The 55,642-nt window shown below is 72.0% G+C and carries 54 protein-coding genes (1 of these 54 cut by a window edge); 29 read left to right on the plus strand and 25 right to left on the minus strand.

Translation table 11 applies throughout. The annotated features are described in order from the left end of the window. Window positions 1–176 precede the first annotated feature (176 nt). Complete coding sequence (locus ACFQ7C_RS13615; RefSeq protein ID WP_378901923.1) at window positions 177–1,403, plus strand: pyridoxal phosphate-dependent aminotransferase; 1,227 nt, start codon at window positions 177–179, stop codon at window positions 1,401–1,403. A 70-nt stretch (window positions 1,404–1,473) separates the two neighbouring features. Continuing rightward, complete coding sequence (locus ACFQ7C_RS13620) at window positions 1,474–1,830, plus strand: hypothetical protein (protein ID WP_378901926.1); 357 nt, start codon at window positions 1,474–1,476, stop codon at window positions 1,828–1,830. A 106-nt stretch (window positions 1,831–1,936) separates the two neighbouring features. On the opposite strand, the gene ACFQ7C_RS13625 is transcribed toward ACFQ7C_RS13620, so the two are convergent. Then, window positions 1,937–2,374 carry an Rv3235 family protein gene (locus ACFQ7C_RS13625; protein ID WP_378901929.1) on the minus strand — a complete coding sequence of 146 codons (438 nt, stop codon included), beginning with the start codon at window positions 2,372–2,374 and terminating at the stop codon, window positions 1,937–1,939. A gap of 128 nt (window positions 2,375–2,502) precedes the next feature. Between ACFQ7C_RS13625 and ACFQ7C_RS13630 the strand changes: the two genes are divergently transcribed. After that, a complete protein-coding gene (locus ACFQ7C_RS13630) occupies window positions 2,503–3,111 on the plus strand; it encodes a hypothetical protein (protein WP_378901932.1) in 609 nt (202 codons plus the stop codon). Window positions 3,112–3,159: 48 nt separating this feature from the next. Here the strand turns inward: ACFQ7C_RS13630 and ACFQ7C_RS13635 are convergent, their stop codons facing one another. After that, window positions 3,160–3,441 carry a DNA-binding protein gene (locus ACFQ7C_RS13635; RefSeq protein WP_378901935.1) on the minus strand — a complete coding sequence of 94 codons (282 nt, stop codon included), beginning with the start codon at window positions 3,439–3,441 and terminating at the stop codon, window positions 3,160–3,162. Between the two features lie 98 nt (window positions 3,442–3,539). Here ACFQ7C_RS13635 and ACFQ7C_RS13640 point away from each other — a divergent pair, with 98 nt between their 5' ends. Genes ACFQ7C_RS13640 through ACFQ7C_RS13650 form a run of 3 tightly spaced genes read left to right on the plus strand, consistent with a single transcriptional unit; the run spans window position 3,540 to window position 6,990 of the window. After that, on the plus strand, window positions 3,540–4,172 hold the full coding sequence (locus ACFQ7C_RS13640; RefSeq protein WP_378901938.1) for an SAF domain-containing protein: 633 nt from the start codon (window positions 3,540–3,542) through the stop codon (window positions 4,170–4,172). After that, window positions 4,169–5,482: a CpaE family protein gene (locus ACFQ7C_RS13645; protein WP_378901941.1), complete on the plus strand. Its 1,314-nt coding sequence runs from the start codon at window positions 4,169–4,171 to the stop codon at window positions 5,480–5,482. The genes ACFQ7C_RS13640 and ACFQ7C_RS13645 overlap by 4 nt, the downstream gene beginning before the upstream one ends. Before the next feature lie 23 nt (window positions 5,483–5,505). Next, window positions 5,506–6,990 carry a sensor histidine kinase gene (locus ACFQ7C_RS13650; RefSeq protein WP_378901944.1) on the plus strand — a complete coding sequence of 495 codons (1,485 nt, stop codon included), beginning with the start codon at window positions 5,506–5,508 and terminating at the stop codon, window positions 6,988–6,990. 159 nt (window positions 6,991–7,149) lie between these two features. Here the strand turns inward: ACFQ7C_RS13650 and ACFQ7C_RS13655 are convergent, their stop codons facing one another. Further along, complete coding sequence (locus ACFQ7C_RS13655; protein WP_018171995.1) at window positions 7,150–7,398, minus strand: WhiB family transcriptional regulator; 249 nt, start codon at window positions 7,396–7,398, stop codon at window positions 7,150–7,152. Between the two features lie 246 nt (window positions 7,399–7,644). Here ACFQ7C_RS13655 and ACFQ7C_RS13660 point away from each other — a divergent pair, with 246 nt between their 5' ends. Beyond that, window positions 7,645–8,067 (plus strand): histidine kinase, encoded by a 423-nt coding sequence (locus ACFQ7C_RS13660; protein ID WP_378901947.1) that lies wholly within the window; start codon window positions 7,645–7,647, stop codon window positions 8,065–8,067. Here ACFQ7C_RS13660 and bcp read toward each other — a convergent pair. The 3 genes from bcp to aroA form a co-directional block, all read right to left on the minus strand. Beyond that, entirely contained in the window at window positions 8,064–8,534 is a 471-nt protein-coding gene (gene bcp / locus ACFQ7C_RS13665) for a thioredoxin-dependent thiol peroxidase (RefSeq protein ID WP_378901949.1), read from the minus strand. The genes ACFQ7C_RS13660 and bcp overlap by 4 nt on opposite strands. A 31-nt stretch (window positions 8,535–8,565) precedes the next feature. Next, window positions 8,566–9,642, minus strand: coding sequence for a ribosome small subunit-dependent GTPase A (gene rsgA, locus ACFQ7C_RS13670; protein WP_378901952.1), 1,077 nt, complete (start codon window positions 9,640–9,642; stop codon window positions 8,566–8,568). 100 nt (window positions 9,643–9,742) lie between these two features. Further along, window positions 9,743–11,116 (minus strand): 3-phosphoshikimate 1-carboxyvinyltransferase, encoded by a 1,374-nt coding sequence (aroA, locus tag ACFQ7C_RS13675; RefSeq protein WP_378901955.1) that lies wholly within the window; start codon window positions 11,114–11,116, stop codon window positions 9,743–9,745. 166 nt (window positions 11,117–11,282) lie between these two features. Between aroA and ACFQ7C_RS13680 the strand changes: the two genes are divergently transcribed. Together ACFQ7C_RS13680 and ACFQ7C_RS13685 are read left to right on the plus strand one after the other, a co-directional pair. Then, window positions 11,283–11,894: a sigma-70 family RNA polymerase sigma factor gene (locus tag ACFQ7C_RS13680; RefSeq protein WP_378901958.1), complete on the plus strand. Its 612-nt coding sequence runs from the start codon at window positions 11,283–11,285 to the stop codon at window positions 11,892–11,894. After that, window positions 11,891–12,133 carry a zf-HC2 domain-containing protein gene (locus ACFQ7C_RS13685; RefSeq protein WP_378901961.1) on the plus strand — a complete coding sequence of 81 codons (243 nt, stop codon included), beginning with the start codon at window positions 11,891–11,893 and terminating at the stop codon, window positions 12,131–12,133. Before ACFQ7C_RS13680 ends, ACFQ7C_RS13685 begins: the two co-directional genes overlap by 4 nt. Before the next feature lie 17 nt (window positions 12,134–12,150). On the opposite strand, the gene ACFQ7C_RS13690 is transcribed toward ACFQ7C_RS13685, so the two are convergent. Together ACFQ7C_RS13690 and ACFQ7C_RS13695 are read right to left on the minus strand one after the other, a co-directional pair. After that, the gene (locus ACFQ7C_RS13690) at window positions 12,151–13,056 is read right to left on the minus strand and encodes a diacylglycerol kinase (protein ID WP_378901964.1); all 906 of its coding nucleotides are present in this window, start codon (window positions 13,054–13,056) and stop codon (window positions 12,151–12,153) included. After that, window positions 13,053–14,714, minus strand: coding sequence for an FAD-binding oxidoreductase (locus ACFQ7C_RS13695; protein WP_378901967.1), 1,662 nt, complete (start codon window positions 14,712–14,714; stop codon window positions 13,053–13,055). Before ACFQ7C_RS13695 ends, ACFQ7C_RS13690 begins: the two co-directional genes overlap by 4 nt. A 72-nt stretch (window positions 14,715–14,786) precedes the next feature. Here ACFQ7C_RS13695 and ACFQ7C_RS13700 point away from each other — a divergent pair, with 72 nt between their 5' ends. Both ACFQ7C_RS13700 and ACFQ7C_RS13705 read left to right on the plus strand, forming a co-directional pair. Further along, entirely contained in the window at window positions 14,787–16,340 is a 1,554-nt protein-coding gene (locus tag ACFQ7C_RS13700) for a glycerol-3-phosphate dehydrogenase/oxidase (RefSeq protein WP_378902437.1), read from the plus strand. 87 nt (window positions 16,341–16,427) lie between these two features. Beyond that, window positions 16,428–17,816: an APC family permease gene (locus tag ACFQ7C_RS13705; RefSeq protein WP_378901970.1), complete on the plus strand. Its 1,389-nt coding sequence runs from the start codon at window positions 16,428–16,430 to the stop codon at window positions 17,814–17,816. A 31-nt stretch (window positions 17,817–17,847) separates the two neighbouring features. Here ACFQ7C_RS13705 and ACFQ7C_RS13710 read toward each other — a convergent pair whose 3' ends face one another. Further along, window positions 17,848–21,567, minus strand: a complete 3,720-nt coding sequence (locus ACFQ7C_RS13710; protein ID WP_378901973.1) for a multifunctional oxoglutarate decarboxylase/oxoglutarate dehydrogenase thiamine pyrophosphate-binding subunit/dihydrolipoyllysine-residue succinyltransferase subunit — start codon at window positions 21,565–21,567, stop codon at window positions 17,848–17,850. Between the two features lie 177 nt (window positions 21,568–21,744). Between ACFQ7C_RS13710 and ACFQ7C_RS13715 the strand changes: the two genes are divergently transcribed. The 4 genes from ACFQ7C_RS13715 (at window position 21,745) to ACFQ7C_RS13730 (ending at window position 27,067) form a co-directional block, all read left to right on the plus strand. Further along, complete coding sequence (locus tag ACFQ7C_RS13715) at window positions 21,745–23,202, plus strand: GuaB1 family IMP dehydrogenase-related protein (protein WP_378901976.1); 1,458 nt, start codon at window positions 21,745–21,747, stop codon at window positions 23,200–23,202. 388 nt (window positions 23,203–23,590) lie between these two features. Next, the gene (locus ACFQ7C_RS13720; protein ID WP_378901979.1) at window positions 23,591–24,403 is read left to right on the plus strand and encodes a hypothetical protein; all 813 of its coding nucleotides are present in this window, start codon (window positions 23,591–23,593) and stop codon (window positions 24,401–24,403) included. 280 nt (window positions 24,404–24,683) lie between these two features. Then, complete coding sequence (locus ACFQ7C_RS13725; RefSeq protein ID WP_378901982.1) at window positions 24,684–26,012, plus strand: hemolysin family protein; 1,329 nt, start codon at window positions 24,684–24,686, stop codon at window positions 26,010–26,012. After that, a complete protein-coding gene (locus tag ACFQ7C_RS13730; RefSeq protein ID WP_378901985.1) occupies window positions 26,009–27,067 on the plus strand; it encodes a hemolysin family protein in 1,059 nt (352 codons plus the stop codon). Before ACFQ7C_RS13725 ends, ACFQ7C_RS13730 begins: the two co-directional genes overlap by 4 nt. Window positions 27,068–27,127: 60 nt before the next feature. Here the strand turns inward: ACFQ7C_RS13730 and ACFQ7C_RS13735 are convergent, their stop codons facing one another. Continuing rightward, complete coding sequence (locus ACFQ7C_RS13735) at window positions 27,128–28,192, minus strand: NADH:flavin oxidoreductase/NADH oxidase (protein WP_378901988.1); 1,065 nt, start codon at window positions 28,190–28,192, stop codon at window positions 27,128–27,130. Window positions 28,193–28,233: 41 nt separating this feature from the next. Between ACFQ7C_RS13735 and ACFQ7C_RS13740 the strand changes: the two genes are divergently transcribed. From ACFQ7C_RS13740 to ACFQ7C_RS13760, 5 genes are all read left to right on the plus strand, one after another. Then, window positions 28,234–29,100 carry an NAD(P)H-hydrate dehydratase gene (locus ACFQ7C_RS13740; protein WP_378901991.1) on the plus strand — a complete coding sequence of 289 codons (867 nt, stop codon included), beginning with the start codon at window positions 28,234–28,236 and terminating at the stop codon, window positions 29,098–29,100. Between the two features lie 136 nt (window positions 29,101–29,236). After that, the gene (locus ACFQ7C_RS13745; protein WP_378901995.1) at window positions 29,237–30,448 is read left to right on the plus strand and encodes a glycosyltransferase 87 family protein; all 1,212 of its coding nucleotides are present in this window, start codon (window positions 29,237–29,239) and stop codon (window positions 30,446–30,448) included. A 32-nt stretch (window positions 30,449–30,480) separates the two neighbouring features. Further along, window positions 30,481–30,807, plus strand: a complete 327-nt coding sequence (locus ACFQ7C_RS13750; protein ID WP_378901998.1) for an MTH1187 family thiamine-binding protein — start codon at window positions 30,481–30,483, stop codon at window positions 30,805–30,807. A gap of 90 nt (window positions 30,808–30,897) precedes the next feature. Next, window positions 30,898–32,166 (plus strand): MFS transporter, encoded by a 1,269-nt coding sequence (locus ACFQ7C_RS13755; protein WP_378902001.1) that lies wholly within the window; start codon window positions 30,898–30,900, stop codon window positions 32,164–32,166. Window positions 32,167–32,175: 9 nt separating this feature from the next. Continuing rightward, window positions 32,176–32,934, plus strand: coding sequence for an NUDIX domain-containing protein (locus ACFQ7C_RS13760; RefSeq protein WP_378902004.1), 759 nt, complete (start codon window positions 32,176–32,178; stop codon window positions 32,932–32,934). Between the two features lie 7 nt (window positions 32,935–32,941). On the opposite strand, the gene ACFQ7C_RS13765 is transcribed toward ACFQ7C_RS13760, so the two are convergent. Both ACFQ7C_RS13765 and ACFQ7C_RS13770 read right to left on the minus strand, forming a co-directional pair. Next, a complete protein-coding gene (locus ACFQ7C_RS13765) occupies window positions 32,942–34,615 on the minus strand; it encodes a heme peroxidase family protein (RefSeq protein ID WP_378902007.1) in 1,674 nt (557 codons plus the stop codon). 70 nt (window positions 34,616–34,685) lie between these two features. Further along, window positions 34,686–35,891, minus strand: coding sequence for a homoserine O-acetyltransferase (locus tag ACFQ7C_RS13770; RefSeq protein ID WP_378902010.1), 1,206 nt, complete (start codon window positions 35,889–35,891; stop codon window positions 34,686–34,688). A 101-nt stretch (window positions 35,892–35,992) separates the two neighbouring features. On the opposite strand from ACFQ7C_RS13770, the gene ACFQ7C_RS13775 reads away from it, so the two are divergent. Continuing rightward, window positions 35,993–36,241: a hypothetical protein gene (locus tag ACFQ7C_RS13775; RefSeq protein WP_378902013.1), complete on the plus strand. Its 249-nt coding sequence runs from the start codon at window positions 35,993–35,995 to the stop codon at window positions 36,239–36,241. Window positions 36,242–36,312: 71 nt separating this feature from the next. On the opposite strand, the gene ACFQ7C_RS13780 is transcribed toward ACFQ7C_RS13775, so the two are convergent. Next, entirely contained in the window at window positions 36,313–37,635 is a 1,323-nt protein-coding gene (locus tag ACFQ7C_RS13780; RefSeq protein WP_378902016.1) for a bifunctional o-acetylhomoserine/o-acetylserine sulfhydrylase, read from the minus strand. Between the two features lie 169 nt (window positions 37,636–37,804). Between ACFQ7C_RS13780 and ACFQ7C_RS13785 the strand changes: the two genes are divergently transcribed. From ACFQ7C_RS13785 to ACFQ7C_RS13800, 4 genes are read left to right on the plus strand one after another with little or no spacing between them, the layout of a single operon-like run. After that, window positions 37,805–38,593, plus strand: coding sequence for an SDR family oxidoreductase (locus tag ACFQ7C_RS13785; protein ID WP_378902019.1), 789 nt, complete (start codon window positions 37,805–37,807; stop codon window positions 38,591–38,593). Next, window positions 38,590–39,459, plus strand: coding sequence for a metal-dependent hydrolase (locus ACFQ7C_RS13790; protein WP_378902022.1), 870 nt, complete (start codon window positions 38,590–38,592; stop codon window positions 39,457–39,459). The genes ACFQ7C_RS13785 and ACFQ7C_RS13790 overlap by 4 nt, the downstream gene beginning before the upstream one ends. A 1-nt stretch (window position 39,460) precedes the next feature. Beyond that, on the plus strand, window positions 39,461–40,153 hold the full coding sequence (locus ACFQ7C_RS13795) for a uracil-DNA glycosylase (protein WP_378902025.1): 693 nt from the start codon (window positions 39,461–39,463) through the stop codon (window positions 40,151–40,153). Window positions 40,154–40,188: 35 nt separating this feature from the next. Then, window positions 40,189–40,800, plus strand: a complete 612-nt coding sequence (locus ACFQ7C_RS13800; protein ID WP_378902028.1) for a GNAT family N-acetyltransferase — start codon at window positions 40,189–40,191, stop codon at window positions 40,798–40,800. Window positions 40,801–40,803: 3 nt separating this feature from the next. On the opposite strand, the gene ACFQ7C_RS13805 is transcribed toward ACFQ7C_RS13800, so the two are convergent. The 8 genes from ACFQ7C_RS13805 to ACFQ7C_RS13840 form a co-directional block, all read right to left on the minus strand. After that, complete coding sequence (locus ACFQ7C_RS13805) at window positions 40,804–41,223, minus strand: hypothetical protein (RefSeq protein ID WP_378902031.1); 420 nt, start codon at window positions 41,221–41,223, stop codon at window positions 40,804–40,806. Next, on the minus strand, window positions 41,201–42,271 hold the full coding sequence (locus ACFQ7C_RS13810; protein WP_378902440.1) for a M4 family metallopeptidase: 1,071 nt from the start codon (window positions 42,269–42,271) through the stop codon (window positions 41,201–41,203). Before ACFQ7C_RS13810 ends, ACFQ7C_RS13805 begins: the two co-directional genes overlap by 23 nt. A gap of 41 nt (window positions 42,272–42,312) precedes the next feature. Then, window positions 42,313–43,110, minus strand: a complete 798-nt coding sequence (locus tag ACFQ7C_RS13815; protein WP_378902034.1) for an ABC transporter ATP-binding protein — start codon at window positions 43,108–43,110, stop codon at window positions 42,313–42,315. Continuing rightward, a complete protein-coding gene (locus tag ACFQ7C_RS13820) occupies window positions 43,107–43,940 on the minus strand; it encodes an ATP-binding cassette domain-containing protein (RefSeq protein WP_378902037.1) in 834 nt (277 codons plus the stop codon). The genes ACFQ7C_RS13815 and ACFQ7C_RS13820 overlap by 4 nt, the downstream gene beginning before the upstream one ends. Further along, a complete protein-coding gene (locus tag ACFQ7C_RS13825; protein WP_378902443.1) occupies window positions 43,937–44,797 on the minus strand; it encodes an ABC transporter permease in 861 nt (286 codons plus the stop codon). Before ACFQ7C_RS13825 ends, ACFQ7C_RS13820 begins: the two co-directional genes overlap by 4 nt. An 86-nt stretch (window positions 44,798–44,883) precedes the next feature. Continuing rightward, the gene (locus ACFQ7C_RS13830; RefSeq protein WP_378902040.1) at window positions 44,884–45,834 is read right to left on the minus strand and encodes an ABC transporter permease; all 951 of its coding nucleotides are present in this window, start codon (window positions 45,832–45,834) and stop codon (window positions 44,884–44,886) included. Then, a complete protein-coding gene (locus tag ACFQ7C_RS13835) occupies window positions 45,831–47,342 on the minus strand; it encodes an ABC transporter substrate-binding protein (RefSeq protein WP_378902043.1) in 1,512 nt (503 codons plus the stop codon). Before ACFQ7C_RS13835 ends, ACFQ7C_RS13830 begins: the two co-directional genes overlap by 4 nt. A 159-nt stretch (window positions 47,343–47,501) precedes the next feature. Beyond that, entirely contained in the window at window positions 47,502–48,458 is a 957-nt protein-coding gene (locus ACFQ7C_RS13840) for an alpha/beta fold hydrolase (protein WP_378902046.1), read from the minus strand. Between the two features lie 67 nt (window positions 48,459–48,525). On the opposite strand from ACFQ7C_RS13840, the gene ACFQ7C_RS13845 reads away from it, so the two are divergent. The 3 genes from ACFQ7C_RS13845 to ACFQ7C_RS13855 all read left to right on the plus strand — a co-directional run bounded on the left by ACFQ7C_RS13845 (window position 48,526) and on the right by ACFQ7C_RS13855 (window position 50,377). Then, window positions 48,526–49,035, plus strand: a complete 510-nt coding sequence (locus ACFQ7C_RS13845; protein ID WP_378902049.1) for a carboxymuconolactone decarboxylase family protein — start codon at window positions 48,526–48,528, stop codon at window positions 49,033–49,035. A gap of 29 nt (window positions 49,036–49,064) precedes the next feature. Next, a complete protein-coding gene (locus ACFQ7C_RS13850; protein WP_378902446.1) occupies window positions 49,065–49,826 on the plus strand; it encodes a tyrosine-protein phosphatase in 762 nt (253 codons plus the stop codon). A gap of 74 nt (window positions 49,827–49,900) precedes the next feature. Continuing rightward, on the plus strand, window positions 49,901–50,377 hold the full coding sequence (locus tag ACFQ7C_RS13855) for an SIP domain-containing protein (protein WP_378902052.1): 477 nt from the start codon (window positions 49,901–49,903) through the stop codon (window positions 50,375–50,377). On the opposite strand, the gene ACFQ7C_RS13860 is transcribed toward ACFQ7C_RS13855, so the two are convergent. The 4 genes from ACFQ7C_RS13860 to ACFQ7C_RS13875 all read right to left on the minus strand — a co-directional run bounded on the left by ACFQ7C_RS13860 (window position 50,361) and on the right by ACFQ7C_RS13875 (window position 54,658). Further along, window positions 50,361–50,837 carry a Fe-S oxidoreductase gene (locus ACFQ7C_RS13860; protein WP_378902055.1) on the minus strand — a complete coding sequence of 159 codons (477 nt, stop codon included), beginning with the start codon at window positions 50,835–50,837 and terminating at the stop codon, window positions 50,361–50,363. The genes ACFQ7C_RS13855 and ACFQ7C_RS13860 overlap by 17 nt on opposite strands. Beyond that, entirely contained in the window at window positions 50,834–51,670 is an 837-nt protein-coding gene (locus ACFQ7C_RS13865; protein WP_378902058.1) for an arginase family protein, read from the minus strand. The genes ACFQ7C_RS13860 and ACFQ7C_RS13865 overlap by 4 nt, the downstream gene beginning before the upstream one ends. A gap of 120 nt (window positions 51,671–51,790) precedes the next feature. Continuing rightward, window positions 51,791–52,528 (minus strand): PspA/IM30 family protein, encoded by a 738-nt coding sequence (locus ACFQ7C_RS13870; RefSeq protein WP_378902061.1) that lies wholly within the window; start codon window positions 52,526–52,528, stop codon window positions 51,791–51,793. 99 nt (window positions 52,529–52,627) lie between these two features. After that, on the minus strand, window positions 52,628–54,658 hold the full coding sequence (locus tag ACFQ7C_RS13875) for a TPM domain-containing protein (protein ID WP_378902064.1): 2,031 nt from the start codon (window positions 54,656–54,658) through the stop codon (window positions 52,628–52,630). Between the two features lie 219 nt (window positions 54,659–54,877). Here ACFQ7C_RS13875 and ACFQ7C_RS13880 point away from each other — a divergent pair, with 219 nt between their 5' ends. Continuing rightward, on the plus strand, window positions 54,878–55,642 hold the 5' portion of the coding sequence (locus ACFQ7C_RS13880) for a DUF3097 family protein (protein ID WP_378902067.1). The gene runs 78 nt beyond the window's last position; only the first 765 of its 843 coding nucleotides appear in the window; it begins with the start codon at window positions 54,878–54,880; its stop codon lies beyond the right edge, outside the window.

Here is a 55,642-nt window from a genome sequence, read left to right on the forward strand (position 1 = left end):
ACACGTCCGGCCCCGGCGGGGGCCGGCGCCCCCCGCCCCCCCCCTCCGTTCGTCACACCCCGGCCGGCGCACGAGCCCCCGCCCACCCCCCGCGGGCGCGCCCCCCGACTGTCGTCTCACCGGCGCGGGCCACCCGGCGGCGATTGGCACCGACCGGCCGCCGATATCCTGAAGCGATGAGTCCCCTCCGCCCCCTCGATCAGTCGAGCAAGCTCCAGAACGTTCTCTACGAGATCCGCGGGGCGGCATTGGCCGAGGCCGACAGGCTGCAGGACGAGGGGCACACGATCCTCAAGCTCAACACCGGCAACCCCGCGGTGTTCGGGTTCGAGGCGCCGTTCCAGATCGTGCGCGACATGATCGAGGCCGTCCCGCACGCGCACGGCTACAGCGACAGCAAGGGCATCATGTCGGCGCGGCGCGCGGTCGTGTCGCGCTACGAGCAGGTGCCCGGCTTCCCGCAGTTCGATCCCGACGACGTATACCTCGGCAATGGGGTGTCCGAGCTCATCACGATGACGATGCAGGCCCTCCTCGACGAGGGCGACGAGGTGCTGATCCCCGCGCCGGATTACCCGCTGTGGACCGCGATGACGAGCCTGGCGGGCGGCACGCCGGTGCACTACCGCTGCGAGCCCGACGCCGGCTGGCAGCCCTCGCTGGACGACATCCGCGAGAAGGTCACGCCGCGCACCAAGGCGATCGTCGTCATCAACCCCAACAATCCGACCGGCGCCGTCTACAGCCGCGAGGTCCTCCAGGGGATCGTCGAGATCGCGCGCGAGAACTCGCTCCTGCTGCTCTCCGACGAGATCTACGACCGCATCCTGTACGACGAGGCGCAGCACATCCCGCTCGCGACGCTCGCCCCCGACCTGCTGTGCCTGACCTTCAACGGCCTCTCCAAGACGTATCGGGTCGCCGGCTACCGGTCCGGCTGGCTCGTGATCACGGGGCCGAAGAAGCACGCCGCGGGCTTCCTCGAGGGCATCCAGCTGCTCGCGTCCACGCGCCTCTGCCCCAACGTACCGGCGCAGCACGCCGTGCAGGCGGCGCTGTCGGGCGTGCAGTCGATCGACGCGCTCATCGCTCCCGAAGGGCGTCTGCACGAGCAGCGGGATGCCGCGTGGGAGGGTCTCGAGCGCATTCCCGGGGTCACGTGCCTCAAGCCCCAGGGTGCGCTCTACGCCTTCCCGCGGCTCGACCCGAACGTGTACGAGATCCGAGACGACGCCAAGCTCGTCTACGACTTCCTCGTCGCCGAGCACGTGCTGCTGGTGCAGGGGACCGGCTTCAACTGGCCGACCCCCGACCACCTGCGCATCGTCACGCTGCCCGAGGCTCGCGTGCTCTCGGAGGCCGTCGAGCGGCTCGGCAACTTCCTCTCGTCGTATAAGCAGTGAGGGACGGACGGATGCCGCGGCAGCCGTCAACCCCCTCGCCCGACGCGGGAGCGCGGCGTACCTTCGCGGCATGTCCATCGAACTGAACCAGCCGGCGCTGCGCCACATCCGTGCGCTCATCCGGGACGGCAAGGTCGTGCGCGATGAACGCGACGATTGGTCGGAGGCCGCGCCGACCGCGGATGAGGAGAACTCCTACATCGAGCGAGAGGGATGGACCGAGTACTCCCACTGGCATCTCGGCATCGACCATCGCGAGAACGAGGAGACCAAACAGGCGTACTCGTTCCCCGTGGGCGACTTCAAGAAGGTGCACCGGTCGGGCGTGATCTCGGCGGAGAGCCGTGCCGGTCAGCACGACCACTACGAGATCCGCGACGCTCTGCGGTCGCTCCTCGACCTCATCGACAAGGACGACGAAGGCTGACGACGGGACCGGCCGCATCGTCGGGGCCGGTTCCGTCGCCGGGTCGTGGGGCGCCGTCGGTTCGGCGCACGCCGCCTTCGGGCGTGCGCGGGTGACGGCGGGAGAGTCAGAGCAGGGCGAGAGACGTCGCGCGCCAGCGGCCGTCCATGCCCTCGATCCGGACGGCGAGGGCGCGCGTGCGCGCCGGGCCGCGGACGACGACGACCGCTTCGACGATGCCGTCGGCGGGGGAGGACTCGTGCACCGACATGATCGTGTGCACCGGGCGCCGGGCCGCGACGCCGCGCGCGCTGCGCGCCCGCGTCGCGAGGTTCGCACGCGTGACGAGCTTGCGGTAGGCGTCCTCGGTGAGCCAGCGCGCGAGCTGGTCGACCTCGCGGACACCCGCGAAGACCTCGAGCACGCGGACCGTGAGGTTGCGCAGGAACGGCTCCGGGGCAGGGAGCTCGATGGACGGCGTCCGCTGCGGCGCGAAGAACTCTGCGAGCTGCGCGCTGCGGGTCGCATACGGTGCGCGGGCGGTGCCCGCGGGCGTCGTTGCCATGGGTGCCAATCTCGACAGGGGGATGTCTTCCGCACAGTAGATCACACAGGGAACTCTCAGGAAAATCGAGCCTGGCCGGCTGTGGACAACTCGCCGGCCGATCCGCCGCCGTGCCCTACTCTCACTGAGTGCGCTGGGACCGGTTCTTCGACGACCTCGAGGATCAGCTCGCCTCCGAATGGGAGGCCGAGCGCGCCGCGCTCGACAGCGAGGCCGAGCGCCTGCGGCTCTCGCGCGTACAGCTCTCCGAGCGCCTGACCCTGCTCGCCGCCCGCGACGCGGGGGCGCCGACGGTCGCGTCGTTCGACCTCGCCGACGGCGCGACGCTGCGCGCATCGGTGACCGGTGTCGGCGCGGACTGGGTGGCGCTCGCCCCCTCCGACGGACCGCGCGGTGCCGTCATCGTGCCGTTCGCATCGATCGGCGCGATCGGGATGACACACGCCGACCTCCTGCGCTCGGCCCGGCCCGCCCCGGCGCGATCGCCGCTCGCCGACCGTCTCACGCTCGGCTTCGTGCTGCGCGATCTCGTGAGGCGCCGGGCGGGGGTCGCGGTGCATCTCGTCTCCGGTCGCGTGCTCACCGGGACGATCGATCGCGCGGGTGCCGACCACCTCGACCTCGCGGTGCACGACCAGGGCGCACCGAGGCGCGCCGACGCCGTCTCGGGCTACCGGCTGGTGCCGTTCGTCGCCGTCGCGTGGATCCGCGCCGACGAGACGCCCGCGATTCCCTGAGGGGCGATGGGTGCGGGAGCGTTGCCCGGCCGGTCGGCCTGCTGGGGCTCAGTCTGGATGACGGACGATCCGCCCACCCCACAGCTCGGGGAAGCTGGCGGTCTGCGACTCGCGCCACAGCGCCATGCGCCGCGCCTCCTCGGCCTGGTCGTCGAGATACTCCCCGACGCTGGCGGCATCGACCCGCCATCGCGCGGGTGCACCGACGCGAACGCCGCGCAGGCGGCCCTCGAAGACGAGCGCCATGACCTCATCGACCGACACGCCGAGCACCTCACCCACCTGGGCGGGTGCGAGCAGACGCACGTCGGACGTCGGGTCATCTGACATGCCCCCATTATGGACCTGCCTCCCCGGAAGGGGCCCGGCCGTCGCACCCCTGTGGATAACGCCGGACGCCCTCGCGCCGAGTCGGCGACGATGGACCCATGACCGCCGCCACCGACACCGTCCGCGCGCCGCGTCGAGCCTTCTGGGGCGACGCGCGCTTCTTCCTCGGCGTGCTCCTCGTGGCGGCATCCGTCGTCGGCGTCTGGCTCGTCGTGTCGGCCGCGCGGCAGACCGTCCCGGTCTACGCCGCGGCGCGCACGATCGTCCCCGGCGAGGCGATCGGCACCGGCGACCTGACGGTCGTCGACGTCGCCCTCGGGACGCTCGCCGGCACGTACCTCACGGCCGACGATCTCGATGAGCCCGCGGTCGCGACGCGCACCATCGAAGAGGGCGAGCTGGTGCCGGCGGCATCCGTCGGCGATCCCGCATCCGCACGCACCACCAGCGTCGTCGTCCGCAGCGCCGTCGACGTGCCCGCCTCGGTCGACGCGGGCAGCATCGTCGAGGTGTGGTCCGCACCGCTCGACGAGCAGGGGGTCTACGACGAGCCGCGCATCCTGGTCGCCGACGCCACCGTCGTGTCGGTGACGCGGGACGACTCCATGATCGGCGGTGGCGCGGCCGCACTCGAACTCGTCATCCCCCGCGCCGACGTTCCCGCCACCCTCGCCGCCATGGCCGACGAGTCGGCCCTCTCGATCGTGCCGACGACGGGCGCCGGCTCGTGAGGGTCGTCGTCGCCGTCGACGACGCAGAGCTCCTCGTCGAAGGGCTGCGCCGCGAGGGGATCGACGTGATCGCGCACGTTCCGGCGTCCGCTCCCGCCCTCGCCGCGGCGGACGGGATGCTGGGCGCCGACGCCGAGACGATGCTGCGGGCGCTCGCCGACGCCGACGCGCTGGTGGTCGCCGTCTCGCGCGCCACGATGTCGCCGACCGTCGTCGCACTCTGCGATCGCGCCGGGACGCGGGTCGTGCCGCTCGTCGAAGACGCCGCGGGGGAGCGCATCGCCGCATCCTGCGGACTCGAAGCGCCCCTCGATCGCCACGTCGAGCCGTGGCGCATCGCCGAGGCGCTCTCGGCCGCTCCCCGGGCTTCGGTCGCCGCGACGCCCACCCGTCCGCAGCCACGCGTGATCGTCGTGTGGGGTGCCCCGGGCGCACCCGGGCGCTCCACCGTCGCCGCGGAGCTCGCGGTCGAGCTCGCGCGCGGCGGTCGCCACGTCGCGCTGGTCGACGCCGACACGCATGCCCCCTCGCTCGCGCTCACCCTCGGCCTCGCGGACGAGGGTCCGGGGTTCGCCGCCGCGTGCCGGCAGGCCGAGCTCGGCGGCCTGGATGCGCGCGAGCTCGCCCGCATCGCCGTGCCGCTCGGACGCACGGGCGTCGCCGTGCTGACCGGCATCAACCGGCCGTCGCGGTGGCCCGAGCTGAGCGACCGGCGTGTCGGCGCCGCGCTGGCCGCCTGTCGCGAGTGGGCGGACTACACGGTCGTCGACGTGGCGTCGTCACTCGAGCGCGACGAGGAGATCGTGAGCGATCTCGACGGCCCGAGGCGCAACGCCGCCACGCTCGCGGCGCTCCGTGCCGCGGACCTGGTGGTGGCCGTCGTCGCCGCGGACCCGGTCGGCGTCGCCCGGTTCCTGCGCGGCGACGCCGACCTGCGCGCCACGGTCGGCGCCACACCCGTCGCGGTCGTGGCCAATCGGCTCCGCCCCGGAACCCTCGGCATCGACGCCCGCGGGCAGGTGCGCCGCACGCTCGACCGGTTCGGCGGCATCGAGGACGTGTGGTTCCTGCCGCAGGACCCGCGATCGGCGGATGCTGCGATCCTCGCGTCGCAGCCGATCGCCGACGTGGCGCCCCGCTCGCCGTTCACGCTCGCGCTCCGCCGCTTCGTGGGGGAGGCGATCGTGCCCGCGCCCGAGCGTCAGCGGGCCGTGACCTCCCGGCGCCGCGGTGGCCGCCGCGACGGCGTCGCCCGGTCCGCGGACGCGACCGCCGATGACCTGGCGCGTGCCGGCGGACGGGCCGGGTGACGCGCGCGCTCTAGGCTAGGTCCGTGTCGACCCTCAGCGATCTCGTTTACGCCCAGGGCCGCTCCAGCGAAGAGGACGTGGAGTGGCTGCACCGTCTCGCGGGGGACGGCCAGCTCCTCGCCGATCTGGCGTTCGCCGACATCGTGCTCTGGGTGCCGACATCCGATGACTCCTTCGTCGCCGTCGCCCACACGCGCCCCGGCGGAGCGGCGACCCTCTTCTACCGCGACATCGTCGGGGACCGCGTGCGGCCGCAGTGGCGCACGCAGGTGCGCGAGGCGTTCCAGACGGGCCGCATCGTCGACTCGGCGTCACCGGACTGGTTCGAAGAGACGCCCACGCGCGTGCGCGCAGTGCCGGTGGCCCGCAAGAACGGGAAAGAGGCGACGGTGATCGGCGTGATCACCCGCCACACCAACCTCGGCGAGGCGCGCACGCCGTCGCGCCAGCAGATCACCTTCAACGACTGCGCCGACGACCTGTTCGGCATGATCGCGTCGGGCGACTTCCCCGACCTCTCCGCACCGACGTCGCCGCGGCGCGGCGCGCCGCGCGCGTCCGACGGCCTCGTCCGGCTCGACGTCGACGGCATCACGACGTTCGCGAGCCCCAACGCCCTGTCGGCGTTCAACCGCCTGGGATTCGACGACGAGCTCGAGGGCGAGTCGCTCGTCGAGGTCGTGACCGGCATCCTCCCGACGAAGCGGCAGTTCGACGAGTCGCTGCCGGTGGTGGTCACCGGCCGCGCACCGTGGCGCGCCGACCTCGAGGCGCGCGGGGTCACGGTGTCGCTGCGCACCATCCCGCTGCGCGACCACGGCACGCGCATCGGCGCGATCGTGCTCTGCCGCGACGTCACGGAGATCCGTCACCAGGAGCAGGAGCTCATCACCAAGGACGCGACGATCCGCGAGATCCACCACCGCGTCAAGAACAACCTGCAGACGGTCGCGTCGCTGCTGCGGATCCAGGCCCGCCGGTCGCACACCGAGGAGGCGCGCGACGCGCTCACGCAGGCCATGCGCCGCGTGTCGGCGATCGCAGTGGTGCACGACACACTCTCGGAGGGGCTCGCCCAGAACGTCGATTTCGACGAGGTGTTCGCGCGCGTGCTCAAGCTGGTGGCCGAGGTCGCCGCCGCTCCCAACACGCGTGCCAAGACGCACTCGACCGGCCGATTCGGCACGCTGCCGAGCGAGTACGCGACTCCGCTCGCGCTCGCCCTCACCGAGCTCGTCACGAACGCCGTCGAGCACGGGCTCGCCGGGCAGGAGGGCGACGTCGAGATCATCGCCGACCGCTCGGACGACAAGCTCGAGGTGCGGGTGCGCGACACCGGCTCGGGTCTGCCCGAGGGTCAGGTCGGGCGCGGACTCGGCACCCAGATCGTGCGCACCCTCATCCAGGGCGAGCTCGGCGGCACGATCGACTGGCACACGATCATGGGCAGCGGCACGGAGGTCACGATCGACATCCCGCTGCGCTACATCGAGCGCGCCAAGGGCTGACTCCGTCCGCCAGATCGCGCGCTCGGGCGAGAACAGGACGGTGCGTCGGCAATCGTCCTGAGTCCGCCGGATCTCTTGATCTCGAAGATGGGCGGCACGCAGCAGACAGCAAAGCGGAGCGGATGCCGGGGCTCCGGCATCCGCTCCGCGAAGCTTCGATCAGGAGGCGCGGCGCGCGCGGGCCGCGCGACGCTTGAGGGCGCGGCGCTCGTCCTCGGAGAGGCCGCCCCACACGCCCGAGTCCTGGCCGGTCTCGAGGGCGTACTGCAGGCAGATCTCGGTGACGGTGCAGCGTGCGCACACCGACTTGGCCTTCTCGATCTGATCGACGGCCGGTCCGGTGTTCCCCACGGGGAAGAACAGTTCGGGGTCGACGGTCAGGCAGGCGGCCTTGTCGCGCCAGTCCATGGTGGTGCTCCTTGTAACAGAGGGGTGGGGAAAAAGGGTTCGGTTCGGGTCCGGTACCCTGTGGGATGTGCGAGATGATCTCGCCCCACGTCGCTGTGGGAGCACACGGCTTCACCAATCGTCCCATAGCGGTTTACCTGAATCAAGGGTTCATCGGCGGGTTTGTGTAGGTCTTGCTGAGTGTTCCCCGGGGGGCATGGAGGGTTCGCACAAACCGCTGTCGGTGGAAGAAGGAGTCGACGGAGAATGCGGACAAACCTGTCCGGAAGGATCGCCGCGGTGCTCGTGGGGCTGGAGGGACTCGGCCTGGCAGCGCTCACGGTGCGGGAGATCGTCGCCATCGCCGCCGGGGACACCGGCTCGATCGAGAGCGCGATCGCGCTGGCGGTGCTGACGCTCGTCGGCGCGGCGGCCGTGATCGCCTTCGCATTCGCGATCTGGCGCGGCCAGTCGTGGGGACGATCGGGCGGCATCGTGACGCAGCTGCTGATCCTCGCGGTGGCCGTGGGCGCCGCGACCGGCGCCTTCGCCGACCCGGCGGGAGCGCTCGCGCTCGCCGCTCCGGCTGTGGTCACCCTGGTGCTGCTGGTGCTCGCGGTGCGCGACGCGGGTCGTGCCGCACGCCGCCGGAGCGAGGAAGAGGCCGGCGGGCAGGCTCCGGGGGCTTAGACGCCCAGGAGCGTCCGCACGCGGGCGACGTGGCCTGTCGCCCGCACGTTGTACAGCGCGTGCGTGATGCGGCCCTTCTCGTCGATCACGACCGTCGAGCGGATCACGCCCATGAACGTCTTGCCGTAGTTCATCTTCTCGCCCCACGCGGCGTACTTCGCGAGCACCTCGTGGCCCGGGTCGCTGAGCAGGTCGTAGGTGAGCCCGTCGCGATCCCGGAACCGTCGCAGCTTCTCGGGCTCGTCGGGGGAGATGCCGAGAACGGTGTAGCCGGCCGCCTGGAGCGGGGCCAGGCTGTCGCGGAAGTCGCAGGCCTCCTTGGTGCACCCGGGGGTCATCGCCGCGGGATAGAAGAAGAGGATCACGCGCCCGCCGCGGAGGTCCTTCAGCGTCACAGCCCGCTCGTCCTGGTCCAGGAGCGTGAAGGCAGGGGCGAGGGAACCGGGTTCGAGGCGCGTCGTGGTCACCGTTCCACTCTAGGCTGAGGGCTCCGGCGCCCTAGGCGCCCGGTTCCTGAGCCTTCTTCGCGAAGGTCTCGAGCAGCCGCTGCAGCGAGTCGAGCCGGGCGGGGCCGCCCGGGCCGAGCCTGCCCGCCTCGACGGCTTCGACGATGGCGCAGTCGGGCGCGTCGGGGAGGTGGGTGCAGCCGCGCGGGCACTCCTCGCCGATCTCGGCCAGGTCGGTGAAGGCCCGCAGGATGTTGGCGGGGTCGACGTGGCCGAGTCCGAACGAGCGCACGCCGGGAGTGTCGATGACCCAGCCGTTGCCCTCCACTCCTCCGTGGAGCGCGTCGCCGCGGTAGCGCAGCGACACCGTCGAGCTCGATGTGTGGCGCCCACGGCCGGTCACCACGTTGACGTGGCCGGTCGCGCGTCTGGCATCGGGGACGAGGGCGTTGACGAGCGTCGACTTGCCGACCCCGGAGTGCCCGACGAACACCGTCGAGTGGCCGACGAGTGCGGCGCCGATCCTCTCGAGGGGCATCTCCTCCCGGCCGCTGGTGAACACCTCGAGGTCGAGGCCCTCGAAGTGCGCGAGGAACTCCGCCGGGTCGGCGAGATCGGTCTTCGTGACGACGAGGAGAGGACGGATGCCGGCATCCAGCGCCGCGACGAGGTAGCGGTCGACGAGCCGCGGGCGCGGCTCGGGATCCGCCGCGGCGACGACGACGAGCATCTGGTCGGCGTTGGCGACGATGACGCGCTCCACCTGGTCCGTGTCGTCGGCGCTGCGGCGCAGGAGCGACGTGCGCTCCTCGATGCCGACGATGCGGGCGAGCGTGCCCTCGTCGCCCGACGCGTCGCCCACGACGCGCGCGCGGTCGCCGGTGACGATCGGGGTCTTGCGCAGCTCCCGCGCGCGGGCCGCGAGCACCGTGCGCTCGGTGGGGAGGTCCTCGTCGACGAGGACGGTGTACCGCCCGCGGTCGACGCCGAGCACGCGCGCGATCTCGGCGTCGCTGTGGGCGGGCCGGCGCTTGGTGCGGGGACGGTTGGCCTTCGGGTTCGGCCGCACCCGCACGTCGGTCTCGTCGAACTCGGGTTCGTCGTCGTCGAGGTCGTCGAGCCAGCTCACGGCATCGCCTGGGTCATCGGGCGGCGCCGCTCGTCGCGTCGTGCCGGCTCGCTCGCACTCGTCATCGGGATCGCTCCGTGAAAAGCCGTCACGCGCCGCCTCACGAGGCGCGCATCGTCTCCTCGGAGACCCCGCCGTCGGCGTGCTCGCCGTCGAGCATGCGCTGCCAGATCTGCGGGAACTCGGGCATCGTCTTGGCGGTCGTGCCGATGTCGTCGACCTCGACGCCGGGCACGGCCAGGCCGATCAGGGCACCTGTGGTCGCCATGCGGTGGTCGTGGTAGGCGTGCCAGGTGCCGCCGTGCAGCGGCCGGGGCACGATGCGGATGCCGTCGGCCAGCTCTTCGGCCTCACCGCCGAGACCGCGCAGCTCGGCGACGAGCGCCGCGATGCGGTCGGTCTCGTGGCCGCGGATGTGCCCGATGCCGTGCAGCGTCGACGGGGAGTCGGCGAAGGCGGCGAGCGCGAAGATCGTCGGGGTGAGCTCGCCCGCCGCCGACAGGTCGAGGTCGACGCCCTGGATCGCGGAGCCCGCGGTCACGGTGAGTGCGCCGCCGCGGCGTACGACCCGGGCGCCCATGAGCGACAGGATGTCGGTGAGCATCGCGCCCGGCTGGGTGGAGTGCGCGGGCCAGCCCGTGACGGAGACGGAGCCCCCGGCGACCATGGCGGCCGCGAGGAACGGCGCGGCATTCGACAGGTCGGGCTCGATCGCGACGTCCTTGCCTCGGATCGGGCCGGCAGGCACGATCCACTCGCCGACGCCGGGGCGCTCGACGTGCACGCCGCGATGGCCCAGGGCCTCGACGGTCATGTCGATGTGCGGAATGCTCGGCAGCCGCGCGCCGGAGTGGCGCAGCTGCAGGCCGACATCGAAGCGGGGGGCCGCGAGCAGCAGGCCCGAGACGAACTGACTCGACGCGCTGGCGTCTATCGTCACCTCGCCGCCGCGCACGTGGCCGTGACCGCGGATGATGAAGGGGAGAGCCCAGTGGCCGCCGTCGTCGATGTCGACGCCGACGTCGCGCAGCGCGGTGATCATCGCGCCCATCGGGCGATGCAGCGCGCTCTCGTGCGCGGTGAGGGTCACGTCGCCGCGGGCGAACCCGCCGAGGCCCGCGACGAAGCGCATGACGGTGCCGGCCTGCCCGCAGTCCACGACGGAGTCGCCGCGCAGCGGCCACACCGGCGTCACCTCGATGTCGTCGCCGTACAAGCCGCTGCCCTCCACCAGCTCGATGCCGACGCCGAGCGAGCGCAGCGCGTCGATCATGCGGGCCGAGTCGTCGGAGTGCAGCGGCGCGGTCAAGCGGCTCGGACCGTCGGCGAGTGAGGCGAGGATCAGCTCGCGATTCGTCAGCGATTTCGAGCCGGGGACGGTCACCGTGGCATGCAGCGCACCGTCCGCGACGGGCGCGGGCCAGTGACCGCGCTCGATCGGCGCGGAGGACGGGGAATACGCGTCGGCTGTCATCGGGTTCTACCCTACTGAACCCGGTGACAGGAGCCGGGAGACACTCACCGAGCGGAGCCGGATGTTCGCCACTCTCGAGCGCCTCGATCACGAGGCGCCACCCCTCGCCGATCGTGACGCGCAGGTCCCAGGCAGCCTGCAAGAGCCCGCCGTAGACTGGCGCGTGATGAGCGACTCGACCGACCAGGCTGCAGAGACGGACCAGGACCCCCGCGCGCAGTTCGAAGAGCAGGCGCTGCCCTTCATGGACCAGCTGTACGCCGCGGCCATGCGCATGACCCGCAATCCCGCGGACGCGGCAGACCTCGTGCAGGAGACCTTCGTCAAGGCGTTCGCCTCGTGGAAGACCTTCACGCAGGGCACGAATCTCAAGGCGTGGCTGTACCGGATCCTGACGAACACCTACATCAACACGTATCGCAAGAAGCAGCGCGAGCCGTACCAGGGCACGATCGACGACCTCGAGGACTGGCAGCTGGGAGGTGCCGAGTCCACCACTGCGACGAGCACCCGCTCGGCGGAGGCCGAGGCGATCGACCACATGCCCGCGTCGGTCGTGAAGGACGCGCTGCAGTCCATCCCGGAGGACTTCCGGCTGGCGGTGTACCTCGCCGACGTCGAGGGCTTCGCCTACCAGGAGATCGCCGACATCATGAAGACCCCCATCGGCACGGTCATGAGCCGCCTGCACCGTGGCAGGCGAATGCTGCGTGAGCTGCTGGCCGACTACGCAAGAGAGCGGGGCATCGCCACCGCCGCCACGAGGAGCACGAAATGACGGACTGCGGCTGTGAGAAGGCGCGGCGCGACCTGGAGGAGTACTTGCGCCACGAGGTCTGCAAGACCGAGCAGAGCGATATCGCCGAGCACCTGGAGAACTGTGCGGGCTGCCGCGACGAGGCACTCGTCGCCACCACGCTGACCGAGGTGCTGGCGCGCGCGTGCAAGGAGAGCGCACCCGAAGAGCTCCGCGATCAGGTGCTGGCGAAGCTGCGGGCGGTCCAGGCGGCGCACTGACGCCGCGGCCCGCGGAGTCATCCGACGGGCGTGAAGATCGTGAGCGCGCCGGGCACCACGTCGATGCTCAGCGGCAGGGGTCCGATCGGGTCGCCGTCGGCGTAGGCCGTGACCCCCGGCGACGACAGCCGTGCGCTGCGCACCCGGCGGATCGACACCTGGGGCACGCCCGCGTGGGTGCCACGGTAGACGCGGGGGAGCAGGCGCAGCAGGCGCAGCCGCCCGGCGGGACGCACGAGCACCACATCGAGCAGACCGTCGGCCGGGTCGGCCTCCGGACAGATCGGGATGCCGCCGCCGTACGTGCGCCCGTTGCCCACGGTCGCCATCACGAGGTCGCCGCGCACCGCTTCGTGCGTTCCGTCGGCGAGCTCCAGCTCCACCTCGTACGGGATGCCGGCGAGCGTCAGGAACTCGACGAGGATCGCGATGTTGTAGCGTGAGCCGCCGCGTGGCCACCGCATCGCGTTGGCGCGGTCGTTGACCTTCGAGTCGAATCCGCTCGCGAGCACCGATCCGAAGTACCGCGTCGAGCCGTCCTCGCGGGTCACGCGGGCGAGGTCGATCTCCCGGGTGACGCCGCCGGCGATCGCATCGGCGGCCGCGGCGACATCGAGCTCGCGGAGTCCGAGCGTCGACGCGAAGTCGTTGCCGGTGCCCGACGGCACGATGCCCAGCGGGATCCCGGTGCCGGCCACCTCCTGGATCGCGAGGTTCACGGTGCCGTCGCCGCCGGCGACGGCGACGGCGTCGACGCCGACCTCGATCGCGGTGCGCAGGAGCGCCGACGACTCGGCCGCGCTGCCCCCGCTCAGGATCGTCGTCTGCACGCCGTGTGCGCGCAGACGCTCTGCCGCGTGCGTCGCCGCACCCGTGTGCGCGCCGGCGCGCGCCGCGGGGTTGGCGAGCAGAGCGACCCTCACGCGTGCCCCGGCGTCTCGACGGCGGGAGCGACGAGCGCGCCGGGGTTCATGATGCCCTCGGGGTCGAGCACGCCCTTGACCGCACGCAGCACCTCGACGCCGAGCGGGCCGATCTCGGCCTCGAGGTAGCGGCGATGGTCGCGGCCTACGGCGTGATGGTGGGTGATCGTGCCGCCGGCGTCGCCGATCGCGCGGGATGCCGCATCCTTCGCCGTCGACCACTGGGTCTGCGGATCGTCGGTGAGCGCCGCGACCACGGTGAAGTAGAGCGACGCGCCCGCCGGGTAGACGTGCGAGATGTGACACAGCACGATCGGCTTGCTGCCCGAGGCGGTGAGGCTCTCGGCGAGCGCCGCCGTGACGGCGCTCTTGAGCGCGGGAAGGTTCGACCAGGTCGTGGCGGTCTCGAGGGTCTCGGCGAGGACGCCGCTGTCCATGAGGGTGTCGCGCAGCGCCGGTGAGGCGAAGCGGCCACGCTCCCAGGACCGCGCCGGGTCCTCACCGCGAGAGGTCGCCCCGTGCGCGCGGAAGACGGCGTCGAGCGCGTCGCGGGTCGCCTCGGCCTCGGCGGCCGTCGCGCCCTCGAAGGTGGCGACGGCGAGGCATCCGCGGAGCCGGGTGAGGTGCCCGCCCATCGCGGCGTTCACGCGCGTCTCGGTCTCGTCGCTCAGGCGCAGGACGGTGGGACGGATGCCGCGCTGCGTGGCCTCCCGGAATGCCGAGGCCCCCGCGGCGAAGTCGGGGAACGACCACGCGCGGTACGCGGTCGCGGCGGGGACGGGACGGATGCGCACCGTGACCTCGGTGAGGACGCCGAACGCACCCTCGGAGCCGAGGAACAGCTCCCGCAGGTCGGGGCCGGCGGCGCTGGCGGGGGAGCGGCCGAGGTCGAGGTCGCCGGCGGGCGCGGCCACGCGCAGCGCGTGCACGAGTTCGTCGAAGCGGCCGTAGCCGCGCGAGGCCTGGCCGCTCGAACGGGTGGCCGCGTAGCCGCCGAGCGAGGCGTAGAGGAAGCTCTGCGGGAAGTGCCCGAGCGTGTAGCCGCGCGCGCCGAGCAGCTCCTCCGCCTGCGGGCCCGTCGTGCCGGCGCCGAACGTGGCGAGCAGAGACACCTCGTCGAGGGCGAGGAGCGCCGCGGTGCGGCTGAGGTCGAGGGCGATCACCGCCGCGTGCGCGCCGCGTACGGGGTCGACGCCACCCACCACCGATGTGCCGCCGCCGAACGGCACGACGGCGATGCCGCGGGCGGCGCACACGCGCAGCACCGCGGCGACCTGGTCGTGGCCCGTGGGCGCGATGACGGCGTCGGGCGCGGCCTGCGGCTCGTCGAGGCGGCGCCGCAGCAGGTCGGTCGTGCTCTTGCCGCCGAGGTGCAGCATCCGCACCGCGTCGTCGCGGGTCGCGTGCTCCGTCCCGACGACGGCGGTCAGCGCGGCGAGGTCGTCGTCCCTCAGCAGGGAGGGGGGCAGCACGGGACGGGCACGATGCGGCACCGGGTGCGCCTTGCCCGGCAGCAGCGTCGCGACGATGGCCTTCGCGGCGGCGGGCAGGCGCGCGGGCTCGGACCCCCAGGCGTCCCAGTCGCCGCGCGGGCGCGGCGCCGGGACGGCGAGCGGACGCATCGGAGTCGACAGCGGGGAGTCGGGCGTCGTCGGCATCCGGCCAGTATCGCACCGCCGTCGTGGCGGGCGAGGCGCGGTCTGCCCGTGCGGCATCATGTCAGGGTGCAGATGCGCATCGTGGGGCGCACCCCCTCCTCCTCGGCACTGTCCGCGGCCCGGCGCGCCCGCGAGCTCGACGCGCTCGCCGACGAGGGCGAGATCGACCTGCTCGTCGTCGGCGGCGGCATCACCGGCGCCGGGATCGCGTTGGATGCTGCGAGCCGCGGTCTGCGCACGGTGCTGGTGGAACGGCACGATCTGGCGCACGGCACGAGTCGGTGGAGCTCCAAGCTCGTGCACGGCGGACTGCGCTACCTCGCCTCAGGACAGGTCGGCATCGCGCACGAGAGCGCGTCCGAGCGGCACATCCTGATGACCCGCACCGCGCCGCACCTCACGCGCGCGCTGGCCCAGGTGGTCCCGCTCCACGAGCCGGGGCACGTGGTCCGGGGCGCGTATATCGGCATGGGATACGAGCTCGGCGACGGCCTGCGCCGTGCCGTCGGCACCCCCGGCTCGCTGCTGCGGGCGCCAGGAGCCATCGGCCGCGACGCGATGCTCGCCCTCGCGCCCGCCGTGCGTGCAGACGGCCTCCGCGGCGGCGTACGCGGCTGGGACGGGCAGCTCATCGACGACGCCCGGCTCGTCGTCGCCGTCGCGCGGACAGCTGCCGGGTATGGGGCATCCGTTCTCACCCGTGTCGAGGCGGTGTCGGTCGACGGGCGCGCGGCGACCCTGCGCGATGCCGTCACCGGTGAGACCATGCAGGTGAATGCGCGCGCCGTCGTCAGCGCGACGGGGGTGTGGGCGGGCGAGCTCGATCCCGAGGTGCGGCTGCGGCCGAGTCGCGGCACTCATCTGGTGGTGTCGACGGATCGCCTCGGCGGGTCGGACGTATCGCTCACCGTGCCGATCGCGGGTTCGGCGAGCCGATTCGTCTTCACGCTCCCCGCGCAGCACGGCCGCACCTACATCGGTCTCACCGACGTGCCGGCGGACGGACCGATCCCCGACGTGGCGCACGCGACCGAGGCCGAGATCGAGATGCTCCTCGGCACCGTCAACACCGTGCTGGCCGAGCCGCTCGCGCGGGCCGACGTGCTGTCGACGTTCGCCGGGCTTCGGCCCCTGCTCGCGGGGGCGGACGACCACGAGACCAGCGACCTGTCGCGCCGTCACGCGATCATCGAGTCGGGGAGCGGCGTGCTCAGCATCGTCGGCGGCAAGCTCACGACATACCGGCGCATGGCCGAGGACGCCGTCGACGCGGTGATCCGCCGCGACCCCGGATTCGCACCGAGGCCGTCGCCCACGCGCTCGATCCCGCTCGTCGGAGCGTGGCCGCGACATCGCCTCGCCGAGATCGCAGCGGCCCCGCGCCTGGTGCGCCGGTTCGGCGCGGAGGCGCCCTACGCGGCATCGCTCTCCGAGGGTCCTTCTGCCGCGCGCGGCGTGACCGCGCAGGAGCTCGAGTGGGGCGTCGCCGTCGAGGGCGCCCTGAGCATCGCCGACCTCCTCGATCGGCGCACGCGCCTCGGCCTCGTGACGACCGATCGGAACGCGTCGACGGATGCTGCCGCCGCCGCCTTCGCCCGCGCCGGCGTCGACCCGCTCGACCTCTGACGCCCCGCGTGCGGGTTGGCAGGAATCCGCCCGAGGACGGCCGGGCGGGCGCGGCCGGGTGTCGGATGCGCTCGGCAGACTGGGACGGTGACCCACAGCGCAACGCACGGCGGACTGGGCGTCGTCCAGGGGACGGCGCTGTACATCGCCTCGGTGCTGGGCACCGGACTCCTGGTGCTTCCGGGCCTGGCGGCCGACGTCGCCGGCCCGGCTTCGATCGTCTCGGTCCTCGCCGTCATCGTGCTCGCCGTGCCGCTCGCCGGCACCTTCGCGGCGCTCGCGGCGCGCTACCCCGATCCGGGCGGCGTCGCGAGCTACGTGCGCCGCGCGCTCGGCCGCACCGCGGCGCGCGCGACGGGCTACTGGTTCTACTTCGGCGTGGCGGCCGGGTTCCCGGTGCTCGCCGTGCTCGGCGCGGAGTACCTCACCGCGATCCTGCACATCGATCGCGTCGCGGTTCCCATCCTCGTGTTCGCGATCCTCATTCCTCCCTTCGCCGTCAACATGCTCGGGGTCCGGGTCGCCGGCTGGGTGCAGTTCGTGCTGACGGGGCTGCTCGTCGGCATCGTGGTCTTCGTGGTCTCCGCTGCCTTCCCCGCAGTCGAGGCGGCGAGCTTCACGCCGTTCCTGCCCCACGGCTGGGCGGGCGTCGGCACCGCGATCAGCCTGTTCGTGTGGGCGTTCGCCGGCTGGGAGGTCGGCACGCACATCTCGGGCGAGTTCCGCGACCCGCGCCGCAGCATCCCGATCGCCACAGCCATCGCCCTGGTGGTGACGGGCCTCGCCTACCTGCTGCTGCAGGTCGTGACGGTGGGCGTGCTGGGTGAGGAGGCGGGCGCCGGTGCGGTGCCGCTGCTGTCGCTCGCCGAGGCCGTCGCGCCGGGGTTCGGGCCGACCGCCGTCGGCGCCGTCGCCGCGATCGTCGTGCTGGGCGTCATGAACGCCTACCTCGCCGCGTTCGGCAAGCTCGGCGCGTCCCTGGCCGCATCCGGCGATCTGCCCCGCGTGCTCGCGCCGGGCGCCGAGCCGGGCGGCGTGCCGCGGCGCGCCCTCGCGCTGACGTTCGTGATCGCGATGGCCTACTGCGCGATCGCGCTCGCGACCGGCGGCGACCTGGAGACGTTCATCCTCATCCACACCAGCAACATGGTGTCGATCTACGCGGCGGGCATGATCGCCGCGACGCTCATCCTGCCGCGCTTCACGGCGGGCTGGTTCATGGCGGTGATCGCCGCCGTGCTGTCGGTGGGGCTGCTGTTCCTCGCGGGGGCGAATCTGCTTCCGGCGGCCGCGCTGGCGCTCGCCGCCGTCCTGGTGACGGTGTGCCAGCGCCTGCGGGGGCGGCGGGCGGATCAGCCGGGCGGCGACGCGGTCGCCATCGATCACGCGGCAGAATCCGGGTCCCCCGTCGGGGTGAAGACGGCGGCGGCCCCGGCAGAACGCCGTTCGGCCCTGGACCCCTCAGCACGCAGCTGAGGCTCCAGGGCCGAACCGGCGGAGGCGCCGCTCAGAGAGTGAGCGCCTGCTGCATGATCTCGGCCTGCTCGGCGGCGTGCACCTTCGGCGAGCCGGTCGCGGTGGAGGCCGCGGCGGCGCGCGAGATGCGGCTGATGGTGCGCCCGTTGAGGTGCTTCACGACCTCGAGGGCGATGAACGGCCAGGCGCCCTGGTTCTCGGGCTCGTCCTGCACCCACACCAGCTCGGCGTTCGGGTACGAGTCGATCACCGCGTTGAGCTCGTCGATCGGCGCCGGGTAGTACTGCTCCAGGCGCACGAGGGCGATCTCGGGGTTCGGGTTCTTGTCGAGCTCGGCGCGCAGGTCCCAGTGGATCTTGCCGGCGTGCAGCAGCACGCGCTTGACGGCGGACTTGTCGATGCTGCGGTCGTCGTCGATCACCGGCTCGAACCGGCCGGTGAGGAAGTCCTCGACGGGGCTCGTCGCACCGCGAAGACGCAGCATCGCCTTCGGCGTGAAGACCACCAGCGGGCGGCGCGGACGCGCGTACGCCTGGCGACGCAGCAGGTGGAAGTACGACGCCGGGGTCGACGGACGCGCAACGGTCATGTTGTCCTGCGCGCACATCTGCAGGTACCGCTCGATCCGGGCCGACGAGTGGTCGGGTCCCTGACCCTCGTAACCGTGGGGGAGCAGCAGCACGACGCTCGACTGCTGGCCCCACTTCTGGTCGGCGGCCGAGATGTACTCGTCGATGACCGACTGGGCACCGTTGGCGAAGTCGCCGAACTGGCCTTCCCACAGCACCAGCGAGTCGGCGCGCTCGACCGAGTAGCCGTACTCGAACGCCATGGCCGCGTACTCGCTGAGCAGCGAGTCGTAGACGTAGAAGCGGCCCTGGTCCTCGCTGAGGTTCGTGAGCGGGATCCACTCCTGGCCGTTCGCGCGGTCGTGCAGCACCGCGTGGCGCTGCACGAACGTGCCGCGGCGCGAGTCCTGGCCGGCCAGGCGCACGTTGGTCTTCTCGAGCAGCAGCGAGCCGAAGGCCAGCAGCTCGCCGAAGCCCCAGTCGATCGAGCCGTTGCGGCTCATGTCGAGGCGCTTGTCGAGCAGCTGCTGCAGCTTGGCATGCACGGTGAAGCCGTTGGGCTTGTTCACGAACGTGTCGCCGATGAGGCTCACGACCTCGCGCGAGACGCCGGTGGTCTGCGGCTCGCCGGCAGCCGGCACGGCGCCGGCATCGGGCACGAGGATCGGCGACGAGCCCGTCTCGGCCGCGTGCGTCTCGGCGAACGCGATCTCGAGGCGGTTCTGGAAGTCCTGCTTCGCCTTGTCGTACTCTTCCTCGGTGATGTCGCCGCGACCGACGAGGGCCTCCGTGTAGAGGCGACGCACCGAGCGCTTCGCCTCGATGAGGTTCGTCATGAGGGGCTGCGTCATCGACGGGTCGTCGCCCTCGTTGTGACCGCGGCGGCGGTAGCAGACGAGGTCGACCACGACGTCGCGGTGGAACCGCTCGCGGTAGGCGAAGGCCAGCTGCGCGACGCGGGTGACGGCCTCGGGATCGTCGCCGTTCACGTGGAAGATCGGCGCCTGGATCGTCTTGGCGACGTCGGTCGCGTACACCGAGCTGCGCGCGTCGGTGGGGGTCGTGGTGAAGCCCACCTGGTTGTTGACGACCACGTGGACGGTGCCGCCGGTGCGGTAGCCCCGCAGCTGCGACATCTGCAGCGTCTCGACGACGACGCCCTGGCCGGCGAAGGCCGCGTCGCCGTGGACGAGGATCGGCAGCCATGTGAAGGTGCCGATGGGCTTGCGGTCCTGCTTCGCGCGGACGATGCCCTCGAGCACGCCGTCGACGGTCTCGAGGTGCGACGGGTTCGCGGCGAGGTAGACGGGCAGCTCGGACTCGTTGTCGGCGACGAACGTGCCCTCGGTGCCGAGGTGGTACTTCACGTCGCCCGAGCCGCTCTTCGAGCCGATCGCGACCGAGCCCTCGAACTCGCGGAAGACCTGGCCGTACGTCTTGCCGGCGATGTTGGTCAGCACGTTGAGGCGACCGCGGTGCGCCATGCCGATCGCGGCGCCGTCGAGGCCCGCCTGGGCCGCGCCCTGGAGGATCTCGTCGAGGAGCGGGATCAGCGACTCGCCGCCCTCGAGGCTGAAGCGCTTCTGGCCGACGTACTTCGTCTGCAGGAACGTCTCGAACGCCTCGGCCTGGTTCAGCTTGTCGAGGATGCGCAGCTGCTCGTCGTGGCCGGGCTTCTGGTACTTGACCTCGACGTTCTCCTGGAACCACGCGCGCTGCGTGGGGTCCTGGATGTGCATGTACTCGATGCCGATGGTGCGGCAGTACGAGTCGCGCAGCACGCCGAGGATGTCGCGCAGCTTCATCTGGCGCTTGCCGCCGAAGCCGCCGGTGACGAACTCGCGGTCGAGATCCCAGAACGTCAGGCCGTGCTGCTCGATCTCGAGGTCGGGGTGCGTGCGCTGCTGGTACTGGAGCGGGTCGATGTCGGCCATCAGGTGACCGCGGACCCGGAACGAGTTGATGAGCTCCTGCACGCGCGCCGTCTTGTCGACACGCTCGGCCAGGTCGACGTTGATGTCGGACGCCCAGTGGATCGGGGCGTACGGGATGCGCAGCGCCGCGAAGATGTCCTCGTAGAAGCTGCGCTGGCCGATGAGCAGCTCGTGCACCTTCTTGAGGAACTCGCCCGAGCCGGCACCCTGGATGACACGGTGGTCGTAGGTGCTCGTGAGCGTGATGGTCTTGCCGATTGCGAGCTCGTTGAGCGTCTTCTCGCTCGCGCCCTGGAACTCGGCGGGGTACTCGAGGGCACCGGCGCCGACGATGCAGCCCTGGCCCTTCATCAGGCGCGGCACCGAGTGGACGGTGCCGATGCCGCCGGGGTTGGTCAGCGAGATCGTGGTGCCCTGGAAGTCGGCCGCGGTGAGCTTGTTGTTGCGGGCGCGGGTGACCAGGTCCTCATACGTGGTGAGGTACTCGTTGAACGTCAGCTGCTCGGCGCGCTTGATGCTCGGCACGAGCAGGGCGCGGGTGCCGTCGGGCTTCGGAAGGTCGATCGCGATGCCGAGATTGATGTGCGCGGGCGCGACGAGCGACGGCTTGCCGTCGATCTCGGCGTAGAACACGTTCTGGCTCGGGAAGTCCTTGAGCGCCTGGATGATCGCCCACCCGATGAGGTGCGTGAAGCTCACCTTGCCGCCGCGGGTGCGCGACATGTGGTTGTTTATGACGATGCGGTTGTCGATCATCAGCTTCGCCGGCACCGTGCGGACGCTGGTCGCCGTCGGGACGGTCAGCGACTCGTCCATGTTGGCGGCGAGCGTCTTCGGCATGCCGCGCAGCGTCGTGACGACGTCGGCATCGGCCTCGCCGTCGGCCGCGGAGGGCTCGGCCTTGGGCGCCTGCGCCGGGATCGGCTGCGGGGCCGCGGGACGCGCGGTCGTGCGCGCCACCGGCTGGGTGCCGATCACCGGGATGGGCGCGGTCACCGGCCGGGGCTCGGACGCCGCCGGCGGGGTGGCCGCCGGAGCCGCGGCCGCCGGCGCGGGCGCAGCGGGTGCGGCGACCTCCGTCGGTGCTGCGCCGCCGGACGGGTGGTAGGCCTCGAGAACGGGCCACCACGCCTTGTCGACGGAGTTCCGGTCGATCTTGAACTGTTCGTACAGCTCCTCGACGAGCCACTCGTTGGCTCCGAACTCTCCCTCGTTCGAAACCCCGACGCCCGTCACCTGGCTCGACACGCTGAATCGCCTGCTTTCATCGGTGAAGTTCTGGGATGCGCGCGGGACACGACGGCCCGCACACGCGACGGTTAAGCCTAGCCCAGTCTTCGCGGGCGGTTCCGGCCTGAGGCGCCTCGGAACCTGAAAGAACCCGCATGATTATCCGCACAGGAACTGTCACTACCCTTGGCGGTCATGGAGTTCTACGGCGAAACCCCCGACGTCGACCTGACCTACTCTGACGTCTTCCTCGTCCCGCGGCGTTCGGCGATCACCAGCCGCCTGGATGTCGACCTCGCGCCCGGCGACGGCACGACGGCCACTCTGCCCCTCGTGTCGGCGAACATGAACTCTGTCACCGGCGCCCGCCTGGCGGCCACGCTGGCTCGTCGCGGCGGCCTCGGAGTGCTCCCGCAGGACATGCCGCTGCAGGAGCTGGATGCCGCGATCCGCTGGGTCAAGGCGCAGCCCGTCGCCTGGGACACCCCGCTCGTGCTCCCGCCCGACGCGACGGTCGCGGACGCCGCCCGGCTGCTGCCGGCCACTGAAGGCCACGGCATCGTCGTGGCCGATGCGTCGTCCGGCCGTGTCGACGCCGACGACATCCTGGGCATCGTGCCGGCGACCCGCCTGGGCACCGCGCTGCCCGACGCGCGCCTGGGCGACCTCGCACGCGGGCGCGCAGCATCCGTCGACGCCGACGACATCGAGAGCGCGCGCCATGCCTTCGACGTGATCGTCGCCGCGGAGGCCGAGACGGTGTGCGTGCTGCACCACGGACACCTCGTCGGCACCCTCTCGCGCCGCAGCGCCCTGCGCTCGACGCTGTACCGGCCTGCTGTCGACGCGTCGGGCCGCCTGATCGTCGCGGCCGCCGTGGGGATCAACGGCGATGTCGCGGCGAAGGCCCGCGCTCTCGCCGGCGCGGGGGTCGACGTGCTCGTCGTCGACACCGCGCACGGTCACCAGGAGGGCATGCTGCGGGCGCTGCGCGCGGTCGCCGACCTCGATCTCGGCATCCCTATCGCCGCGGGCAACATCGTGAGCGCCGAGGGCGTGCACGACCTCGTCACCGCGGGCGCCACCATCCTCAAGGTCGGCGTCGGCCCCGGCGCCATGTGCACGACGCGCATGATGACGGCGGTCGGCCGCCCGCAGTTCTCCGCGGTGCTCGAGACCGCCGAGGCGGCCCGCATCATGGGCGCGCACGTATGGGCCGACGGCGGCGTGCGCTACCCGCGCGACGTCGCGCTGGCGCTGGCGGCGGGTGCGGCATCCGTCATGATCGGCTCGTGGTTCGCGGGAACCATCGAAGCGCCCGGCGAGCTGCAGATCGATGCGGCCGGCCGCGCCTACAAGGAGTCGTGGGGCATGGCTTCGACGAAGGCGGTGCACGAGCGTTTCGGCCGGCTCGATCCGTACGAGCTCGCCCGCAAGGAGCTGTTCGCCGAGGGCATCTCCTCGTCGAAGATCTATCTCGATCCACTCCGCCCTGGTCTCGAGGACCTGCTCGACATGATCACGTCCGGCGTGCGGTCGTCGTTCACCTATGCGGGCGCGTCGACGGTCCCCGAGTTCCACGACCGTGCCCGCGTCGGTCTGCAGTCGGCGGCCGGCTACGAAGAGGGCAAGGCCCTGCCCGTCAGCTGGTAGGGCCTGACGGATGCCGCGGGCCGCGGCATCCGTGATCCCCGCCGTGACGGGAACGGCGCCAATTCCCTGTCGCGGCAACACAGATCTGTGCGGCCACCACAGGAAACCAGCGCCGCTGGCGGGGGACACGGACGGCTCCTCCCCACGCGCGCTGTCCCGCGAAGAGTCCACCGTTCGCCGGAGCATGTCGCGACAGCACAGGCGTGGTGGAGATCGTGGGCTGATGCAGCCGAGGAGTGCACCCGCGATCAGGATCCATCGTCGTCGCGACCGCGATGGGCAGCCGACCAACGATCGACGGCTCGCGCGGGAGCTGCGAAACGGTGAATACGTGCGCGTCGCGCCGGGGTCGTTCGTCCCGGGGAAGCCGTGGCGCGCGCTGAAACCGATGGACCAGCACTACATCCGCGTGGTGGAGACGATCGATCGCGCGCGAGGGCCCGTGGTGGTCGCGCACCACGCGGCCGCCGCGGTGTGGGGCATCGACATGATCGGGGCCTGGCCGCTTCTCGTCGACGTCCTCGTACCACGCACGAGCGGCGGTCGATCCTCGGGCGGCTATCGCCGGAGGACGACCACGCACGACGGTGCGACCGTCGCGTGGCGCGGCCATGAGATCACGACCCCGGCGCAGACGGCCCTGGACCTCGCGCGGAGCGGGACGTTCACTCAGGGAGTGATCGCCCTCGACCAGGCGCGATGGCGGCGCCGGCACGGTGGCTCACTCGCCACCCTGGACGAGTTGGAACTGCTGGCCGCCGAGAACGCGTGCCGCCGAGGATCGGCGAGGATGCTCCGTGCGCTCGGCTTCTCCACGGATCTCTCCGATTCGGTGCGCGAGTCCGAGGGGCGAGTGCTCATCGACCGGCTCGGGTTTCCTGCGCCTGTCCTCCAGACGAGATTCCGCCTGTCGGACGGGCGCAACGCCGATGTCGACTACTACTTCGAGGACTTCGACCACATCGCGGAGTTCGACGGCGTGGGCAAGTACCTCGACCCTGCCTTGCTCGAGGGACGGTCGCCGGAGGAGGCTCTCATCGCCGAGAAGGACCGCGGCGACGAGCTCCATCGCATGGTGCGGGCATTCTCGCGGTGGCGCACGCCGGCACACAAGAACCCCCGCCTCCTCTACGACATCCTCAGCGGTGCGGGCCTGCCGTCGACACGTGCGCGACCCCCCGAGGGCCTCGTGTGGCGATAGGGATGAGGCGATGCGCTGACGGGTGGTGTTTCCTGTTCGGGCGGTGAATATCTGGGGCGCCGCGTCAGGTATGTGGCGCCATGGCGAAGTGACGGCGGAGATGACGGATGCTGCCGGCCGCGGCATCCGTGATTCCGAAGGCTCCGTCAGCGCGGGCGGCCCAGCGTCCCCGGGATCGTGCGGCCGCCTGCCGTAGAATGGTCGGCACGATGGACGACCCTCCTAGTTGCAGACAATCGCCCCACCGACCCTCCTCCCCGATGAACGGGGGTGATGCGTGATGGATTACGTCATGTTGGGCGTGGGGCTTCTTCTCACAATCGGCACCGGCCTGTTCGTCGCGAGCGAGTTCGCGCTCGTGAACCTCGACCGGGCGGACCTCGAAGCCCGCCAGTCGGCAGGCGAGTCCCGGCTCTCGCTGACGATCAGCGCGCTGCGCATCACCTCGACGCACCTCTCCAGCGCGCAGCTGGGCATCACGCTGACCACCCTGCTCACCGGTTACACGATGGAGCCGGCGATCTCCAACCTGCTCGCTCCCGTGTTCGACGCGTGGGGCATCCCGGCCGGCGTCTCCCGGCCGCTCTCGGCGATCATCGGCGTCTCGATCGCGACGATCTTCTCGATGATCATCGGCGAGCTCGTGCCGAAGAACTTCGCGCTCGCCGTCCCGAGGCAGACCGCCAAGCTCGTCATGCCGTTCCAGGTCGCGTTCACGACGGTGTTCCGCCCGGCGATCGTCGTGCTCAACGGCAGCGCGAACGGCGTGCTGCGGGCCGTCGGCATCGAGCCCAAGGAGGAGCTGTCCGGCGCCCGCACGGCCGAGGAGCTGTCGAGTCTCGTCCGCCGCTCGGCGAGCGCGGGCGTGCTCGAGGAGGACACCGCGTCGCTCCTCGACCGCAGCCTCACGTTCGCCCGGCTGTCGGCGGCCGACGTGATGACGCCGCGCCCGAGCATCCACGCGCTCGCGGCCGACGACTCGGCCGAGGACGTCATTCAGCTCGCCCGGCGCACCGGCCACAGCCGGTTCCCGGTGTACGGCGAGGACATGGACGACATCACCGGCATCGTGCACCTGAAGGCGGCCGTGGGTGTGCCGCGCGAGCGACGGCAGGACGTTCCCGCCGCCGCGCTCGCGACCGCGCCCCTGCGCTTCCCCGAGGCCGTGCACCTCGACGTGCTCGTCGCCGAGCTGCGGGCCCGCGGGTACCAGATGGCCGTCGTCGTCGACGAGTACGGCGGCACCGCCGGCGTCGTCACGCTCGAGGACCTGGTCGAGGAGATCGTCGGCGAGGTGCTCGACGAGCACGACCGCCGCCGCGCCGGCATCGTGCGGGTCGACGACACCGTCCTCTTCCCCGGCGAGCTCCGCCCCGACGAGGTGCGCGACCGCACCGGCATCCGCATCCCCGAAGGAGACGTCTACGACACGGTCGGCGGTTACATCATGAGCGTGCTCGAGCGCATCCCCGTCGTCGGCGACAGCGTCGAGATCGAGGACGGCACCATCGAGGTGCAGCGCATGGACGGCCGCCGCGTCGACCGGGTGAGGTTCACGCCCACGCCGATGCCCCATGAGGACCAGGCCGAGGGGGGTGATCGCCGATGAGCGACTGGGCCGGAATCGCCTGGCTGGTGGTGCTCCTCATCGCCAACGCCTTCTTCGTCGGCGCCGAGTTCGCCGTCATCTCGGCACGCCGCTCGCAGATCGAGCCCCTCGCCGAGAGGGGATCGCGCGCGGCCAAGACCGCGCTGTACGCGATGGAGCACGCGACGCTCATGCTGGCGACGAGCCAGCTCGGCATCACGATCTGCTCGCTGCTGATCCTGAACGTGTCCGAGCCCGCCATCCACCACCTGCTGGCAGAGCCGCTGGGGCTCACCGGCTGGTCGGAGGCGGCCGTCGACGGCGTCGCCTTCGCGGTCGCGCTGATCCTGGTGTCGTACCTGCACGTCGTGTTCGGCGAGATGGTGCCGAAGAACCTCGCGTTCTCGGTGCCCGACCGCGCCGTGCTCATGCTCGCGACACCGCTGGTGTGGGTGTCGAAGGTGTTCCACCCGGTGATCGTGAGCCTCAACTGGACGGCGAACCACATCGTGCGGCTGTTCCGCGTCGAGCCGAAGGACGAGGCCGCCTCGACCTTCACGCTCGAGGAGGTCGCGACGATCGTCAACCAGTCCCGCATCGAGGGCGTGCTCGACGACGCATCGGGCACCGTCGCCTCGGCGATCGAGTTCACCGACAAGAAGGCCGCCGACATCGCGGTGCCGCTGTCGCAGCTCGTGACGCTCCCCGCGGTCACGACGCCCGACGAGATCGAGCGCGCGGTCGCCAAGCACGGCTTCTCGCGCTACGTGATCGTCGACGAGGCGGGCCTGCCGCTCGGCTACGTGCACCTGAAGGACATCCTCCGCGCCGCGGAGGGACCGGATGCCGCGACCGACGTCGCGCTCCCGATCGCGACGAAGCGCATCCACCACATGGTGCCGGTGCTCGAGTCGACCGACCTGGAGGACGCGCTCGCCGTGATGCGCCGCGCCGGCCGCCACCTCGCGCAGGTGCGCAACGAGGCCGGTGAGGTCACCGCGGTGCTGTTCCTCGAGGACATCATCGAGGAGCTCATCGGCGAGGTGCAGGACGCGACCCGCCGTCGCCTCTTCTGACGAACGAGATGAGCGGATGCTGCGGCCCCGGGCCGCAGCATCCGCTCATCGCATTCCGGGTCAGAGGCGGGCGCGGAGGTACTGCGCGGGCCAGTAGTCGATCTCGGCACCGAGCTCGAACGCGGCCCGCAGGCCGTAGTGCGGGTCGCGCAGCCACTCGCGGCCGGCCATGACGGCGTCGGCGAGGTCCTCGGCGAGCACCCGCTCGGCGTGCGCGGCGTCGTCGATCATGCCGACCGCGTTGACCGGCACGCCGGCCTCGCGCCGCACGCGCGCCGCGAGCTCGACCTGGTAGCCCGGCCCGGTGGTGAGCTTCTGGTGGGCGACGAGTCCGCCGCTGGAGATGTCGAAGAAGTCCGCGCCGCGCGCCGCCGCCCAGCGGGCGACGGTCGCGGTCTCTTCCGGGTTCCAGCCGCCGTCGGCCCAGTCGGTGGCGGAGAACCGCACGATGACGGGAACGCCGGGGGCGGCATCCGTCACCGCGTCCAGCACGCGAAGCAGCAGGCGCGCCCGGTTCTCGAGCGAACCGCCGTACTCGTCGTCGCGGAGGTTCGACAGCGGCGACAGGAACTGGTGCAGCAGGTACCCGTGGGCGCCGTGCAGCTCGAGCACCTGGAAGCCGGCCTCGACGGCGCGGCGCGCGGCCGCCGCGAAGTCCGCCACGATGCGGTCGATTCCGGCAGCGTCGAGGGCGACGGGCTCGGCGTAGCCGTCGAAGGCGATCGCCGACGGCGCGACGGTGGCCCAGCCGCCCTCATCGGCCGCGACCGAGCCGCGGCGTCCTGAGAACGGCCACCACGTCGACGCCTTGCGTCCGGCGTGGGCAAGCTGGATGCCCGCCACGGCGCCACGACTGCGGATCGCGGCGGCGATCGGCGCCCACGCATCGCGCTGCTCGTCGTTCCAGAGCCCGGTGTCGCGCGGCGAGATCCGGCCCTCCGGCGACACCGCGGTCGCCTCCGCGACGACCATCCCCGCGCCTCCCGACGCGAACTGTGCGAGGTGAGTGTGGTGCCACTCCTGGGGCACCCCGTCGACCGCGCTGTACTGGCACATCGGCGAGACCCACAGGCGGTTGCGCACCGTCACATCGCGCAGGGTGAGAGGGGTGAAGAGGCGGCTCATCGGGTCTCCGGATCGGATCGGGTGCGCGGTACTGTGGCCGCATGGTGAGGACGTGGACGCGCGCCGATGCCGCTCGCGCCTTGCGGAGGCCAACCGCCGACGATGACAAGTATTCCCGAGGCGTGCTGGGCATGCGGACCGGCTCCGAGGCCTATCCGGGAGCGGCGGTCCTCGGCGTCGAGGCCGCCTGGCGCACCGGCCTCGGCATGGTGCGCTACCTCGGACCCGACCGCCCGACCGCTCTGGTGCTCGCGCGTCGCCCCGAGACGGTGACCGCCGACGGCCGCGTGCAGGCGTGGGTGATCGGCTCGGGAACGGATGCTTCGGCCCGCACGCCGTCCGACACCGCGGCTCTGCGGGCGCTGCTGTCCGACACCGACCCCGTCGTCGTCGACGCGGGAGCGCTCGATCTCGCCGCCGAGGCCACGGCCCCGCGGATCCTCACGCCCCACGACCGCGAGCACGCACGGCTGCGGACCGCGCTCGGCCTCGGGCACACGCCCGCCGACCGGGTCGCCGCCGCCCGTGAGACGGCCGAGGCCACCGGCGCGGTGGTCCTGCTCAAAGGCGCGGTCACCGTGGTCGTGGCGCCGGACGGCTGGGCGGCCACGGTCGAGGCCGGCACGCCGTGGCTCGCGACCGCGGGGACGGGCGACGTGCTCGCCGGCGTGATCGGTGCGCTCGTCGCCGCAGCGATGGCGCAGGAAGGACGCACGGATGCCGCCACCCTGGCCGCGCTCGCCGCCTCCGGCGCGTGGCTGCACGGCCGGGCGGCCGCGATCGCGGCTCAGGGCGCGAGCATCGCGGGCGCCGCGAGCTCGCCGCCGTTCGGCGATGGTCCGATCACGGCGCTGGATGTCGCGGAGGCGCTGCCCCGCGCCGTCGCCGAGGCGCTCGCCCGCGCCTGACGTCGGCCCGCGGCGAGCACAGGATCGGAGGTCTCGTGCGACGCGCCGGGTGGCAGCATCCGTCTTCCGCGTGCCGGGCACGTTCTCCGATTCCGTGCACGTCCGGGACTTCGTCGGGGCTCCCTAGGATGGTGGGGTGTTGCGGCGGACGTGGGTGTGGATCGCGTTCGCCCTCATCCACGCGGTGGTGATCTGGCTCGGCTTCGTCGACGGTCGCGGCGCCTCATGGGACGTCAGCGAGCTCTACCGCTGGTGGGCCGGGCGCACGTTCGCCGGCGGGGCGATCCCCGGCGTCACCGAGGACTGGATCTACCCGCCGCTCGCGCACCTGCCGATCCTGCTGGTCGGCGCGCTCTATCCGGCCGTCGACTACACGCTCGGCTGGGGACTGCTGGTGACCGGGCTCGACGCCGCCGCGTTCGCGGTGCTCGTCGGCCGGGGGCGGTCGCGGGGGCGCATGCTCGCGGCGTGGTTCTGGCTGGCGGCCATCCTGGCGCTCGGGGGCGTCGGGATGTTCCGGCTCGACGCGATCACGGTGCCGCTCGCCGTCGCCGGCTCGCTGTGGCTCGTGGGCCGTCCCTGGCTCGGATCGGTGCTCCTCGCCGTCGCGACGTGGATCAAGGTGTGGCCCGCGGCCCTGCTCGCCGCCGCCGTGATCGCGGTGCACCGCAGGCTCGCGATCGTCGGGGGAGCGGCTGCCGTCTCGGCCGTCGTCGTGGTGGCGGTCCTGCTCGCGGGCGGGGGTGCGCATCTCCTCGGCTTCGTGGGCGACCAGACGTCGCGCGGCCTGCAGATCGAGGCGCCGGTGAGCAGCGTCTACCTGCTGCTCGCGGTCGCAGGCGTGCCGGGCGCCTCGATCTTCTACGACGAGGACCTCATCACGTTCCAGGTGAACGGCCCGGCGGTCGACACCGTCATCGCGCTGATGACGCCGGTGCTGGCGATCGTGATGCTGGCGCTCGCGGTGATCGGTGCGTTCAAGGCCTGGCGCGGCGCGTCGTTCGTCGCCCTGTTCCCGCCGCTCGCGGCAGCCCTGGTGCTCGGATTCATCGTGCTCAACAAGGTCGGGTCGCCGCAGTACATGACCTGGCTGATCGCGCCGGTCGTCGTGGCGCTCGCGATCGACCGCCGCCGGTGGCTGCGCCCCGGTCTGCTCACGGTCGCGATCCTCGTCCTCACGCAGCTGATCTTCCCGTTCTGGTACGACTGGATCCTCGTGCTGACGCCCTCGGCCGTCTGGCTCCTCGTCGTGCGCAACCTGCTGCTCGTGGTGCTGTTCGTGTGGGTCGTGGTGCGTCTCGCCAGAGTCCCCGTACGCCGGCCGGTGCCACGGCGCGTGTCAGAGTAGACGTCGTCCCCCTCGAGAACCGGAGGTCCAACATGCTCGTCGCCTTCTCCGTCGCCCCCAGCGGAACCGGACGCGCGGACGGCTCCGTGCACGACGCGGTGGCGGCCGCCGTGCGCGTCGTGCGCGACAGCGGTCTGCCGCACCGCACCACGTCGATGTTCACCGAGATCGAGGGGGAGTGGGACGAGGTCTTCGACGTCGTGAAGCGCGCGACCGACGCGGTCGCGCCGTACGGCTCGCGCGTCTCGCTCGTGCTGAAGGCCGACATCCGCCCCGGGTATTCGGGTGAGCTCGACGGCAAGATCGAGCGGCTCGAGGAGGCCATCGATCGGCAGGCCGGCGACGCCGACGCCGGCTGAGACGCGCCGGTCCGCATTCGATGACGCTGTGGGTCGTCGAGGCGCCGAATCGATTCGGCAGGATGCCGCGACCGCCGTTAGCATGAGGCGGTGACCTCCTCGAATCTGACGAGGGGTGCGGCGACGTGGGCGCTCCTTTCCCTCGCCGTCGGCAGCTTCGGCATCGGGATGACCGAGTTCGTCGTCATGGGCCTGCTGCCGAACATCGGCTCCGACCTCCTTCCGTCACTGTGGGCCCTCCGCCAGGAGGACGCGATCTACCAGGCCGGATGGCTGATCTCGCTGTACGCCCTCGGCGTCGTCGTCGGCGCTCCGACGATCGCCGGTGCCGTTGCGAAATACCCGCGCCATCGCGTGATGATCGGGCTCGCGCTCGCCCTCACGGTGTTCAACGCGCTGACGTTCCTCGCCCCGACGTTCGAATGGGTGGCGGCATCCCGGTTCCTCGCGGGCCTGCCGCACGGCGCCTACTTCGGCATCGGCGCCCTGGTCGCCGCCGACGTGCTCGGCCCGGGCATGCGGGCGAAGGGCGTGGCGTTCGTGCTGACGGGTCTCACGGTCGCGAACGTGGTGGGCGTACCGCTCGGCACCTACCTCGGCCAGCAGCTCGGGTGGCGCGCGGCCTTCATGGTGGTCGCGGCGATCTTCGGTGCGGCGACCGTGCTCATCGCGTTCTTCGTGCCGGCGCACCCGGGTGACCCGTCCCGCACGCTCCGTGCCGAGCTGAAGGTGTTCCGCATCGGACAGGTCTGGCTCGCGCTGGGGGTCGGCGCCATCGGCTTCGGCGGGTTCTTCGCGGTCTACAGCTACGTCGCCCCGCTCGTGACCGAGGTCGCCGGGTCGCCGGAGTGGGTCGTGCCGATCGTGCTCATCGTGATGGGCCTCGGGATGACCGTCGGGAACCTCATCGGCGGCCACCTTGCGGACGTGGACCTCAAGCGCACGCTCGTGGGCGGGCTCGTCGGGCTCGCCGTCACCCTGGCGCTGCTCGCGCTGACCGCCCAGTGGATCTGGGCCCTCGGGTTCTTCGTGTTCGCCACCGGACTCGTCGCGTCGGCGCTCAGCCCCACGATCCAGACCCGGTTGATGGACGTCGCACAGGACAACCAGTCGATCGCGGCGGCACTCAACCACTCCGCGCTCAACATCGGCAACAGCCTCGGCGCCTTCCTCGGCGGCGTGGTGATCGCCGCCGGGTGGGGCTTCGCCGCGCCGGCGTGGGTCGGGGTCGCGCTCGCCGCCGGCGGGCTCGTGCTCGCGGCGGCCAGTCTGATGGCCGAGCGGCGCCGGGTCGCGGTGACGGCCCGACCGCCCCGAACCGGCACGGCCGCCATCCGTGGACCGGGGAACGGTGAGTAGAGTGAGCGGATGCCGGAGCCGACGCCGCCCGCCGAGCGCGCCCTGCGTGCGCTGAGCGATTCGATCGGCGGCGCACGAGCGCGGCGGCCCGAGGACGCCACGGATCCGGCGGTCCCGGTCGCCGCGACGGTCGTGCTGCTGCGCGACGGGGAGCGCGGGCTCGAGGTGCTGATGATCGAGCGCCCCGACCGCGGGTCGTTCGCCGGGGCCTGGGTGTTTCCCGGAGGCAAGCTCGAACCGGGAGATCGCGGCGACCCCGCCGAGCACGAGGAGGCGGTCGCGCGCCGCGCCGGCGCGCGCGAGACGCGGGAGGAGACCGGGCTCGATCTCGACCCCGAGGCGCTCGTGACGCTCTCGTGCTGGGATCCGCCGCCGGGGCTCGCGCTGCGGATCCGCACCTGGTTCTTCCTCGCGCGTGCCGGTGCCGGCACGCTGACGCTGTCGCCCGACGAAGTCGTCGCCGCGGAGTGGGTGGCCCCCGCCGACGCGCTCGCGCGGCACGGCCGGGGCGCGTTCACGCTCTACCCGCCGACCTGGGTGACGCTGCACGGGCTCGCGCAGCACCCTGATGCCCGGTCCGTGGTCGGCGACGCGCGCCTCGGCGGTGTCGACCGCTTCGAGACGGTCGCCCGCCGCGGTGCCGAGGGACCCCTCCTGCTGTGGCAGGACGACGACGAGTGGGATCCGGATGCTGCGGCTGCAGCATCCGGATCCCGTCATCGCATCGAGATCGGCGCCCTCCCGTGGCGCTACCAGCGCACGGGCTGACGACCGGTCACTCGCCGATCACCTTCGCGACGCGAACGAGGTCGGCGAAGGTGAAGTCGCCCGCGACCGCGCTCGGGAGCGTGGGTGCGAACCCGACGTTCAGCATCGACAGGGCGTCGCGACGCAGCATCGTCACGAACGTGTCGGCGACGATCTTCGCGCCGAGCGGACCGAGGTGCTCGCCGCCGGTGGTGACCATCGCCTCCCGCAGCACGTAGTACCACAGCGGCGTCTTCGCGAGGAGGAGGCCGCCCTGCTGCTGCAGGACGGCGACCTCGTCGGCGGGAAGGCCGTCGGTCAGCTGCGCCGTGGTGAGCACCGGCACGCCGAGCGCCGCGGCGGTGGCCTGCCCGCTCGGCAGGCCGAGCACGAGGCCGCGCAGCAGGTTGCGGGTCGCGAGGATCTTCATCATCGGGTTGGGACCCTGGCCGTCGAGATTCTCGAGCGCGCTCGCCAGCACGCTGTCGATCTTCCGCGCATTGTTGAAGATCGGCACCGTGAAGCCCGTCTCGAAGAATGCGTTGAAGTCGACGACCCAGTTCGAGCGCACCGGAAGGTGGTCGGGGTCGTGGACGAACAGGAAGACATCCGACATCGGCCTGTTCCTCAGCGCGAAGTTCAGCCAGTACTGGTCGCGGATCATGCTGTGCCCGAAGCGGTACGCGGCGACCGAGAACTCCACCGGCATCTCGAACCTGCTGCCGACCGCGACCGAGACCGACGCCAGGGCGGCGTCGACCGCGGCCTGACCGCAGATGCGGGGAAGGAAGTCGTTGACCACCGCCCACTGATAGTGCAGCGTGGCCTGCCGCTTCGCCTCGACGAAGACATCGCCGGTGAAGCCCGAGGCGACCAGTGAGTCGACGATGGCGTTGTGGAACCGCAGCATCGCGAAGTGGAACTGCGACACGATGAGGTTCTCGTTGTTGCGCGGGTCGCCGATGATCGCCGTCAGCGCGGAGGTGCGCGGCACGTCCGAGGCGGTCGGGGTGACCACGCCGGCCTCGCCGGCAGACCCGCCGGGGCCGCCCGGCCCGCTGGGCGTGTTGACGCCCAGCAGCAGGCGGAACGCGGATGCCGGCTCTCCCTCGGCGGGTGACCTGTAGAGGAACGTGTCGACGGCGGGTCCTCGGCCGTAGACGCTGTCGAGGTCGAGCATGGGCGAACGCATGTTGTTGATGACCGTGGCGTCCACGAGCGCAGACGAGTCGAGCGCCGACGACACGTCGAGCGTGATGTCGTGGTCGACGAACTGCCCCACGTACGTGAACCCCGCCGGGGTCGCCGAGTCGTCGGCCGTCTCACGGCCGCTGTCGGCCATGAGATCGCCGAGCTGCGCCAGCAGGGCGCGCGTGCTGTCGTCCAGCGGCAGCCGGCTCGCCTTTCGCACCCGCGATTTGGTCATGTAGCCGAACTTGTCGGCCGCCGAGGAGAACACCTCGTGCGCGGGGAAGTACCCGAGCGAGAACTTCGCCCCGTGGAATCTTCCGTGCCCCGGTCGCACCGCTTCCAGCGACGCCCGGATGTCGACGGGTAGTCGCGAACGCTCCCCGTCCCCATTGCCGGCTGCGTCCAGTCCGCGTGCGTGGCTTCCGTTCACGCCGAGCTGGTCGCGGAGGAAGGGCTGCGCGGCGAACGCGTCTTCGGGCGACTCGGCGCCCGGTATGGTTTCTGTGCTCATTGTTCCCTCCTTGGGACTCTGCCCAGTGAGAGAGCACCGCCTCGAGGACGGTGATACCGCGTGCGGCGGCTCAGGATTCGAGCAGGCGGCCGAGGTGCGCGCCGACGGCCGGCGTCTCGATCAGGAAGCCGTCGTGGCCGAAGTCGCTCGAGAGCACGACGGCGCGGTCACCGTCGAGGGTGTTGCGGATGCCGCGCGCGATGCGGTGCTGTCCGTCGATGGGGAAGAGCCGGTCGCTGTCGATGCCGAGCACGAGGGCCTTGGCGGTGATGAGGGCGAGGGCGTCCTCGACGCCGCCGCGGTCGCGGCCGACGTCGTGCGAGTTCATCGCCTCGACGAGCGTGATGTAGGAGTTCGCGTCGAAGCGTCGCGTGAACTTGTTGCCGTGGAAGTCGAGGTACGACTCGACGGCGAAGCGGCCGCCGTGCCCGAGCGGGCTGACGCCCGACTGCCATGTTCGCTGGAAGCGCTGGTTGAGCTCGGTAGGGGAGCGGTAGTTGAGCAGAGCCATCCGTCGTGCGAGCGCGAGCCCGCGGTTCGGGCCGTCGCCGTCGCCGGCGTCGTAGTACTCGCCGCCCTGGAACCGCGGGTCGATGCGGATCGCCTCGAGCTGCACCGAGTTGAGGGCGATCTGGTCGGCGGTGTTTACCGGCGGCGCCGAGAGGACGGCGACCCGCTCCACGCGCTCGGGACGTGAGATCGCCCACTCGAGCGCGTGCATGCCGCCCATCGATCCGCCCACGACGGCCGCCCACACGTCGACGCCGAGCGCGTCGGCCAGCCGTACCTGGGCGGCGACCTGGTCGCGGATCGTGAGGTACGGGAAGCGCGAGGCCCACTCGTAGCCGTCGGGACCGATCGATGCCGGGCCCGTCGACCCCTGGCAGCCGCCCAGCATGTTCGGCGCGACGACGAACCAGCGATCGGTGTCGATGGGCGCGCCGGGCCCGACGATGTCGTCCCACCAGCCGGAGGTGGGGTGTCCGGCCCCGGCAGGCCCGCGGACGTGACTGTCGCCGGTGAGGGCGTGGAGCACCAGCACGGCGTTGTCGCGCGTTGAGTTGAGCTCGCCCCAGGTCTCGTAGGCGAGGCGGTACGCGGGAAGATCCCGCCCGCCCTCGGTGCGGAACGCCCCGAACGCGGCGAAGTGCCGCTCGCCCCGTGGGTCGCCGTCGCGCCACGCGCCGGTCGCCGGAGGGCGACCGAGCAGCAGGCGCGCGTCAGCCTCCGTCACCGGCGCGCTCGGCACGGTGTCCTCGGAGGTCTGCCAGTCCATCCGTCCATTCTCGCCCGCGCATGCACGGTGACGCCGACTGTTACACGCAGTGCGGCGACGTGCGTCTTCATGCGTGCACCGGCGCGTGGCAGAATGCGCGCATGTCCAGCGCTGAGCCCTTCATGCCCGCCCACGAGCCCCCTGCGCAGGTTCCGCCGCAGGAGCACGATCTCGACCACGACACCGACGTGCTCTTCGACGAGGCGGATGGCTCCGAGGGCGCGGGTGAGCCGTGGCACACCGACGACGCCGTGCCGACGCTGCCGCGTCCGGTCCCGGGCGCGCACCTCAGCGCCGAGGAACTTGCGGCCGACTTCGCGGCCGGCGAGCCCGACACCCCGCAGGAGTGAAGCAGGAATGACGGATGCCGCGTGCCCGCGCACTGCGCGGGCACGCGGCGTCCGTGTCCCGAGGAGGGGGATCAGGCGCGAGCGGCCTCCGACACCCGGCGGGCCGCCGCGAGCGCCTGCTCGAGGTCGGCCTTGAGGTCGTCGATGTTCTCGAGGCCCACCGAGAGGCGCACCAGGCCCGGCGTGACGCCGGTCGTGAGCTGCTGCTCGGGCGTGAGCTGCGAGTGCGTGGTCGATGCGGGGTGGATGACGAGCGAGCGCACGTCGCCGATGTTGGCGAGGTGGCTGAAGAGCGTCAGCGAGTTGACGAATTCGCGGCCCGCCTCGACGCCGCCCTTGAGCTCGAAGGACAGCACGGCGCCGACGCCCTTCGGGGCGTAGTTGTTCGCCGCGGCGTACCACGGCGAGGTCGGCAGACCCGAGTAGTTCACCGAGGCGACGTCGGAGTGGTTCTCGAGCCACTCGGCGATCTCCTGCGCGTTCTGCACGTGGCGCTCGACGCGCAGCGACAGCGTCTCGATGCCCTGGATCAGCAGCCACGCGCTGTTCGGCGAGATCGCCGATCCGAGGTCGCGCAGCAGCTGCACGCGCGCCTTGATGATGTACGCCAGACCGTCGCCGACCGCCGCGGTGTACGAGGCGCCGTGGTACGACGGGTCCGGAACGGTGAGGCCCGGGAACTTGTCGACGTTCTTCGACCACTCGAACGTGCCGCCGTCGACGATCACGCCGCCGATGGTGGTGCCGTGGCCGCCGAGGAACTTGGTGGCGGAGTGCACGACGATGTCGGCGCCGTGCTCGAACGGCTTGATGAGGTACGGGGTCGCGATCGTGTTGTCGACGATGAGCGGAACGCCGTTCTCGTGCGCGACGTCGGCGACGCCGCGGATGTCGAGGACGTTGATCTTCGGGTTGCCGATGGTCTCCGCGAAGAACAGCTTCGTGTTCGGGCGGACCGCGCGGCGCCACTCCTCCAGGTCGTCCTGGTTCTCGACGAACGTCGTCTCGATGCCGAGCTTGGCGAGCGTGTACTTGAAGAGGTTGTACGTGCCGCCGTAGATGGAGCTCGACGACACGATGTGGTCGCCGGCCTCGGCGATGTTGAGGACCGCGAACGTCGCCGCGGCCTGGCCGCTCGCGAGCAGCAGGGCGCCCGTGCCCCCCTCGAGCGCGGCGAGGCGCTCCTCGACGACCGCCTGGGTCGGGTTCTGGATGCGCGTGTAGATGTTGCCGAACTCGGCCAGGGCGAAGAGGTTGGCCGCGTGGTCCGCGTTGTCGAAGACGTAGGACGTGGTCTGGTAGATCGGCGTGGCGCGAGCCTTGGTCACCGGGTCGGGCTGAGCCCCCGAGTGGATCTGCTTGGTCTCGAAACGCCAGTTCTCGGGTGCGGACATGGCCTGCTCCTGCGGGATCGGATGCCGGGAGCGTGCCCCCCAGCCGGGTTCGAGAGTACGGAGAACCCGGTCTTGTCAACAACGTGGGGGAAATGTGACGTAACGCGGTCGGGCGGGGAATCCACCCTCGGGGAGGGCGGTGAGGCGCGACGTGGGTAGCGTTGTCGTCATGGCGAACAGACGTGCAGTGGTGACCGGCGCGAGCTCGGGGATCGGCGAGGCGGCGGTGCGCGCGCTGCGCGCCACCGGCTGGGACGTGGTCGGGGTCGCGCGGCGCGCCGACCGGCTCGCGGCGCTGGAGGCCGAGACGGGCGCCGTCGCGTTCGCGGCCGACCTGACCTCCGACGCCGACGTCGAGGCGCTCACTTCGTTCCTGGCCGACTCGGGGCCGGTCCATGCCCTCGTGCACATCGCCGGGGGCGCGCGCGGCACCGATCGCGTCGAAGACGGCCGCGTCGAGGACTGGCAGTGGATGTTCGACGTCAACGTGCTCTCGGCGCAGCGGCTCGTCGCGGCGCTGCTGCCGCAGCTGCGCCGGGCCGCGGCATCCGACGGCCACGCCGACACCCTCTTCGTGACCTCCACCGCGGCGCAGACCGCGTATGCGGGCGGTGCCGGCTACAACGCGGCGAAGGCGGGCGAGGCGATGATCGCGCACGCGCTGCGGCTCGAGCTGAACGGCGAGCCGATCCGCGTCGTCGAGATCGCCCCGGGCATGGTGCACACGCCGGAGTTCACCCTCAACCGCCTGGGCGGCGACAGCGCCGCCGCGGAGCGCGTGTACGACGGCGTCGCGAACCCGCTCACCGCCGACGACGTGGCCGACGTCATCGCGTACGCGCTCAACGCACCGGGCCACGTCAACCTCGACCTCGTCACGATGCGGCCCGTCGCCCAGTCGGCGCAGCATCTGCTCGCCCGAGGACCGCTGCGTCCCCGCGGCACGGAGGAGCTGTGACCCTCACCGACGGCACCGTCGTCACCTATCCGGCCGGCGCGGTCTCCTCCCGCGGCACTGTGCTCCACGTCGCCGACGCCGGCGATGGACGGACGGCCGTGGTGCTCGACGAGACCGCCTTCCACCCTGTCGACACCGCGTGGCCGGACCAGCCCGCCGACCGCGGCACGCTGCGGGTCGGTGACGTCGAACTGGTCCTGGTCGACGCGGTCGTCGGCGCGACCCAGGGCGACGGATTGCTCCTCGGCCCCGACGTCCCGGTGCGCACGGGAACGGAGGGATGGACCTTCGTCGTCGCGCACCTCGTCGAGAACGGCGCCCTGGTTGCGGCCGGCGACACGGTCGACGTGACGGTGGATGCCGCCTACCGCACCGCACTCTCGGCGGGGCACACCGCGTGCCACCTGGCGTCGCTCGCGCTCGACGCGGCACTCGCCGACGCGTGGCGCAAGGACGCGCCGACCGACGCGCTCGGTGCGCCCGCCTTCGACGCCCTCGCGATCCAGGAGTCGCGCATCCTGCCCGACGCCTCCCGCGACGCATACCGGATCGGCAAGTCGCTCCGGCGCAAGGGGTTCGACCCCGACACGCTCGACGACCTCGATGCCCTCGCGGCCCGAGTGGACGCGCAGCTCGCCGAGTGGATCGCCGCGGGCGGCGCCGTGCGCATCGAGCGCGACGGCGACACGCTCGCCGACCGCCGCTCGTGGGTGTGCGAGCTCCCGGGTGGGGAGGCCCGGATCCCGTGCGGCGGCACGCACGTGGCGTCGCTGCACGAGCTCGCGGCGGTGACCGTCGCCTTCACCTCCACCACCGTCGAGGGCGGGCTCGAACTCGTCATGACGACCACGGCGAAGCGTGCGTGACATGGCGATGACCCTGCCCGAGCTCGCCGACGCCGGACTCGTCGACGCCGGATGGTCGACGGCGCTCGCGCCCGTCGGCCCGGATATCGCGGCGCTGGGCGAGCGGCTCCGCGCGGAGGTCGCCGCCGGGCGCCACTACCTCCCGGCGGGCGATCGCGTGCTGCGCGCCTTCCAGCGCCCGCTCGCCGAGGTCAAGGTGCTCATCGTCGGGCAGGACCCGTACCCCACGCCGGGGCACCCGATCGGACTCTCGTTCGCTGTCGACGCGCACGTGCGGCCGCTGCCGCGGAGCCTCGGCAACATCTACCAGGAGCTCGAGTCCGACCTCGGCATCCCCCGCGCCCCGCACGGCGACCTGTCGGCGTGGAGCGATCAGGGCGTCATGCTCCTGAACCGCGTGCTGACGGTCGCGCCGGGGGCGCCGGCATCCCATCGCGGATGGGGATGGGAGAAGGTGACCGAGCATGCGATCCGCACGCTCGTCGCGCGCGACCGGCCGCTCGTGGCGATCCTCTGGGGCAGGGATGCTGCGAACCTGAGACCGCTCTTGGGCGCCACGCCGATCGTCGAATCGCCGCACCCGTCACCGCTGTCGGCGAGTCGCGGCTTCTTCGGCTCGCGACCGTTCTCGCGAGCCAACGAGCTGCTCGCGCGGCAGGGCGCCGACCCCGTCGACTGGCGGCTGCCCGCGTAGGGCGCCAGGCGACCGCAGACCTGGAGGAGGAGCTCATGCTCGAAGAGGAATACGAGAAGGACCGGCGCAAGCTGCCGCGGCACCTGCAACGGCAGCCTGAGCCCGAGCGCCCCTTCTCGTTCACGATCCGGCCCGTCGAGGACCGCGACATCCCCGACATCCGCGAGATCTACAACTACTACGTCACGAACTCCGTCGTCACCTTCGACGAGGACGTCTGGACGATCGCCCAGTGGCGCAAGAAGCGTGACGGCCTCGCGAAGCAGGGCCTGCCCTTCCTCGTGGCGGAGTCCCCGTCGGGCCAGATCCTCGGGTACGCCCTCGTCCAGCCGATGTCGAGCAAGTCGGCGTACCGGTTCTCGGTCGAGAACTCGATCTACCTGGGGCAGGCCGCCACGGGCAAGGGGCTCGGGCGTGCGCTGCTCGAAGCCCTCATCGAAGCCTGCGAGGCCGCGGGGATCCGTCAGATGGTGGCGGTGATCAGCGACAAGGGAGCCGAGGGCTCGGTGGCGCTCCACGAGAAGCTCGGCTTCGTCGAGGTCGGCCGCATGGGCCGCGTCGGCTTCAAGTTCGGCCGCTGGCTCGGCACGATCTACATGCAGAAGGCGCTGAAGCCGGCGAAGAAGAAGGGCATCTTCGCGCGCTGAACCTCAGCGTTCCGGGCGGCCCGGGCCGGAGCTCTGCCGGCTCCAGTCGCGCACCGCGTCGATGAGCTCGCGCCACGCGCCGACGACCTCGTCATCGGGCAGCTCGGCCTCGCGCGTATCCGTCCCCGACCACGTCGCGCGGATGAACCACACGAACCCGTCGGGCACCGGATCCGCGCGCCGCAGCGCCGGGCGCGGGGGCGCGGCGGATCGCTCCGGCTCGTCGTCGGCGTCCTCGCTGGAGGTGGTGACGATATCGCTCCACGGGCACCGGTCGATGAGGGAGATCCACTCGGATGCCTCGGCCGCGGGCGGCTGCGCGCTCCACCGCCGCGTGATGCCCGCGATGCCGCCGGTGCGCGCCACATCGACCTCCACGGCGGGCGGCGGGGCGGTCGGGTCAGGACTCGGCTTCTCGGTCATCCGGGATCACGCCGACGCCCGTCCACCCGGCGCGGACGGCGTCGACCTCCTCCGACTCCTCACCGTACTCCGCCGCCGCGGCGGCGAGGGTGGCTCGCGCGAACGTCGTGAAGTCCGCCGTCGACGGCAGCGTGCCCGACGTGAGGGCGCGGTACCAGATGAGCCCGGCGCGCTCCCAGGCATGGCCGCCGAGCGCCTTCGCCGTGAGATAGAAGGCGTGATTCGGGATGCCCGAGTTGATGTGCACGCCGCCGTTGTCGTCACGCGTGCGCACGAAGTCGCGCATGTGCGCCGGCTGCGGGTCCTTGCCGAGCACGTCGTCGTCGTACGCGGTGCCCGGCGCGGCGAGGGACCGCAGCGCCGTGCCCTGCACCGCCTCGGTGAAGATCCCCTCGCCGATGAGCCACGTCGCCTCGTCGGCCGTCTGCCCGTCCCGGTGCTGCTCGGCGAGGGCGCCGAAGATGTCGGCGATGGACTCGTTCAGCGCCCCCGACTGCCCGCGGTAGACAAGGCCCCCCTCGTCTTCGATCACGCCGTGGGCGAGCTCGTGCGCGATGACGCTGAGCGACTGGGTGAAGCCGCGGAACACCTCGTCGTCGCCGTCGCCGAATACCATGCGCTCGCCGTTCCAGAACGCGTTGTCGTAGTCCCGGCCGTAGTGCACCGTCGCGAGCAGCGAGCTGCCCGACCCGTCGATGCTGTCGCGCGCGTACGCGTCCCACCAGAAGTCGAACGTCGCGCCGAGCCCCTCGAACGCGTCGTCGACGGCGGGGTCACCGGTGGCGGGGTCGTCCTCTCCGCGCACCCGGACACCCGGCAGCACCTGTCGGTGCTGCGCGTCGGAGATCTCGCGATCGGGCGCCGGCGTCGCCTCGGCGACGAGGGTGCCGGGCTCCTGGATCGACAGGCGAAGGCGCGAACGCACCGGGCGGTAGTCCCGCGGTGCGGCGAGCGTGCGGTGCGCGGCGTCGGCCGCGCGAGCCCAGGTCTCCTCCTGCACGGCGGCGATGCGGGCGAGCAGGTACGGCGGGACGATTCCGGGGCTCATGCTCATGCTTCGAACCTATCGGCGGCCACTGACGCGGGCGGTCAGGACGAGCCGGCGTCAATCACGGGGATGGAGGCCAGCAGCCGCCGCGTGTACGCGACCTGGGGCTGCAACAGCACCTTCTCGGTGGGCCCCTCCTCGACGATGCGGCCGTCCTTCATGACGACGACCTCGTCGCACAGGTTCTGCACGACGCCGATGTCGTGCGACACGAGCAGCAGAGTCAGCCCGTCGCGAGCGCGAAGGTCGCCGAGCAGCTCGAGGATCTGCGCGCGCACCGTGACGTCGAGGGCCGACAGCGGCTCGTCGCCGACGAGCAGCCGCGGCCGGTGCACGATCGCGCGCGCGAGCGCGATGCGCTGGCGCTGACCGCCCGAGAACTCGTGCGGGAAACGGTCGGCCATGTCGGCCTCGAGCCCGACGTCCTCGAGCACCTCTCGGACGCGCGCGCGACGGTCACCGTCGATGCCGAGCGCCCACAACGGCTCACCGACGATGCGGCCGACGCTCATGCGCGGGTCGAGCGACGCGTAGGGATCCTGGAACACGATCCCCGTCTGCCGTCGCAGCCAGTGCAGCGACCGGGCCGAGGCGGTCGCGTCGACGGGTCGCCCGTCGAACTCCAGCGTGCCCTCCGAGGGAGTGTCGAGCGCGAGCAGCAGGCGCACGAGCGTCGACTTGCCCGACCCCGACTCGCCGATCAGGCCGACCGCCGAGCCCTCGCGCACGTCGATGTCGGCATCCTCGAGTCCCGTCGTGAACGCACGCTTCTCGAACAGGCGCGTCTTGGGGGCCGGGTAGCGACGCGTGAGCCCGCGCCCGCGGATGAGCACGGTCACGGTGCGCCTCCTTCCGAGGCTTCGCCCCACGGCCCGGACGCGTCGGAGCGACCCTCGGGCCGCCACAGCGTCGCGGTCGCATCGCGCAGCAGTTCCCGCGTGACGACGGAGGTCGGCGCCGAGAGCAGCTGCGACACCGGACCCGCCTCGACCACCCGCCCGTGCTCGAGGACCACTCCGTGCGACGCGATCTGCGACAGCACCGCCAGATCGTGCGTGATGAAGACGAGCGACATGCCGTCGTCGCGCGCCAGCGACAACAGCAGCTCGAGGATCTCGGCCTGGATCGTCACGTCGAGGGCCGTCGTCGGCTCGTCGGCGATGAGCAGCCGTGGCCGGCAGGCGAGCGCCATCGCGATCGCGACCCGCTGGCGCTGGCCGCCCGACAGCTGATGCGGGTAGCGCCCCACGATGCGCTCGGGATCGGGCAGCGCGACACGGGAGGCCTCGGCGACCGCGCGGGCGGCAGCATCCCGTTTCGACGGCCCCTCGTGGATGCGGATCGACTCGGCGATCTGGCGGCCGACGGTGCGGATGGGGTTGAGCGCGGTGCGCGGCTCCTGGAAGACGATGCCGATCTCGTCGCCGCGGAGCTCGGCGAGCTCGCCGTCGGGAAGCCCCAGGATCTCGCGGCCGTTCCATCGCACGCTGCCCGAGGAGCTCGCGCGGTCGGGGAGGAGGCCGAGGATCGCGAGGGCCGTCAGCGACTTGCCCGAGCCCGACTCGCCGATGATGCCGACGCGCGCGCCGTCGGGCACGGAGAACGAGATGCCGTCGACGACCCGGCGGCCGTCGATCTCGACCGTGAGGTCCTGCACCTCGAGACTCACGAGACGACCTCCGGGATGTGCAGTCGAGCCCGGCGGGTTGCGAACGGACTCCGCGAGAGGGTCGGGTCTGTCGCCTCGCGCAGTCCGTCGCCGAGCAGATTGAGGCCCAGCACGGTGATCGTGATGGCCAGACCCGGCCACACCACCGACAGCGGGTGCACGCCGATGAACTGCTGCAGCTGCGCGAGGAGCAGGCCCCACGACGGCTCGGTCACGGGTGCGCCGAAGCCGAGGTACGAAAGGCCCGCCTCGGCCAGCACGGCGACCGCCATGCCCCACGAGAGCTGCACGATGAACACCGGCGCCACGTTGGGGAGCAGGTGCCGCCACAGATTCTGCGCCGGCGTGAGGCCGGAGGCGCGTCCGGCGAGCACGAAGTCGCTGTGCAGCACGCGACGCAGCTCCGGCCGCGTGACACGGGCGATGTTGACGCCGAAGCCGATGCCGACGGCCCAGATCACGACCCACAGCGACCCGCCCCACACCGCCGAGATCATCATCGCGATGATCAGCACCGGGAACGCGATGAGGATGTCGACGAACACCGCGACCGACTCGCGGACCCACCGGGCCGTGAGCGCGCCGAGTGCGGCGAGCGAGATGCCGATCACCGTCGCCACGATGCCGGCGCCGATCGCGACGAAGACCGTGGTGCGGGCGCCGGCCATGAGGAGGCTCAGGATGTCGCGGCCCGAGCCGTCGGTGCCGAGCAGGTGAGGCCAGCCCGGGAGAGCCCACCGGTTCGCGATGTCGACCTTCTGCGGGTCGAACGGCGTCCAGAACCGTGCGACGAGCGCCGTCAGGCCGACGACAGCGACGACGATGAGGCCGAACCGCCCCGTCGACAGCGCCCACAGTCGGCCGAGCCACGCCCAGCGCGACGGACGCCGCGATGCGGACGGGGCGGGGGGCGCGGCATCCGTCGCCGGCACTCGATCCTCGCTCACGACGCCTCCCGCTGACGGGGGTCGATCACGCGGTGCACGAGATCGACGACGAACCCCACGATGAGCACGAAGCCCGTGAGGGCGAGGAGCTCCCCCTGCACCTTCGGCAGGTCGCGTGCGGCGACGTCGGCGACGAGCATGCGTCCGATGCCGGGGAGGGAGAACAGCTGCTCGATGACGACCGCGCCGACGATGATGCCCGCGACCTGCAGGCCGAGCACCGTGATCACCGACAGCCCGACGACGGGCAGACCGTGGCGGATGAGCGCCTGATCGCGGGTGAGTCCCTTCGCGGCCGCGGTGCGCACGAAGTCCTGTCCGACGGCCTGCAGAGTCGCGCTGCGCACGAACCGCAGCAGCATGGCGCCCTCGACGATGCCGATCGTGAGGGCGGGGAGGATGAGCGAGCGCAGCGCCGCCCATGGATCGTTCCAGCCCGAGCGCGGGAAGCCCTGCGCGGGCAGCCACCCCAGCCACACCGCGAAGACGACGACGAGCATCATGCCCGCCCACACCACGGGCACCGCGGCGAGGGTCTGCGCGCCGACGCTGAGGCCGGTGCCGGAGGCGCGACCGCGACGCAGGGCCGACAGCACGCCGAGCGGCACGCTGATCACGACGGCGATCAGGAGCGACAGGATGCCGAGCGGGACGGTCACCTCCGCCTTCTGGGCGAGCTCGTCCACCACGCTCGTGCCCGTGAGCAGGGATGTGCCGAGGTCGCCGCGGAACAGCCCGCCGATCCAGGTGAGGTACTGCTCCGGGAGCGGGCGGTCGAGGCCGAGCCGCTGCCGGATCGCGTCCTGCTGCTCGGGGGTGGACCCCACGCCCGCGATGAGGTGCGCGATGTCACCCGGCAGCACCCGGAGCGTGACGAAGATCAGCACGCTGGCGACGAGAAGCCCGAGCAGCAGCAGGGCGAATCGGGTCAGCGTGTACCGGATCACCCGTTGCTCTTGGCGATCTCGGCGATGTTCAGGCGCTCGTTCACGTTGATCGAGGGCATACCGGTGATGCTAGTCCCGACGGCCACGACGGAGGCGCCGTTGTAGAGCCAGTCCGCGCCCGCGTCCTCGGCGACGATGCGGGCCGCCTGCTTGCGCAGATCGGCGGCCTCGGACTCGTCCGTGGCGGCCAGCGACTGGGCGTACAGGTCCTGCACCTCGGGGTTGTCGTAGGTGAAGTAGTAGTCGGGGTTCGCCCAGTTCTCGAAGTCGCGCGCCTCGGTGTGCAGCACGAAGCTCAGGTCGTAGTCGTGGTTCGTGTAGACGTCGGTGAGCCACGTGGTGAAGTCGACCGAGTCCACGTCGAGCGTGATGCCCACCTCGTCGAGGTCCGACACGAGGATCTGCGGGATCGTCGTGGAGTAGAAGCTCGGGATGGTGAGGGTGAGCTCCAGGTCGTCCTCGAAGCCGGCCTCTTTCAGCAGCGCCCGCGCGGCCTCCGGATCGTGCGGCGCGACGTCCGACAGGTCCTCGTAGCCCGGGTCGAGTTCGGGGATCGGCCCGTACTGGGTCTGCCCCGACGCGAGCGCCTCGATGATGGCGTCGTGGTCGATCGCCTGGCGGATCGCCTGCCGCACGCGCTTGTCGGCCAGCGGCCCGGAGGTCTGGTTGAACGCGAGCGTGCCCTTGTCGGTGGACTGTCCGAGCACGAGGGCGAAGTCGCCGTTCTGCTCGACCTGCTCCTTCAGGTTCGCGTCGAACCCGGTGAGCACGTCGACCTCGCCCGCGAGCGCCGCGTTGAGGGCGGCCTGGTTGTCGGGGATGTAGTCGAAAACGACCTCGGCGGCGCCGGAAGCCTCGCCCCAGTAGGTGTCGTTGCGTTCGAACATGATGCTGTCGCCCTGGCGCCACTGGCTCAGGACGAACGGGCCCGTGCCGTTGGCGGCGGTCTTGTAGTCGACCGTGTCACCCTCCTTGAGGATGATGCCGGCACGACCGGTGAGGTTCCACAGCAGACTCGAGTCGGGCTGGCTGAGGGTCAGCGTGATGTCCTGACCCTCCGCGGTGATCGAGGTGACGCCGGCCAGCCGGGCCGAATCGCGCCACGCCGTCGTGTCGCGCCGCGTCGTGAGCGACCACACGACGTCCTGCGGGGTCAGCTCCTGCCCGTCGTGGAACGTCACGCCCTCGCGGAGCGTGAAGGTGTAGGTCAGGCCGTCGGGAGAGACCGTCCAGTCGCTCGCGAGCGCGGGGACGATGTCCTGCTCGGGCGTGCGGGCGACGAGGCCCTGGTAGATGTTGTCGACGAGGATCTGGTCCAGCGCCGAACCCGCGGTCTCGCGGATGTCGAGGTTGCCGGGCTCGAGCACCAGCCGGATCGCGACCGACGCGTCGGGGTCGGGCTCGCCGGGCGAGGTGGGCACCGCACCGCCGCCACCGCTGCAGGCGGTGAGGACGAGCAGACCGGCGGCCAGCAGCGACGCTGCGGCGAGGGCGGTGCGACGGAGCATGAAGGTCCTTTCGGGGGAGGGTCCCGTGCGGTGCGGCCCGGCAAGGGGGGTCGTCGCCGGTGCGCGTATCAGCCTAGGGACATGGCGACGCCGTGAGGCAACCCGGTACCCGGAACGCAACAGAAGCGTTAATGCTTCCCTTCGCGGCGGGTGCGGGGCTCAGTCGCCGGTGGCAGCCGCGCGCAGCCGGGCGCCCAGCTCGAGGGGGATCTCCTCCTGCACGTTGTGACCCGAAGGGACGACGGCGACGGATGCTGCGGGCACGCGCCGTGCGAACTCCGCGGCGTCAGCCTCGGTGACGTAGCCGCGCTCGCCGCGCAGGAGCGTGGTCGGGGCGGTGACCGCGGCCAGATCCTCCCAGCCGGCCTCGCCGAGGGGGGCGGCGACGGCATCCTGCGGCGGGGCGTCGGTCGCTGCGGCGGCGGGTGCGGCCGATGCCGCGTTGGCGAGACGTGCGAAGTGGTGCTTCCACTCCACCCGGCCGTCGGGACGGATGCGCGAGTTGAAGAAGACGCCGCGCTCGGCCTTGCGCCGCGTGCCGCCGCCGAGCCCGAAGGCGAGCGCGCGGTCGACGAGCTCGTCGCGCGAGGCCCAGTCGACCGGCCCTGCGAAGAAGTCGCGGATCTGCCGCGCACCGGCGTTCGGGTCGAGGCCCGGCGTGATGTCGATGACGATGAGCTCGCGCACGAGATCCGGGCGGGATGCCGCGACAGCCGCAGCGGTCAGGCCGCCGAGCGACTGGCCGACGAGCAGCTGAGGGGCATCGGCCCAGGCGTCGATGCCCGCCGCGACGTCGGGGGCGAGCACGCGTCCCACGTAGGCGGCGTCAGCGCGCCACGACGAGTCGCCGTGGCCGGGCAGGTCGATCGCGAGCGCGGGGAGCCCGAGCGCGAGGATCGTGGTGTCCCACGTGTGGGCGTTGAGACCCGCGCCGTGGAGGAACGTCACCACGGGCGCGGCCTCGGGGGTGTCTGCGGGCGCATAGCGCAGCGCGCTCAGCGTGCGGCCGTCGGCGAGCGCCAGCGACAGGCGCCGGCCGCGCGGCACGTCGGCGTCGATTCCGGCCTCCGCGGCCTGCTCTGGGAGGAACGAGAACTCGTCGATGGGGTCGCTCACCCGCTCATCATGCCCCACCCCGGCGACGCCCGGCCCCGCGCCAGCCGGCCCTGGGTAGTCTGGCGTCATGACGGCAGAACACCGCGTCCACCTCTCGCGAGCGGCGCGACCCGCCTATCAGGCGCTCTCGGCCTTCTCGAAGACCGTGGGCGGCATCGCCGCCGAGAACGGCATCGACGACCGGCTCAAGGAACTCGTGCAGATCCACGCGTCGCAGCGCAACGGCTGCGCGTACTGCGTGCGGGTGCATGTCGAGCGGGCGCTCGCCGCCGGTGTCACGGCGGACGACATCGCGCAGCTGCCGGTGTGGCGCGAGTCCGGCGTCTTCTCCGACCGCGAGCGCGCGGGCCTCGAACTCGCCGAGGCCTACGTCTACATCCACGAGGACGGCATCCCCGACGAGGTCTACAACCGCATCGGCGGGGTGCTGAGCGAGAAGGAGTACGTCGCCCTCAGCTGGATCCTGGTGTCGATCAACGCCTTCAACCGCATCGCCATCGCGGGCCGGTACAGCACGCCGCCCCGGGACGACCTCGTCGGTGAAGACAAGGACGCCGCGGCCGGCGCCGCGTGGTGACGATCGCAGAACCTCCGCCCGGCGACCCGCTGACCCCGAGCCCGCCCGGAGGAGCCCCGGACCCTGCGCCGGTCGACCCCGTCGTGCCCGGTGCTGTCAACCTGCGCGACGTCGGCGGCCTTCGCGCGGGTCCCGCGGCGACGCGCTACGGCGTGCTCTTCCGCTCCGGCAATCTCGCCCGCCTCGACCAGGCCGGCACGCGGGCCCTCGCCGATCTCCGGCTTCGCCGCATCATCGATCTGCGGGCTGACGACGAGGTCGCGCGCGACCCGAGCCGCATCGCGGGCCTCGACGTGGTGACGCAGCGGGTGCCGCTCTTCCTCGGCTCCGTCGAGTCGTTCTTCCGCGACGACATCAGCCTCGACGAGATGTACCGCCGGCTCGTCGACGACTCGTCGGACGGCGTGATCGCGGTGGTGCGCGGCATCCTCGCCGACCAGCCGGTGCTCGTGCACTGCACGGTGGGCAAGGACCGCACCGGCGTGACGATCGCCCTCACCCTCGCCGGCGCCGGCGTCGACGCGGACGCCGTGATCGCCGACTACGCCCGCACCGAGGGCCTGCTGCCCGCCCGGCGCAATCGCAAGATCGTCGAGATGCTGCGCGCGATGCACCCCGACGCCGTCCACCTCGAGGATCTCGCCACCAAGTCCCCGGCGCCCGTCATGCGCGCCCTGCTCGACGACGTCGCCCGGCGCTACGGGTCGGCGGAGGAGTATCTCCGCGCCCACGGCCTCGACGACGCCGAGATCGCCGAGCTGCGGCGCGTGCTGCTCCAGCGTGACGCGTAAGGACGCGGCATCCGTTTTTCACGGTCCGTAATGAGGTTAGGCAACCCTTCATAAGCGGTTATAGTGGAGGTGTCATGAGCCACACCACCAAGCCTCAGAGCGTCACGCACAACGCGTCGGCGTGCCGTGCGTCGCGTCACACGCGCGTCCAGCACCTGATCACGGCCGACGAGTCGTCGCTGGCCGAGCTCGAGGCCGTGCTCGCGACGCTGCCGATCTGCTCGACGGGCCGGGTCTTCATCGAGGTGCCCGACGCATCATGGGTCGCGGGCGTCACCGCCCCGAGCCGCATGGTCGTGACGTGGCTCGACCGTTCGCAGCGTTCCGGCGCCCCGGGCACGGGCCGCGGCTGCACCTCGGGCGAGGCGCTGACGCGCGCCGTCACCGCCTGGGCCGACGAGATGCTGTGCGCAGACGACGACGAGACCCGCATCCACCTGCTGGGCGGCTACCTCGGCACGGCTGACATTCTCGACCACCTGGTCGGCCTCGGGATCGCCGCGGACGCGATCCACACCCCGGCGCAGTACGGCCTCACCACCGCGCGCTGACACCCGCCGTGCCGCGCGGCACGTAGTTGCCGTCCGCCAGCCCCGCCTCGATCTCGAACCGGTTGCGCAGCGGGTTGCGGCCGGCCAGCAGGTACAGGACGGGCATGAGCAGCCCGTAGCGCTGCCACTGCCGCTTGTGCACGGCCTCGTGCCTCAGCAGGGCGTCGCTGATGCGGCCGTCGCCGGTGAGGAAGCAGCCGCCCACGCACGAGCCGCCGCGCGGGAACGTCCAGCGCGGCATGCCGCGGAACACCCACAGGCCGTGGCGCTTCTCGACGGGGCCGGTGCTCCACAGCGTGCCCCACACCCAGCCGACCGCGCAGCCGTACCAGTAGCCGACGCGACTGATCGGCGAGTCCAGCAGGAACGACGGGATGGCCTCGTCGATGCGCCGGCCGCGGATGACCGCGCGCTCGGCGGCGGCGTGCCACCCGGCGGGCGGTGCGGGGATCGGGGTCACGCCAGCGCCCCGATCACGCGCAGGATCGCGCCCAGGTCGTCGGTGGCCGCGGCGAGCGAGGCGGGGGAGTAGCCCGCGAGGGAGGCTCCGACCAGTGGGACGCGCTCGCGCAGGCGCGCGACCGCGACGGTCAGCTCGGCCACGGTGACGCCGAACGGCTCGGGGTGGGCGTTGCCGGCGATCTCGGCGGGGTCGAGCGCATCGATGTCGATGTGGACGTAGACCGCGTCCGCGCCGGTGGCGAGCACCGCGTCGGCGAGCGCGTCGGCCTCGCGCAGTGCCTCCACGCTGAGGGCCGCGATGCCGAGCTCCGACACGGCGTCGAGCTCGGGGTCGTCGAACGAGCGCGCCCCGCCGACGATGACCCGCTCGGCTGCCACCGTGCCCGCCGGCAGCGACAGACCGGGGTCGCCGTCGCCGATCACGGCGCGCAGCACCATGCCCGCGAAGGCACCCGACGGCGACGAGTCCGGGGAGTTGAGGTCGGGGTGCGCGTCGATCCAGACGACGGCGAGGCCGGGGGAGCGGCGCGCGGCGTGCCCGATCGGTGCCAGCGCGATGCCGCAGTCGCCGCCGATCGTGAGCACCGGCTCGTCGGGTGCGGCCGCGTCGTGCGCGTCCAGCGCCTGCGCGACCATCCCGTTCACGCGCTGCAGGGCGCTCAGGCGATGGATGCCGGTGCCCAGCGATTCTCCGGCCTCCATCGGCACATCGAGCACGGTGGTGGACGCCCGGGGGAGGTCTCCGGCGATCGCCTGGGCGCCGTCGATGAGCTGCATCGCGCGGGAGGAGGGGCTTCCCTGCCACTGCGGGACCACGAGGTAGCGCGTCATCCCTTCATCTTCGCGCAGACCGGGGGCGGCGGCATCCGTCCCGGCCGTCGTTCGCTGGAGGCAGACGCGAGGGGCGCCGGATCCGTGCGGATCCGGCGCCCCTCGGCGTGAGCGGTGGGCTCAGTTCTCGATCGCGGCCTGCACCGGCGCACCGGACTTGAGCGCGGCGAGACGGGCCTCGACCTCGGTCAGCTCGCCGACGTCCTCGAGGGCGTTGAACTGCGCGTCGAGCGTCGACGCCGCCAGCTCCTGCTTGCCGGCGGCGAGGGCCTCCTGGCGGCGGACCTTGTCTTCGAAGCGGCCGAGCTCGCTCGTCGGGTCGAGCACGTCGATCGACTTGACGGCGTCGTGCACCTTGTTCTGGGCCTCGGCGGTCTTGGCGCGCGCGAGCAGCTCGGACCGCTTGGCCTTCAGCTGCTCGAGCTTCTGCTTCATGCCGTTGAGGCCCTCTTTGAGCTTGTCGACGACCTCGTTCTGCGTCGCGATGGTCGGCGCGATCGCCTTCGCCTCGTTCTCCTCGCTGATCTGGCGCTGCAGCGCGATCTTGGCGAGGTTGTCGAACTTGTCGGCGTCGGCGGTGTTGCCGACCCCACGCAGCTCGTCGGCCTTGCGGCTGGCGGCGAGCGCCTTGTTGCCCCACTCGGCGGCCGCCTGCACGTCCTCCTGGTGGTCGCGCTCGAGCAGGCGCAGGTTGCCGATCGTCTCGGCGATGGCCGACTCGGCGTCGGCGATCGAGTTCGTGTAGTCGCGCACGAGCTGGTCGAGCATCTTCTGCGGGTCCTCGGCCGAGTCGAGGAGTGCGTTGATGTTCGCCTTCATGAGGGTCGAGATGCGACCGAAGATGGACTGCTTCGCCATCGGATTTCCTTCCTGTCGGACTTCAGTTCTGAGTCGTGGGTCTGGTCTGGGGGACGGATGCCGCGGCATGCTGCGCGCGGATGGCTCCGCGTGTTCGGGTCAGAAGCGGCCACCTCCTCGGCGGGCGCGCGTGCCGCCGCCTCCGAAGCTACCGGGTCGCATGCCGCCCGACGAGCGCCCGCCGCCGCCGCCCAGCATGCCGCCGAGGCCGCCGCCCATGCCACCCGAGGAGCGCCCGCCGCTCAGCACGGAGTTGAGCACGATGCCGCCGAGCACTGCGCCGAGCATGCCGCCGCCCCCGCCCTGCTGGCCGCCGCCGAGCATCCCGCCCATGCCGCCGTCGAACGCTCCGACGTCGTTCTGAGCGAGCTGGATCGCCTGCCCGGCGAGCTGGTCGGCGCGCTGCGCCTGCTGCATCGCCTGCTGCGGGTCGCCCGCCTGCAGCGCCTGCGCGCGGGCGAGCGACGCGCCGGCTTCGGCGAGGCGCGTGCGCGCCTGCGCTCCGACCGCGCCGCGGCGCGCCGTGATGTAGTCCTCGGCGGCCGACACCTGGGCCTGCGCCTGCATCATGACCTGGCCGACCATCTGACGTGCGCGCTGCGCCTGTGCCTCGGCGTCGCGAACGCCCTTCACGAGCGCGTCGATCTGCGTGTTGGCCGCTTCGAGGCTCTGGAGCGCCGCGAGCGGACGCTTGGCGGTGCCGGTGAGCTGCCCGCGGGCGGCGTCGAGCTGCTGGCGCGTCGATGCGATCACGCCCGCGATCCGCCCGTCGGCGTCGGGCAGCGCGGACGCCACGGCGATGTCGCTCTCCAGCTCGGTGACGAGGGATGCGGCGTTTCGCTCGCCCTCGGCGAGATCCGTCGCGAGCTTGTCGACGGCGTCCTCGAGCAGCGTCGCCTGGCCGACCGCCTCTTCGGCGGCCCGGATGCCGACCGCGGCCTCGCCGCCGTCGCCCGCGCCGATCGCGGCCTGCGCGGCGGTGAGCTGCTCGTCGGCGAACGCGAGGCGCTGCCTGGCCTGCTCGGGGTTGTCGACGACGGTCGCGAGCGCCTCGGGGGCGTACGCCGTCTGCAGGCTCTGCAGCCGGGACGTGGCCTGGTCGAGGGATGCGGCGGCCTTCGCCCTCGCGTCATGCACGCGCGCGAGCGCCTCGGGGGCGTTCTGCTCGAGCTTGCGCAGCTCGTCGAACGCGGCGGCCTTCTCGTCGAGGAGCGCGTTGGACGCCTCGCACAGCGCGATGATGCGCTCGTTCCAGGCACGCGTGTCCTGCTCGGAATCGGGGAGGTGGTCGTCGAGCTTCTGCTTCAGACCGAATGCCTCGTCGAGGCTCTGCTTCGCCGTGGCGAGGGCCGCCTCGAACTCGATGGTCGCGGCGTCCCCGAACTGCGCCTTCGCGAAGGCGAGCTCCTGTGCGCTGGTCTTGATGGCGTCGTCGGTCTCGACGAGCAGCGACGAGGAGCGCCGCTCGAGGTCCTCGATGCTCGGCTGAGGCGGGCCGGCGGGGCCTGCGGAGCCGGGTGTCACGGCGCCCTTCCTGCGCCGCCGGAGGAACATCACGAGCAGCACGATGGCGACGCCGACGACGACGATGACGAGCAGCCATGTGAACCAGCCGCTGCCGCCGGCATCCGCACCCGGGGTTCCGCTCCCGCCGCCCGCGGCGTCGGTGATGCCGTCGGCCGCGGCGTCGACGGCGCCGAGCCAGTCGTCCTGCGCGAGGGCGGGCTGGATCTGCTGCTGCTCGATCGACGCGACCTGGTCCTCGCTCAGCGGCCCCGACGAGTCGGCCGACAGGTAGTACTGGCGGCCCTCGGTCGAGACCGCGAGGAGGTACTGGGTCGGCCCCAGTCCGTTGTCCTCGGCGGTCTGGTTCGCCCAGTCCGCGGCGGCCGACGGTTCGGTGAACTGGTCGACGTACACGACCCACAGATCGAGTCCGGTGTCGGCCTTCAGCTGCTCGAGACGGCTCTGCGCCTCGGATTCCTCCCCCGAGGACAGCACATCGGCGTCGTCCAGGACGTAGCCCGAGCCGAGCGTCACCGGGGGAGTCGCGAGCGCCGCCCCGCCGCCGATCGCCGTGACCGCGACCACCGCAGCGGACGCCAGCGCTGCAGCCCATCGCAGTCGCATCGATCCCCCCTCTGGGACTCGGGTTCCCCCTCCCGCGAGTCTATTCAGCCGCGGGGATACGACGATAGCCCACGGCCCCGACGCCCCATGTGTGTTCGCCGAGAACGTATCCGAGCGGATGCCGCGGCCCGCCGCCGGTCGCGTGGTCGGGCGTGGGAGCGGGTCGCTGCCGCGTCCGGCGCGGTGCGGCGGGTAGCCTGGCCGATCCGGAGGAGGACCATGGACGATCGCTACGGCGCCGATGTGCTGGCCACGGGCTGGAAGGGCCACGGGGTGCGCGAGCTGCCGCGGGTCGCAGCATCCCGTGATCTCGTCGTCGAGGTCGCCGATGACGGCTTCTGCGGCGCCGTCGTCGGGGCGTCGGGCGGCATGGTGGAGCTCGAGGACCGCCTCGGCCGACGCCGCCTGTTCCCGCTGGGTGCCGGCTTCCTCATCGACGGCAAGGACGTCGTGCTCGGCCCGCCGGCACCGGCCGCGGCGCCGGCCGGCCCGAAGCGCACGGCGTCGGGGTCGTTCGCGACCGCCGACTCCCGCGCGCGCGTCGCGCGTGCGAGCCGCATCCTCGTCGAGGGCCGGCACGATGCCGAGCTCGTAGAGAAGGTGTGGGGCGACGACCTGCGCGAGGAAGGCGTCGTCGTCGAGTATCTGCAGGGCATCGACCTGCTCGACGCCGCGCTCGACGAAGAGCCGCCGTCGGCCGAGCGCCGCTACGGCGTGCTCGTCGACCACCTGGTGCCCGGCTCCAAGGAGTCGCGCATCGCCGACGCGATCGCGCGCGGCCGCCACGGAAAGCACGTGCTGATCGTCGGGCACCCCTGGATCGACGTGTGGCAGTGCGTCACCCCTCGCGCCGTCGGCATCGAGCGCTGGCCCGAGGTGCCGCGCGGCATCGAGTTCAAGGTGGGCGTGTGCCGCGCGCTCGGCTGGCCCGCGCGCGACCAGGCCGACATCGCCCGGGCGTGGCAGCGCATCCTCGCCTCGGTG

The organism is Microbacterium sp. NPDC056569, assembly GCF_042793475.1.
Classification (GTDB): Bacteria; Actinomycetota; Actinomycetes; order Actinomycetales; family Microbacteriaceae; genus Microbacterium.

Coding starts and splice junctions, on each gene's coding strand:
- ACFQ7C_RS13615 (WP_378901923.1), top strand. CDS start 177: ATGAGTCCCCTCCGCCCCCTCGATCAGTCGAGCAAGCTCCAGAACGTT.
- ACFQ7C_RS13620 (WP_378901926.1), top strand. CDS start 1,474: ATGTCCATCGAACTGAACCAGCCGGCGCTGCGCCACATCCGTGCGCTC.
- ACFQ7C_RS13625 (WP_378901929.1), bottom strand. CDS start 2,374: ATGGCAACGACGCCCGCGGGCACCGCCCGCGCACCGTATGCGACCCGC.
- ACFQ7C_RS13635 (WP_378901935.1), bottom strand. CDS start 3,441: ATGTCAGATGACCCGACGTCCGACGTGCGTCTGCTCGCACCCGCCCAG.
- ACFQ7C_RS13640 (WP_378901938.1), top strand. CDS start 3,540: ATGACCGCCGCCACCGACACCGTCCGCGCGCCGCGTCGAGCCTTCTGG.
- ACFQ7C_RS13655 (WP_018171995.1), bottom strand. CDS start 7,398: ATGGACTGGCGCGACAAGGCCGCCTGCCTGACCGTCGACCCCGAACTG.
- ACFQ7C_RS13660 (WP_378901947.1), top strand. CDS start 7,645: ATGCGGACAAACCTGTCCGGAAGGATCGCCGCGGTGCTCGTGGGGCTG.
- aroA (WP_378901955.1), bottom strand. CDS start 11,116: ATGACAGCCGACGCGTATTCCCCGTCCTCCGCGCCGATCGAGCGCGGT.
- ACFQ7C_RS13680 (WP_378901958.1), top strand. CDS start 11,283: ATGAGCGACTCGACCGACCAGGCTGCAGAGACGGACCAGGACCCCCGC.
- ACFQ7C_RS13685 (WP_378901961.1), top strand. CDS start 11,891: ATGACGGACTGCGGCTGTGAGAAGGCGCGGCGCGACCTGGAGGAGTAC.
- ACFQ7C_RS13695 (WP_378901967.1), bottom strand. CDS start 14,714: ATGCCGACGACGCCCGACTCCCCGCTGTCGACTCCGATGCGTCCGCTC.
- ACFQ7C_RS13700 (WP_378902437.1), top strand. CDS start 14,787: ATGCGCATCGTGGGGCGCACCCCCTCCTCCTCGGCACTGTCCGCGGCC.
- ACFQ7C_RS13715 (WP_378901976.1), top strand. CDS start 21,745: ATGGAGTTCTACGGCGAAACCCCCGACGTCGACCTGACCTACTCTGAC.
- ACFQ7C_RS13720 (WP_378901979.1), top strand. CDS start 23,591: ATGGACCAGCACTACATCCGCGTGGTGGAGACGATCGATCGCGCGCGA.
- ACFQ7C_RS13725 (WP_378901982.1), top strand. CDS start 24,684: ATGGATTACGTCATGTTGGGCGTGGGGCTTCTTCTCACAATCGGCACC.
- ACFQ7C_RS13730 (WP_378901985.1), top strand. CDS start 26,009: ATGAGCGACTGGGCCGGAATCGCCTGGCTGGTGGTGCTCCTCATCGCC.
- ACFQ7C_RS13735 (WP_378901988.1), bottom strand. CDS start 28,192: ATGAGCCGCCTCTTCACCCCTCTCACCCTGCGCGATGTGACGGTGCGC.
- ACFQ7C_RS13740 (WP_378901991.1), top strand. CDS start 28,234: ATGGTGAGGACGTGGACGCGCGCCGATGCCGCTCGCGCCTTGCGGAGG.
- ACFQ7C_RS13750 (WP_378901998.1), top strand. CDS start 30,481: ATGCTCGTCGCCTTCTCCGTCGCCCCCAGCGGAACCGGACGCGCGGAC.
- ACFQ7C_RS13760 (WP_378902004.1), top strand. CDS start 32,176: ATGCCGGAGCCGACGCCGCCCGCCGAGCGCGCCCTGCGTGCGCTGAGC.
- ACFQ7C_RS13765 (WP_378902007.1), bottom strand. CDS start 34,615: ATGAGCACAGAAACCATACCGGGCGCCGAGTCGCCCGAAGACGCGTTC.
- ACFQ7C_RS13770 (WP_378902010.1), bottom strand. CDS start 35,891: ATGGACTGGCAGACCTCCGAGGACACCGTGCCGAGCGCGCCGGTGACG.
- ACFQ7C_RS13775 (WP_378902013.1), top strand. CDS start 35,993: ATGTCCAGCGCTGAGCCCTTCATGCCCGCCCACGAGCCCCCTGCGCAG.
- ACFQ7C_RS13780 (WP_378902016.1), bottom strand. CDS start 37,635: ATGTCCGCACCCGAGAACTGGCGTTTCGAGACCAAGCAGATCCACTCG.
- ACFQ7C_RS13785 (WP_378902019.1), top strand. CDS start 37,805: ATGGCGAACAGACGTGCAGTGGTGACCGGCGCGAGCTCGGGGATCGGC.
- ACFQ7C_RS13795 (WP_378902025.1), top strand. CDS start 39,461: ATGGCGATGACCCTGCCCGAGCTCGCCGACGCCGGACTCGTCGACGCC.
- ACFQ7C_RS13800 (WP_378902028.1), top strand. CDS start 40,189: ATGCTCGAAGAGGAATACGAGAAGGACCGGCGCAAGCTGCCGCGGCAC.
- ACFQ7C_RS13805 (WP_378902031.1), bottom strand. CDS start 41,223: ATGACCGAGAAGCCGAGTCCTGACCCGACCGCCCCGCCGCCCGCCGTG.
- ACFQ7C_RS13810 (WP_378902440.1), bottom strand. CDS start 42,271: ATGAGCCCCGGAATCGTCCCGCCGTACCTGCTCGCCCGCATCGCCGCC.
- ACFQ7C_RS13835 (WP_378902043.1), bottom strand. CDS start 47,342: ATGCTCCGTCGCACCGCCCTCGCCGCAGCGTCGCTGCTGGCCGCCGGT.
- ACFQ7C_RS13845 (WP_378902049.1), top strand. CDS start 48,526: ATGACGGCAGAACACCGCGTCCACCTCTCGCGAGCGGCGCGACCCGCC.
- ACFQ7C_RS13855 (WP_378902052.1), top strand. CDS start 49,901: ATGAGCCACACCACCAAGCCTCAGAGCGTCACGCACAACGCGTCGGCG.
- ACFQ7C_RS13865 (WP_378902058.1), bottom strand. CDS start 51,670: ATGACGCGCTACCTCGTGGTCCCGCAGTGGCAGGGAAGCCCCTCCTCC.
- ACFQ7C_RS13870 (WP_378902061.1), bottom strand. CDS start 52,528: ATGGCGAAGCAGTCCATCTTCGGTCGCATCTCGACCCTCATGAAGGCG.
- ACFQ7C_RS13875 (WP_378902064.1), bottom strand. CDS start 54,658: ATGCGACTGCGATGGGCTGCAGCGCTGGCGTCCGCTGCGGTGGTCGCG.